This window comes from Dyella sp. SG562, assembly GCF_011759495.1.
Taxonomy (GTDB): Bacteria; Pseudomonadota; Gammaproteobacteria; order Xanthomonadales; family Rhodanobacteraceae; genus Dyella_D; species Dyella_D marensis.
Genome location: NZ_JAAOYS010000002.1, coordinates 1 through 57,671, shown reverse-complemented (window position 1 = coordinate 57,671; position 57,671 = coordinate 1). Strand labels below are relative to the sequence as shown.

The window sequence follows — 57,671 nt, the reverse complement described above, 5'->3', positions numbered from 1 at the left end:
GACAACTAAGCGCCCGGCGTGCATACTCCGGCTCCTCGGCCATCGCACCGCGGCGATGCCATTGCGGAGGACTGAAGGATGAAACGCAAAGCCGGCAACGCACTGCGCTGCGCCATCGTGTTGGGACTGGCCGGCTGGATGGGCCTTGCCATGGCGCAGCAGGCGCCCGCCGCGCATCCATGGAGCGATGCGAAACTCTCGCCGGACCAGCGCGCCGACCTGCTGCTGAAGCAGCTCACGCAGGACGACAAGTTCCAGCTCATCCGCAGCTATTTCGCCGGCCCGCGCAAGCCGGAAGACAAACCGGCGCCGCCGGGCTATATCGGCTCCGCTGGCTATATCCCCGCGATCGAACGCTTGGGCATTCCCGCCATCCAGGAAAGCGACGCGGGCCTGGGCGTAGCCAGCTCCGAGCGCATGCGGCCCGGCGACTACGCCACGCCGCTGCCTGCCGGCCCCGTCACCGCCGCCACCTGGGATCCGAAAGCCGCCTTCCGCGGCGGCGCCATGATCGGCGGCGAAGCGCACGCCAAGGGCTTCAACGTGCTGCTGGCCGGCGGCACCAACCTGATGCGCGAGCCGCGCAACGGCCGCAACTTCGAATACGCCAGCGAAGACCCGCTGCTGGCCGGCACCATGGTCGGCGAAGCGATCCGCGGCATCGAAAGCCAGCACGTGGTGTCCACCATCAAGCACTTCGCCTTGAACGACCAGGAAACCGCGCGCACCACTGTCGACGTGCGCATCGGCGAACAGGCCATGCGTGAGTCCGACCTGCTGGCTTTCGAGCTGGCGATCGAGCGCGGCAAGCCCGGCTCGGTGATGTGCTCGTACAACAAGCTCAATGGCGACTGGGCCTGCGAGAACGACTATCTGCTCAACCAGGTGCTGAAGCGCGACTGGAAGTATCCCGGCTTCGTGATGTCCGACTGGGGTGGCGTGCACAGCGCGGCGAAGGCGGTGAATGCGGGGCTGGATCAGGAATCGGCCGCCGAGATCTTCGACAAGCAGATCTACTTCGACGCACCGCTGCGCGACGCGCTGGCGAAAGGCGAGGTAAAGCAATCGCGCATCGACGATATGACGCGGCGCATCCTGCGCAGCTTCTTCGCGGCGGGCGTGTTCGAGCATCCGGCGAAGAAGGCCCCGATCGACGAGAAGGCCAACCTTGCCGTGGCGCGCGAGACGCTGGAGGCGGGCGCGGTGCTGCTGCGCAACCAGAACGGCTTGCTGCCGCTCGATGCCGCCAAGCTGGCATCGGTGGCGGTGATCGGCGCGCACGCCGACAAGGGCGTGCTGGCCGGCGGCGGTTCGTCGCTGGTGACGGCCAAGGGCGGCAATGCGGTGCCGGGTTTGAAGCCGACCGATTGGCCGGGCCCCGTGACGTACCACCCGTATGCGCCGCTGAAGGCGCTGCAGTCGATGGCGCCGCAGGCGAAGGTGCAGTTTGCTGGCGGTGAGGACGTTGCCGCCGCAGCGGCGCTGGCGGCGAAGTCGCAGGTGGCCGTGGTGTTCGTGCAGAAATGGGCGGGCGAAGATTTCGACGCGCGCGACCTGTCGCTGCCCGATGGCCAGGACGCCCTGGTCGCCGCGGTTGCCAAAGCCAACCCGCGCACCATCGTGGTGCTGGAGAACGGCAGCCCCGTCGCCATGCCGTGGCTGGAGCAGGCCGGCGCGGTGCTGGAGGTGTGGTATCCCGGCGGCGACGCGGGCAACGGCATTGCCAACATCCTCTCCGGCAAGGTCAATCCCTCCGGCCGCCTGCCGCTGAGCTGGCCCCGCGATGTATCGCAGCTGCCGCGTCCGGAGCTGCCGGGTGCAGGCGGCGGTACGCCGCCGGAGAGCGTGGATTACGCGATCGAAGGTGCGAACGTCGGTTACCGCTGGTATCAGTCGAAGAACATCCAGCCGCTGTTCCCGTTCGGCTATGGGCTGTCGTACACCACGTTCGAGCATGGTGGGCTGAAGGTGGATGCGAAGGGTGGCAAGGTCACTGCCACGGTGACGGTACGCAACACCGGTAAGCGTGCGGGTGCCGATGTGGCCCAGGTCTATGTGCAGGTGCCGGGGGCGAAGGTGCGGCGGCTTGCGGGGTTTGCCAAGGTGTTTCTGAAGCCGGGGGAGCAGCGGGTTTTGAGTATTCCCCTGGAGCGGAAGCTGCTGGCGGATTTCGATACGGTGAAGCATGGGTGGGTGGTGCGTGGGGGGGAGTATGTTGTGAGTGAGGGGCGGTCCTCCGCGGATTTGGGCGCACCGGTCGCGACCCAGCTCGCGGGCGATGGCACCAAATAACCAGCGACATGCGGACTGCCTGAATACGCCATGGGCATATTTATCCCGGAGATAACGCCTTTCGACCGCCGGAAGGCGTACCCGCACGAGGCTGCGCGGAAAATTTGAACCCCTCCATTCGGGACTCTTGACCGAATCAGCGCCGCGCTCGCCAAACCGAAATAAATTTCGTTGCGAAGCTTCTTGCGGTCTGCTACTAAATCGTCGCTGCCTCGTCACTCCCGTGAAGCGGCAAAGGGGAAAGGTCATCGCGTCACTCCGTCGTGCCTGAAAAGGTGCGCGATAGACCGTTGCGTCTTGTTGCAGCCATTGCGTCAAGGTGAAGGGGAAAGGGATGACGAGTCGCGATTGGCGCAAGCCGCGCCGCGTTCTGCTGGCTTTTGCTCTGGCTATTTGTTCGTTCCCGGCCTGGTCGCAATCAGCGGCAGTGAAGCCGGAGGACGAGTACAAGAAGAAGATCAAAGTCACTGAAGACATCCAGCCTCTCGGGGAAAACCCCTTTGGCGAAAGCATCAGCCTGTACAACGGTTCGCTTTCCTTCATGCAGACGGACGTGAGTGCGGCAGGCATCGGGCCCTTGCTGCAGCTCAGTCGCTCTTTCCATATCGCCGACGTCGATCCCACCTATTCCTATCAGGAATTCCTGAACAACACATTGGTGGACTGGGGCCTCGATGTTCCGCGCATCGAGACCCTATCGGCCAACTACAAGTGGAGCGACACCGGTGGCCAGCTCCATACGGGCTGGTTCTTTCGCGACAACACGCAGCGATGCTCGATATTGGCCACCGCGCCAGACATTGTCGTTGACACCAAGGCCGGTTTCGAACCGGTGACTTACAGCAGTTCGGACTGGTGGCATGGCTATCAGATGATCATGCCGGGTAGTTCGCAAGATCTGATGAAGCGCGATGCAGGCAATACGCTCGCGCCACAGATGACGGTGCCGGGCACCAGCAGCACATCCTTTCCCATCGTCACCAAGGATCATTGGTCGATCGGCTGTCTGGCACAGACTGCAAATGGGCAACCGGGAGAAGGCTTCTTCGCTGTCTCGCCCGACGGCACGAAATACTGGTTCGACTGGTTCGCATACAAGATCGGCGAATCGATGGTGAGGAATGGCGGCGGCTCGCTGCATCGGCAAGTCGATACGATGCTGGTATCGCGTATCGAGGACCGCTTCGGCAACAGCCTCAGCTATTCCTACGATGCGAATGGCAATCTGACCCAGATTCTCGGTAGCGATGGCCGCAAGCTCACACTCAGCTATGAAGTGTGGCAGCGGCCGGAGAAAGATCCGTTCGGCAATTACTATGCACCGCCTTCTTATCGTCTTCACTCGGCGACGCTGCAGCCAGATTCTCCGAACGCGCGAATCTGGAATTACTCGTACAGCTCAGACCCGCATATTCCCAGGCTGACGGCGGTCACCCAGCCGGACGGATCCAACTGGTCGTTCAATCTTGGCGGGTTCCGTGCGCCCAGCCTCGACAACCTTGCCGGTAGTCCCGAGGTTGGCGGTTGCTTCAGCGTCAACGCATATACGGGGGCGTCCTCGCAAGGCAGCATCACGCATCCGTCGGGGCTCACCGGCACGTTCACCGTGATGAGCCGCGTGCGTGGGCGTTCGTATACACCCAATGTATGCATTCAGAGTCCTTCCGGCGATTTCACGCTGGTGCCCGATGCTTATGTGGTTGCCGCCCTGAGTCAAAAGAAATTCTCTGGCGCAGGAATGGCCGACCAGGTGTGGACCTACGGCTACTCGCCTGCGAATGAGAGCAAGATCGAAGATTGCTCGGCGGGCTGCGCATCGTCGGTATGGACAGACGTCACCGATCCGGCGGGTAAAGGGGTGCGCTACACCTTCAGCAACAAGTACGACTTCACTGATAGCCAGCTGCAGCGGACGGATTTCTATGCGCAGGGCATCGGATCGAACGTGCTGCGGTCGGAGGTGAACACGTATGCGATGTACTCCTCCGGGCCATGGCCCGTGCGCTTTGGCGATGACCCGCAACGGCGACTCAATGACGACCAGCTGGAAACGCAATCGCCGTTGAGCCGGCGAGATATCCAGCAGGATGGAGATACATATACCTGGCTGGCGATCAGCTTCAATGAATATGCCCAGGCCACCACGGTAAAGCGCTTCAACAGCTTCAGCAGCTTCAATATCGATCATCCCGTCCAGGAGCAGACCACCTACCTCAACGACCTTCCGCACTGGGTGCTGGGCCTGCCGGCACAGGTGGACATCACCTATGACGGCAAGACCGAGACCACCGACAAGTACGACTACGACCCGGGCAGCGTGACGCTGTCGCAGCGCTATCGTTTCGGCCAGGCGGTGATGAGTTACACGTTCAACGCCCAGGGCCAGCTGGCGAGCTTTACCGACGGCAACCATCACTCCACCACGCTGGGCAATTACAAGCGGGGTATCCCGCAGTCGATCGGTTATCCGGACAGCACCACGCAGAGCCTGGTGGTGGATGACTTCGGCCAGATCGCCAGCATCACCGACCAGGCGGGCAGCACCACCAGCTACGCCTACGACGCCATCGGGCGCATCCACCGCATCGACTACCCGTCCGGCGACGAAGTGGCTTGGCTGCCCAAGACCTTCGACTACGCCTTCGTCGGCGCCGCGGAGCAGGGCGTGCCGGCGAATCACTGGAGGCGCACCAGCACCAAGGGTAGTGCGGTTACCACCACGTACTTCGACGCGATGCTGCGCCCGGTGCTGAGCCGCACGGCGATCGCCGGCACCAGCATCAATGCGCGCACGGACTACGACTGGAAGGGACAGAAGACCTTTGTGTCCTATCCGGTGAACGGCACGCCGGATCTCGGCACGATCACCGCGGGCACCACCAGCACCTACGACGCCCTGGGCCGCTTGACCCAGACCCAGCAGACCTCCGAGCTGGGCACGCTGACCGCGCTCACGGCGTATCTCTCCGGCGCGCGCAAGCAGGTTACCGATCCCAAGAACAACGTCATCATCACCAGCTACCAGGTGTTCGACCAGCCCGGTTACGACGCGGTGATCCAGGTGCAGGCGCCGGAAGGAATCAACCAGGCCATTACCCGCGACGTGTATGGCAACCCGCTGGCGATCCACCAGTGGGGCAGCGCCAACGGCTTCAGCAACGATGCCACCAAGACACTGGCGTACGACAGCTACCACCGCCTGTGCCGCACCTCGGAGCCGGAGAGCGGCAGCGAGGTGACGGCGTACGACGATGCCAACAATGTGGCGTGGACGGCCGCGGGCCTGAGCATCAGCGGCGATGGCTGCGGTACTGAGCAGGTGGCCGTCGCCGCCCAGACCAAGCGCAGCTACGACACAATGAACCGTGTGTTGAGATTAGACCCACCGGCCGGGACGCAGAACACCGTCTATTCCTACGATCTGCTGGGCAACCTGCAGACCGCCAACTCCGGCGTGACGTACTGGACCGGCTACCGCAACAAACTGGGCCTGCTCACCGGCGAGTCGCTGCAAGTGGCTGGCCAGGACCTGTGGCGCATGGGCTATGCCCACGATGCCTATGGCGCCATCAGCACCATCCAATACCCGGATGGCGAGGCCATCAGCTACGCGCCGGATGCATTGGGCCGGGCTACCCAGGTGGGCAGCTATGCCACCGGCGTGAGTTACTACCCGGATGGCGACGTGGCGTCCTTCACCTTCGGCAATGGCGATTCGTATGCGGTGCAGAAGAACGCGCGCCTGCTGCTGAGCAACTTCACCTATGGCAACGGCGGCACGCTGAAGCTCAGCGAGGACTATGCCTACGACAACAATGGCAACATCACCGCCATCACCGACCTGACCGACGGCACGCGCACCAAGAGCTTCGGCTACGACGCGCTGAACCGCCTGACCCAGGCGCAGGCCAGCCACTTGTGGGGCAGCGAGAGCTACGGCTACGACCCGCTCAACAACATCGCGAGCCGGATCAGCAGCGGCCAGACCTTCACCTACAACTACGACGGCAGCAAGCGCCTGGCCAGCATCACTCAGGGCGGCAGCAACGTCATCACGCTGGGCTACGACAACCGCGGCAACGTCAACAACCGCAACGGCGTGACGCTGAACTTCGACCAGAAGAACCAGCTCACCGATATCCCGGGCTACGACAGCTACCAGTACGACGCCTCCGGGCGGCGCGTGGTGAAGAACCCGACCAGTGGTACCGGCGCGACGTACTACTTCTACACGCAGGCGGGACAGCTCGTGTACGCCTTCGATGCGGGCACGTCCAAGGCCACCAACTATGTGTACCTGGGCAAGAAGCTGATCGCGCGCAACGAGTCGTTGAAGCTCAGCAATCCCGCCGGCATCAGTTTCAGCGCCAACCCCAATGCCGGCAACTACACGGTGAGCTGGACGGCCGTGCCTGGGGCGACGGGTTACAACCTGCAGGTGAGCGCCGATGGCGGCACGACCTGGAATGTCGCCGGCAGTGGCATGTTGACGACCACCAGCCTGGCCGTGATCAACCAGGATGGCGGCAGCTATCTGTACCGCGTGCAGGCCTGTGCCGCGAGCGGCTGCGTCGGCGGATGGACGGTCTCGCAGAACCTGGGCGTAACGCCGGCGGCGCCGGTGATCACGGTGCCGGGCAGCATCGTCAACGGCAACTACACAGTGAGCTGGACGGCGCCGATCTCGGCGACGAGCTACGACGTGCAGGAAGCAGTGAACGGCGGGGCGTGGACATCGATCGCCACCGGCACCACGGCCACCTCGATCAGCCGTCCGGGTACCAGCAGCGGCAGCTACACCTATCAGGTGCAGGCCAAGAACAGCTATGGCACCCGCGGCTGGGTGACGTCCAACGCAGTCACCGTCGACACCACCTACGGCGTGGTGCCGCCGGCACCGGCGAGCCTCACCGTGCCGGCTGCGAGCGCCGACGGCAACGTGAGCTTGAGCTGGGCGGCGGTCAGTCAGATCACGCATTACGTGGTGCAGCAGAGCAGCGACGGTGGCACCAATTGGAGCGGCATCTACGACGGCACCGCCACGACCACATCGCTGAGCGGTCTGGCCAATGGCAGTTACCAGTACCGCGTCGAGGCCTGCAACGCCTACAACTGCAGCGCCTGGCAGAACGGCAGCAATGCCCTGGTGGTGACGCATCCGCCGACCGGCGTGCCAACGCTCACTGCCCCTGCCAACAGCACCAATGGCAGCTTCACCATCAGCTGGACGGCAGTGAGCACGGCCACCAGCTACACGCTGCAGGAGAGCGTCAACGGCGGCGGCACCTGGACGCAGGTGCAGGCCAACGGCAATACCAGCTGGCCGACCAGCGGCCGCGGCAACGGCAATTACAGCTATCGCGTGCAGGCCTGCAACGTGGGCGGTTGTGCGAGCGGATGGAGCAGTACGGGCACGACCACGGTGCTGTTGCCTCCACCTACGCCTACGGGAATTACCGTGCCGGCGACGAGCAACGGCCCCATTCCGGTCAGCTGGAATGCCAGCCCGACCGCAACGCGTTACGACCTGTATCAGAACATCAACAATGCCGGCTGGACGCTGGCGGCCAGCGTCTCTTCCACAAGCGTCACTGTGACGGCGACCACCTCCGGCACTTATCTGTTCTTCGTTGCCGCCTACAACGCCAGCGGCTGGAACGGCGCGGTCAATAACAGCTCCCAGGTCACCGTTACGATTCCGCCCAGCGCTGCACCGAACTTAAGCACGCCCGGAAGCAGCAGCACGGGCAGCTACACGGTGAGTTGGTCCGCCGTGAGCGGTGCGACCTCGTACAACCTGCAGGAGCAGTTGAACGGCGGCGGCTGGACGCAGGTGCAGGCCAGTGGCGCGAGCAGTTGGGGTGCGTCAGGTAGGGGCAATGGCACCTGGGGTTATCGAGTCCAGGGTTGCAACGCAGGCGGTTGCGGTCCGTGGAGCGCTACTGCCAATACGGTGGTCACGCTGATTCCGCCGACACCAACCGGTTTGACGCTCAGCACGTCGGGCGCAGTCAACAAGCCGGTCGTGCATGTGTCGTGGAATGCTTCGACTGGAGCCACTGTTTACAACGTGGAGGAAACCCATCCGCAGGATGGCGTGTTCATTCTGTACAGCGGGCCGAATACGAATACGGGCTCCCAGATCACCGCCGATGGCAGCGTGAAGTTCCGTGTACAGGCTTGTAACTCATCGGGCTGCTCCGCTTGGAGCAACTACGCCAGCGTGTGGCTTGCTTCGGGGGCGTGAGGGAAAAGCGCATGAAAAAAATCTGCCTGATGGCCGCACTATGGATATCGCTGAGTCTCTGCGCTCAAGCAACCACAGTCACGTATATCTATACAGATCCACAGGGCACCCCGTTGGCCGAAGCCGACGCCAGTGGAAATGTCACCGCGACATTCGACTACAGGCCTTATGGCTTGCAAGCACAGGGGGCACCTGCCAATGGGCCGGGCTACACAGGCCACGTAAGTGATCCCGATACGGGATTCATCTACATGCAGGCCCGATTTTATGACGCCTACTCTGGTCGGTTCCTGAGCGTGGATCCTCTCCCAACACAGCCGGGAAACAGCTACTCATTCAATAGGTATCTGTATGCGAACGGGAATCCGCTCCTGTATCTCGATCCGAATGGACGAGCGCCACAACAGTCGCCTCTCATTGAGCTGGACTGGTTTCATAAGTTTTTGAATAAGGCGGTCAACGATGACATCAAGACGCCATTGCGGCCGGCCTATGAAGCAGGCAGCGCGGTTTACGATCACGTGGATAGCGTTGTAGCCATCACCGTCTCAGTGGAGGGCGGTCATAACGTTGGTGGCGGTTACGAATTGAACGTGCTTCATCCGAAGCAGTCGACGGCAAGTCTTTATCCTGTAGCAGTTGGAAGAAATGTAAGCATTGATATCGCCCCCAAAGAGGGCTTCAAATTCAATCTTGTGCAGAATCCGCAGGAGACTACGCCAAAGGTGACGTACAGCGTGGAAGGAGGCGAGTTCCTTCATGGAGGCCTCAGTTTCACGCTGAATCCTGGTGGAACCCTTGAGGTCACCCCAAAAGTTGGACTTGGGGTTGGCACAATGGTTAAGGGGCCCGGGTACACTTTCGATATTTTCAAAGATAAGACCGATAACACGACGAGACAGTAAAATGCCTGGCTCAGATGAAAAGGCGCGGACGTATGGCATTCAAATTGGTGGCGCTCATCATGGCAATTTATATATTGTCGCAACATGCTTTCACCATATTTGTCGCCCGCAGGATGAGCAGGTATGACCCGAATTATTTTAAGGATGTGGACTTTTCGAGCCTGGGGATACGGTTGTCTTTCCGCTTGACAAGGATGCTGTTTGACCCTCACCTTCCGGCCGAAAATTATTCCGCGGGAATGAAAGGGCTTTTGTTGGCGGCAAGAATTGTTTATGCGGGCATAATTCCGCTATTTGTCGTGCTGATGACTATATAGCTCACGAATTGCACTTCTCGCTTATCATCATCACCTATCGAAACTCTCTCCGCTCCGGGGAGAAGATGCCGGCAGGCAGATGAGGGGCGCGTGCTTGCGGTGGTGTTTCTACGCAGGGAAGAAAAGCTTTGGCGCTTGTAATGGCCCTCTGCCTGTCGCTCCGCCCGGCCCCTCACCCCGGCCCTCTCCCCGGAGGGGAGAGGGGGATTGAGAGGGTGTGGCTAGGTTCGTTCTAGGAAGCGTCGCGCTCGTCGTCGGTGATCGAGCACTCTTCACTTCGCACCTGAAATAGCTGCATGCGCAAATGCGCCTGCGTCGCGCAGCGCGCGCCCATTTCGATAAACGCCGCGATGCTTTCCAGCATGGTCGGCAACCGCTGCGCGTTCACGCTGCCACGCTCATCGACGAGTTCCGCCAGAAGCCGGATCGCGTTGTGTGCGTAATGCAGCCACTCGGTCGCATCGTTCAACAACGCATCCGGCCCCGCCTCCGGATCGGAAAAATATTCCACGTGGCGTGTGAGCCACGCTTCGCCATAGATATCCATAAGCTACTCCTTGCCATGCGCCGCCCTCGTTCCGAGAACGGCACGCCGCCGGACAGCACGGCGTGCCGCGACCATACGGACTCGAGGCTGACCGGCCACCTGGGACACAGGCGCCGGGCGGCTTGATTGAGGAAGTGGAATGCGGCTTCAGGTGCTTTCGCCGTTGCACGAGGCAACGCGCCGGGTTGCACGGCTAGGAATCATTACCTGCGAAAACTCTTAGGCCGCGGTTCTTCAACCGTGTCCGCGAAGACGGCGGACAGCCCAATGGGCCGGCGGATGTGCCGTCCTGGGGATCGGCGAGCGTGCGAGTGACGTATGATCTGGCCTAGCCATGATCGACTCCCATGAAGTTGGTGATGGTTAGCGGGTCAGGGGTGTTAGCCGCACCCTTGGCCCGCGCTCTCACGACATTGCTGCCATGGTTGCCCGCGCCGCGCATCGAAACCACAGCGCGGGCAACGAGAATCACGCTAGCAGAGCAACCCAAGGCTGTCTGTAGGGGGATTCTTAATTACGCGAAGTATCAGAACGAATACTTCGCCGTCAGCAGAGTAGTCATACCCGAATCCACCACATCGGAAATCGCCAGGCTGTTGCGGCCCACGTGCGACCAATACGTGTAGTTCTTGGTGAGGTTCGAAATCGACAGATCCACCTGGAAGCCATGCGCAAACGCGTAGCCGGCATGCAAGTCGACGCGCGCCACCGGGCGGATCCACAGATTGTCCCAAGGCTGGTTCTGGCCGAAGTAATCGTAGGTCGACACGTACGAACCGGCGTAGTGATAGCTCAGATTCACCGAGAACCCGTTCTTCTCGTAGAACAGCTCCGCATTCGCCATCAGCTCCGGCGCGTTCTGGATGCGCTGGTGGTGGAAGCCATCCAGGCCCAGGTCCACCGACGTCCACTGCCGCGTGGCATTGAAGCCCACACCGAAACCATCGAACGGCGCCGGCATGTCCTGGAACTTCTGCCGCAGCGCCGTTTCCACGCCATAGACCTTGCCGTCGCCACCGTTCTGCGGACGCACGTACTGGATCGAGCCCGCATCGGTGGTGCCCGCATTCACCGGATTGCTGCCCGATTCGTAGATGTAGTTGGACAGGCTCTTGTAGAACAGCGCAGCCATCGCATGGCCGCCGTGCTGATTGCCCCATTCGCCGGAGAGGTCGAAGTTCAGCGACTTGATCGGCTTCAGGTTCGGGTTGCCCTCGGTAATCGTGGTCAGGCCGTCGGCCGACACGCTCACCTGCGAGCCGCCGCCGAGCTGCACGAAGGCGGGGCGCGTATAGCTGGTCCAGATCGAGCCGCGGTACACCGCGTTGTCGCCGTCGCGGTAGTTGACGAACAGGCTCGGCAGCGGCTCGTCGTAGTGGGTGAAGTTGCGCGCGAAGTGGCCCGGCTGCTCGGTGCCGGCGTCGCGCGGCGTGCTCCAGAAGGTGTTGCGGATGTCGGTATGCTCGAAGCGCAGGCCGGGGATCACTTCCAGGTCGCCCCACTTGAAGCTGGCCATGGCGTAGGCGGCGCTCACCGTTTCGCGCGCGCGCTGGGTGTTGCAGTTCCAGTTGTTGATGTACAGGTTGCTGCAGGTGTCGAGGTTGGCGTCGGTCACGTTCGTGGCGATCAGGCGCTTGAGCGCGGCCTGGTCGATGGTGGGCACGTCGTAGCCGTACACGCCGGGGAACACCGACGAATAGCCGCCGTCGATCAGGCCGAGCGAACCGAAGCTGCGGCCGTCGGTGTACTTGGCGGTGGTCCAGTCGCGGTTGGTGAACTCGCGGTGTGCGTCGCTGTACTTCACGCCGAACTGCAGGCTGCGCAGCGCGCCGTCTTCGAAGTCGTAGCGCGCGTCGAACTTCGCGCCGCCCTTCTCCTGGCCGCTGTAGGACTTGGTCAACTGGCCCGAGCGGCGCGCATACAGGGTGGCCACGCTGTTGAGCTGCGCGTTCATGGCCGGCGTCAGCATGGGGTAGGGCAGGTGGTCGGCGCCGTAGCTCATCACCGTGCCCGCGCCATAGGGGAAGTTGGCGGAGCTGTACTGGTCGTTGCGCGCGGAGATCTCCACGTGGTCCGGGCGGTCGTTGTCGCCGAAGCTGTAGAACAGGCTGGGCGAAAGGGTCCAGCCGCCGAGGGTCTTGTCGCCGCCGACCTGGAAGGTGGCGAGGTCCGCCTTCTCCGGGTTGGTCTCGTACCAGAAGCGGGTGGCGATGCGGCCGATCACCGGCTGATACAGGCCGGTAGTGCCGATCGGCGCATAGCTGACATTGGCGGGGATGATCTGCAGATACGTGGTGTCCTGCTCGGTCTGCGCATAGCCGTAGGTGGCGCGCGCGTAGGCGGTGAGCGTGTCGTCCACCTTCCAGTCCAGCGACACGTTGCCGCCGTAGCGCTTGGTGTGGCCGGAGGAGGTGCCGATGTTCATGCCGGTGCTGAGCAGGTTGCGCACGGGGTCGAAGCCCGGCGCGTTGTCGCCCTTGGCGGTGGTGCGCGCGAATTCCCAGGAACCGTCGTTCAAGGCGGACGAAGCGGCGGCCGCTTCGCTGTTCACGTAGTTGCGCTTGTCGTAATAGGCGCTGGCGTAGATGCCGAACTGCTTTTCTTGCCCGAACTTGCTCTGGAACTCGCCGGCCAGGCCGCCGCCCAGGCCGTTGTCGCCGTAGTCGCGGGCGCGGCTTTCCATGCGGCCGCTGGCGGTGACGCTGCCGCTGGTCGGCGCGCTGAAGTCGAAGGCGGTGGGCGTGCGGAAATCGATGGTGCCGCCGATCGCGTCGCCGTCCATATCGGCGGTGGAGGTCTTGTTCAATACGATGGTCTGCAGGCCCGAGGGCGGCAGCAGGCTGAGCTGCACGCCGCGGCTGTAGGCCATGCCCTGGGCCACGTTCACGCCGTTGATCAGGTTGACGTTGTACTCGGCATTGAGGCCGCGCACCGAGGTGAACATGCCTTCGCCGCGCGAGGCGCCGTCGATGCCGCCGAAGTACGACTGCCCGGTATTGAACACGTTGACGCCGGGCAGCAGGCCCAGCGCCTCGGCCACGTTGTGCACGGCGGTGTACTTCAAGTCATCGGCCGACAGCACGTTGACCGTGTTCACCGCATCCATCTGCAGCTGGCTGGCGTCGTAGCGGTTGGCGGCCACGGTGATCTTGCCCAGCGTGGTGGCGGCGGCAGGGGCAGTGGTGCTGTCCTGCGGGGCGGCGGGTGCGTCGCCGGCGCAAGCCACGGTGGCAAAGCCAGCGGTGACGATGGCCGCCGCGATCGCGCGCGCCAGCAGGTGATGTTTGGTCGAACGCATGCAGTACAACTCCGGAGTGGGGATAAAGCCCGGCCACGGGAGGTGGCCGAAGGGAAGCCGGCCAAACTAGAGAGCATGCGTGAAAATTCCGTGGCGCCCGGATGAAAAACCCACACCAAGCTGACGCGTCCAGACGTCTAAATGAAACATGCGCCGACGGCTTCGCGCGTCACACGCGCGACATAAAGGTCAGCAAAAATACCCTGGAAAGATCGATCTAAATGAACTTCGGCGGTCAGGCGACCCTGGTGTCGTGCGCGGCGTCGCCGTCGGCGACGACGCGATTGCGGCCGCTGCGCTTGGCGCGGTACAGCGCTGCGTCCGCATCGCGGCACAGCGGCTGCATCGCATAGCCGGAAGTGGTAGTCACCGCCATGCCGATGCTGGCGGACAGCGCCACCACCTGGTCGCCGGCGCCCGCCGGCGTGGCCTCGATCGTGCGGCGCACGCGTTCGGCCAGCATCAGGCCCTGCTCGCGGCCGCAGTCCAGCAGCAGGATGCCGAACTCCTCGCCGCCGAGGCGGCCGAACAGGTCCGAGGAACGCAGCAGCGGCTGGCACAGCGAGACGACGTGCTTGAGCATGTCGTCGCCCACCGCGTGGCCGTGCGTGTCGTTGATCTGCTTGAAGTGATCGAGGTCGATGAACATCAGGCAGGCCGTGCCGTGCTTCTTGTCCAGCAAGTGCAACGCGCGGTCGGCGTCGGCGATGAAGGTCTGGTGGTTGAGGATGCCGGTGAGGCCATCCACGCAGGAGAGCTTTTTGAAGCGCAGCTGCGAGCGCTTGATGCGGAACAGCCAGAACACGATCGACACCAGCAGGAGCAGCAGCATGGCGATGTACAGGCGGCTGGTCTCCACCGCCTTGGTGTTCAAGGCCTGCTGCAGGCGCAGGATGCTGTTCTGCTTGGCCAGCGACTCGGTTTCCAGCCGCTGCACGTGCAGGTGCTGCTGGGCCATCTCGTAGGCCAGCGTGCGCGCGCTGACGTCGTTGAGATAGCCCTTGTCCTGCGCCGAATACTGTTCGTGGTAGGCCAGCGCGGCGGCGGCATGGCCCTGGCGCTTCTCCACTTCGTACAACACCTGATAGGCCACCATCAGCCATTCGCTGATCTCGCCCTGGTGCGCCATGGCGATGGCGGCGAGGCCGGCTTTGCGCGCTTCGCCGTCGTTGCCCAGCATGGCCTGCGCCTGCGCGCGCTCGGCCTGCGCGGACAGCATGTGCGGATAGAAGCGATTGAGTTCGATGGTGGGCGCGACATGGTCGAGCAGGGCCATGGCCTTGGCCGGCTGCTTCTCGTCGATAAACAGGCTGCCCAGCACCAGGCGGATGCTGTTGGTGGCCACCGGCTGCTGCGCGTCGGTGCAGGCGTCGATGCCGGCCTGCACCTCGGGGCTGGCCGAATGCAGGCGCTTGCCGTTGTACAGCGCGGCCACCAGCAGGTTGAGCGGCAGGCAGCGGTTCTCGCCGGACGGGATGGCTTCGTCCATCATCCGCGCGTACTTGATCGCCAGGTCGGTCTGGCCGGCCAGGTCGAGCATCTGCGAGAGATTCATCAGCACCAGGAACCGGGTCATCGGGTCCTTGATCGCCGGCAGCTCGGAAGCCAGCCGGTTGGCCAGGGTGAAGGCCTCTTCGTAGCGCTGGTTCCAGCCCAGGTTCATCAGCAGCAGCGAGGAAGCGCGCAGGCGGATCGCGTCGTCGCCCGCGTGCTCGATGATGTCGTGCAGTTCCTGTTCCGACTTGGCGTAGTTGCCCTGGAACATCACTTCCCACGCATCGAGATAGCGCAGGCGCCAGGCATCGCGCGGCGTCAGCGGCGGGGCCTCGCGGTGCAGGCGCGCCAGCATCTGCACGAAGCGCGGGTGGTCCTTGCGCTGCAGGTTCTCGGCCTGGTCGAGGAAGGCCGTGGCGTCGCCGATGGTGGACGCCGCGGCGGGTTCGGCCGCGATGGCGACGGGCACGTCGGCATGGCCGGGCTGCGCAAGCGCGCCCAAGGCCAGGACCGCGAGCGCGGTCCAGGTCTTCAGGCGGTCTGGCAGCCGGGCCATGGCGGCGTCGATTCCGACGCGGGCGCCGTGCTTATTCTTCTTCTTCGGGGGACAGCGGCTTCGGTAGATCCTCGGGGAGGTCTTCCTCCTCGGTGCCCGGAGCCTGCGTGACCTGCGGCGGTTCGGATTTCTGCGCGCCGAGTTCGACGATCAGCGGCGCGCTGTCGCCGGTGCTGGCGGCCGTCTTCAGCGCCTCGGAAGCCTGCGCTTCCAGCTGTTTCGCCAGTTCGTCGCCCGGCAGGTGGCGCAACGACGCATCGCTGCCAATGGCCTCGAGCAAATCGATGGTGTCCATCATGGTTCTCCCCTCAGTCCCCTGTTTACGTTCGTTATGGTGCGGCTGCTTGGTGTCGCACGCCGGCGCGATGGATGCACCGGTCGGTTTCCTGGCCGTTCGCCGCGCCCCGAAGCGCGGCGTACCGCCGGATCACGCGGGGCGATGTGCCCCCAAAAGCATAAGCGCGCGCCGTGCCGGCATCATGCCAGCGCGCTCTCCTTGTCCAAGGCTTCCAGTCGTTCCCGCATGGCCAGGTTGAGCTGCAAGGCCCGTGCCGGCGGCAGCACCACCGTCTCCTCGGAGGTGACGGACACCTGCGGCAGCTCGCCCAGGGTCACGCGGCGGATGCGCGGCTTCTCGATCGGCAGCGTCGCGCCGCGATAGATGATGACTTCGTGGTCGAGCGGGTAGTCGCGGTGGAGCAGTTCCACCAGCAGCTCGCGGTACTTCGGGCCGGTGGCGAAGCGGCCGAGCGAGCGGTCGCCGACCAGGCCCACCTGCCACAGCACCAGATAACCGGCGTTGTCGATGCGGCGCTCGTAGAACAGCAGCTGGCTGGCTTCGAAATGCTGGCAGCCGTAGCGGCCGGGGTCGATGCCTAAGTCCGCGTAGAGGCAATCCTCGGCGGAAATGCCCGGCTCCATATGCGCCTGGAAGCCTTCCGCGCGCGCCGTTTCGATCACCTTGTGCGGCGACCACGCGAAGATGCCCGGATGCCCGTAGAACACGCCGCATACCCGCTTGCCGGCGCGCACCTCGGCCATCATCAGCTCGACCCATTCGCGATAGGTCTTCATGCGCGACTTGCCTTCGCGGTAGTACGGCTGAAGGCTGCGCACGTCCGAATGCATGCGCTGCAGCCACAGCTCCACCACGCCGTCGGAAAGCCCGGCGAACACCACGTCGGCCTGCTGGATATGGCTGCGCGCGAGCGGCGTGAGGTGCGACCCGAGGGTCATCCCCAGGCCGACGCAGGCGAGGCTGCCGCGGCGCGGTCCGGGTTCGTTGGCGAGTGGTGAAGGCGAGGTCGGCATCGCGTGATAGTAGGGCAGTTTTGTGAGCGCACGCACATCTTCATTTGTGAAAAATGAGGCCTGGCTGTCGGCACGCTGTCGCTCCGTTGGCACAGAAGATGCCGAGCAGCGCTGTCATACAGGACGGCGCGATCACGACAGCGCTGCCTATGCCGGCTCAGCCGACGGTTCGCGCTGCACTGCGGTATGCCTTGGGCGATTGCCCGGTCATGCGTTTGAAGGCGCTGCTGAAAGCGCTTTCGGAGGTATAGCCCAGCGCCCGGGCGATGCCCGCTACCGGCGTGCTGTGCTCGCGCAGGCTGCGCTCGGCCAGGCGCATCCGCCATTCGGCGAGATAGGCCAGCGGGGTGATGCCGGCCACCGTGCGGAAATGCAGCGCGAAGCTGGTGCGCGACATGGCGCAGGCCGCGGCCAGCTCGTCCAGGTGCCAGTCGCGGGCGGGTTCGCCGTGCATCAGGCGCACGGCCGGGGCGATGCGCGGATCGCCCAGCGCGCGCAGCCAGCCTGCCGGCATGGGGCGCGATGTCTTCAGATGCGCCCGCAATATCTGGATGAAGAGCAACTGCGCCAGATGCTTCGACACCAGCTGCGTGCCCGGCTGGTCGAGCGCGCGTTCTTCCATCAGCTGGTCGAGCAGCCAGCGGAAGTTGCTGGCATGCGGCGACGATGCCGGCACGTGGATCCACGGCGGCAGCACGTCCGCCAGCAGCTTGCCGCTGGCCGGGTCGAGCAGCACATGGCCGCCGATATGCGCGAAGTCGCGGCCGTCGCCCAACTGCGCGGTGCCGTTGGTGCCGGCAAACACGGCCATCGCATCGATGGGCTCCACGCCGGGTTCGCTGGCCAGCACGAAGGAGCGCGGCGCCGCAATCAGCCCGACGTCGCCCGTGTCGAAGCGCAGCGGCGCCGGCTCGCCGTCGATCAGCACCCAGCCATGGCCGCGCACCACGGCGAAGAACTTGATCTTCTCCGGCGCCGGAAAGCGGATGGCCCAGGCGCCGCCCGCGGTGAAGCCGCCGGTCAGCAGCGATTCGGCGCTGGTGAACTTGAGGATCTCGGAGAAGGGGTCGGTGCTCATGTCCGTACTGTCGCGACAGAAACTCGCACTTTCAAGCATTCAAAGTGCGGCGGGGCGCGCCTAGGCTTATCCGCTCAGGCAACGCCATTCCCCAGGATTCGAGATGAACAACGAAACGGTATTGGTCACCGGCGGCACCGGCTTCATCGCGCAGCACTGCATGCTCGCCCTGCTGCGCCAGGGCTACCGGGTGCGCACCACGGTGCGCTCGCTGGCACGCGAGGCGGAGGTGCGGGCGCAGCTCAAGGTGGGCGGCGCCGAGCCGGGCGAGCGGCTGTCGTTCGTGCGCGCCGACCTGGTCGACGACGCGGGCTGGGCCGCGGCCGCGGCCGGCTGCCGCTACGTGCTGCACGGCGCCTCGCCCACGCCCTCGGGCGAGCAGCGCCATGAAGACGACTGGGTGCGGCCCGCCGTCGACGGCAACCTGCGCGTGCTGCGCGCCGCAAGGGACGCCGGGGTGAAGCGCGTGGTGCTGACCTCGGCCTTCGGCGCGATCTGCGCGGGACACAAAGATATGAAGCGGCCGTTCGACGAATCGGATTGGAGCGACCTGTCGGGCGAGGTGTGGCTTTACCAGAAGTCGAAGACGCTGGCCGAGCGCGCCGCCTGGGACTTCATCGCCAAGGAAGGGCGCGGGCTGGAACTGTCCGCGGTGAATCCGGTGGGCGTGCTCGGCCCGGTGCTCGGCGCCGATTACTCGCACTCGATCCGCCTGATCAAGAACCTGCTCGACGGCCAGTTCGCCACGGCGAAGATCAACTGCGGCTTCGTCGACGCCCGCGACGTCGCCGACCTGCACCTGCTCGCCATGGCCCACCCCGCCGCCAGGGGCGAGCGCTTCCTCGCCACCGGGGGCGAGAGCATGTGGATGGTCGACGTGGCCAAGGTGCTGCGCCGGCGCATGGGCGCCGCTGCCGGCAAGGTCTCCACCCGGGTGCTGCCGAACTGGGTCATCCGCCTGGGCGCCCTGCGCGACCCGGTCATGCGCGGCATCGTTCCCTTGCTGGGCGTGACCATGAACGCCACCAGCCAGAAGGCCATCCGCCTGCTCCAGTGGGCGCCGCGCAGCCAGGAGGAGGCGATTGTGGCGACGGCGGAGAGCCTGGTGCGGTTGGGGTTGGTGGGGCAGTAGAAGCCCCTCGCACCCGGAAAGTGGATCGATCGCGCCTCGATTGATGGTAACCTATTAGTTACCATGTTGGCATATGCCCCGAGGAAGCACTGAATGATCGAGCCACCTCACGATGAAACACTTACCAGGATCCACAGCCAGCGAGGCGTAATGCCATGGCACTGACCGTCGACTACCGCGAGACCATCGCGAACCGCATTCAAAACGACCCGGCATTTGCGCGCGCGCTGCTGGACGAGGCCACCTCCATGCTGCTCAACGGCAAGACGGAAGCGGCCCGCCTTCTGATGCGCGACCTGACGCACGGCCTGATGGGCTTCGAGGGCCTTTCCAAAGCCACCGGCACACCATCCAAGAGCCTGCATCGCATGCTTTCCAAAGCCGGCAACCCCGGCATGGATGCGTTGGGCGCGATCTTTCGCCAGCTCACCCGCGCGGTGCTCGATGCCCCGGCAGCAGTGGCACACGTGCAGCCCGCCGAGGCCCTTTCGGCCTGAGCGCATCGCCGCCATTTGCACCAGACCAAGGCATTGTCCATGATGGTGCAATGGACACGGCATCCTGGCGGGCCTGGGCGGAACCGATGTCGACCGGGCTGGCCCTGGTCGACGCGGGGCTGCGGGTGCTGTGGATCAATCCCGCGCTGGCGGAGTGGCTGGATACCGGGCCGCGCAGCGCGGCCGGGCAGCCGCTGGGTTTGTTGCTGCATGAGCCGGACTGGTTCGCCCAGGCCGGGCGCGCGCTGACCGAACAACGGGCGGTGCAGTTGCGTGGCGTGGCGCTGCGCACGGCGCGCGGGCGCGAATGGCCGGCCGACGTGGCGCTGCAGCCGGTGGACGGCGGGCTGCTGCTCGAAGTGCATGTGCTGGCGCCGGCCGCACCGGCTTCGTCGCCGCTGTCGGCGACGCTGCGCGGCTTTGCGCACGAAGTGAAGAACCCGCTCGCCGGCCTGCGCGGCGCGGCGCAGCTGCTGCAGCGGCGGGTGGCGGATGAGGACCTCAAGGCGCTGGCGGGACTGGTGATCGCCGAGGCTGACCGCCTCGCCTCGCTGGCCAACCGCCTGCTGCATCACGACGGCGCGCCGCGGCTGGGCCCGGTGAATATCCACGAGCAGCTCGAATGGCTGGCGGATCTGCTGCAGGCCGAGCCCGAGCCGCCGCAGCTGCGCCACGACTACGACCCCAGCCTGCCCGACGTGAAAGGCGACGCCGAGCGCCTGCAGCAAGTGCTGCTGAACCTGGCGCGCAATGCGGTGGAAGCCGGCGCGCGCACGCTCACCTTGCGCACGCGCGTGGAGCACGGCCTGCGCGTGGGCGAGCGCATGCTGCGCACCGCGCTGCGCGTGGACGTGGCCGACGACGGCCCGGGCGTGCCCGCCGCGCTGCGCGACACCTTGTTCGAACCGCTGGTCTCCGGGCGCGCCGACGGCAGCGGCCTGGGGCTGGCCCTGGCGCGCGAGATCGCGCGCGAGCACGGCGGCGAGCTGCGCTATGCCAGCCGGCCGGGCGAGACGGTGTTTTCGCTGTACCTGCCGCTGGAGCGCACGCATGAGTGAGGAAATCTGGATCGCCGACGACGACCGCGGCGTGCGCTTCGTGCTGGCCGAGGCGCTGCGCGACGCGGGACTGGCGGTGCGCGAGTTCGGCGATGCGGAATCGGTGCGCGACGCCTTGCGCGATGCGCGGCCGGCCCTGCTGGTCACCGACGTGCGCATGCCGGGCGAGGACGGGCTGGCGCTGATCAACGATCTGAAGGCGCGCGGCATCGGACCGGTGATCGTGATGAGCGCCTTTACCGACGTGGCGACGACGGCCGCGGCGTATCGCGCGGGCGCCGCCGACTACCTGGCCAAACCGTTCGACCTCGATCAGGCCGTGGCCGCGGTGCAGCGCGCGCTGGCCGATGTACCGGTCAGCGCCGCGCCGCCTCCGGCGCCGATCGTCCCCGCCCACGCACTGCTCGGTGAAAGCCCGGCGATGCGCGAAGTGTTTCGCCTGATCGGCCGTGTCGCGGCCAGCGAACTGAATGTGCTGATCACCGGCGAGACCGGCACCGGCAAGGAACTGGTGGCGCGCGCGCTGCACGAGGAAAGCGCGCGGCGCGATCGGCCCTTCGTCGCGCTCAACACGGCGGCGATTCCCAGCGAGCTGCTGGAAAGCGAACTGTTCGGCCACGAAGCCGGCGCCTTCACCGGCGCCACGCGCCGCTACGCCGGCCGCTTCGAACAGGCCGAAGGCGGCACGCTGTTCCTGGACGAGATCGGCGACATGCCGCTGGCGCTGCAGACGCGCCTGCTGCGCGTGCTGGCCGGCGGCGAGTTCTATCGCGTGGGCGGGCGCGAGCTGATCCGCGGCAACGTGCGCATCGTGGCGGCCACGCATCAGGATCTGGATGCGCGCGTCGCGGCGGGCCTGTTCCGCGCGGACCTCAAGCATCGCCTGGACGTGGTGCGCATCGAGCTGCCGCCGCTGCGCCAGCGCCGCGCGGATATTCCGCTGCTGGCGCAGCATTTCCTCGCCGCGGCGGCGCGCGAACTGAAGCTGCCGCCGAAGCGTTTTGCCAAGGCCGCGCTGAAAGCGGTGGCGCAGCGCGATTTCCCGGGCAATGTGCGCGAGCTGGAAAACCTGTGCCGCCGCCTGGCGGTCATCGCGCCCGGCGCGGAAATCCTGCCGGCCGATCTGGGCGGCGCGCCTGCCGTGCCCGCGCTGGGCGACTGGACGGATGCGCTGCGCGAATGGGCCGCGCAGGCGCTGGCCGATGGCGAGAGCGACATCCACGCGCGCGCCCGCGACGCGATGGATCACACCTTGATGCAGGCCGCGCTGGCCGTGCACGGTGGCCATCGCCAGAACGCGGCGGCCGCCCTCGGTGTCGGCCGCAATACCTTGACGCGCAAGCTCGGCGCCTCGCGCACGCGGCGGCCGTCGCGGCCTTGAGCATTCACGATCACAGCGGAGTTCCAGCCATGTCGCTCACCGTCCGGGCCGCCCAGCGCGGCGATATCCATCACATCGCCAGCTGGAACCAGGCGATGGCCTGGGAGACCGAAAGCAAGCGGCTGGACCCCGAGGTATTGGCGCGCGGCGTGGCGGCGGTGTTCGACGAACCGCGGCGCGGCTTCTACCTGGTGGCCGAGCGCGACGGCGAGCCGGTGGGTTGCCTGCTGGTCACCTATGAGTGGAGCGACTGGCGCTGCGGGGATTTCTTCTGGATCCAGAGCGTGTACGTGACCGCATCCGCGCGGCGCGGAGGCGTGTTCCGTGCGATGTACGAAGCGGTGGTGGCACGTGCGCGCGAGGCTCGCGCGGTGGGTGTGCGGCTCTATGTGGAGACGGAGAACGAGCGTGCGCAGCGGACGTATGCGGGGTTGGGGATGGAGCGGTGCCACTACTTCATGTACGAGGCGGGCTTCTGAAAGCTCGTCATTCCGGCGCAGGCCGGAATCCAGTGGCGACGGTGTCCGATTTTCGCGAAAGCGGCTGAGCAGGCTCTTCGCGAAAACCCGGCGATACCGTTACTGGATTCCGGCCTGCGCCGGAATGACGAGCTAATGCAGCGGCGTAGGTTGGGGTGAGCCGCAGGCGAACCCCAACACAGCCAGGCCGGAGCGCACCGCATCGTTGGGGTTCGCCCAGGGCTCACCCCAACCTGCATCGGTCTTCGGGTTTCAGGCCGGCACCAGCAAGCGTTCGAACTCCACCGCCGGCATCGGCGCGCCGTACAGGAAACCCTGCAGCAGCCGGCAGCCGGCCTGGCGCAGATAATCCGCCTGCTCCGGCGTTTCCACGCCTTCGGCCACCACGCTCATCTCCAGGCTTTGCGCCATGGTGATGATGGCGTCGGCGATCGCCGCGCTGTCGGTATCCGTCGCCACGTCGCGCACGAACGCGCGCGGGATCTTCAGCACGTCGATGGGAAAGTGCTTGAGGTAGGACAGGCTGCTGTAGCCCGTGCCGAAATCGTCCAGCGCCAGGCTCACGCCCAGCTCCTTCAGCTGCTGCATCAGCGCGCGGCTGTGGTCGCCGCCGGCCATCACCATGCGCTCGGTCAGTTCCAGCTCGATCATGCCGGGCGGCAGGCCGCTCTCGCGCAGGATCTCGCGCAGCACGTCGTGGAAGCCCGGTTGCAGGAACTGCGGCGGCGCCACGTTCACCGCGATCGACACGCTGCGGCCGGAGCGATGCCAGGCGGCGGCCTGCTGGCAGGCCTGCTGCAGCGCCCAGCGGCCGAGCGGGCCGATCAGGCCGCTTTCCTCAGCCACCGGCACGAACTGGTCGGGGCGGTAGACGTCGTGGCCGTCCACCTGCCAGCGCAGCAGCGCCTCGGCACCGACCACCACGCCGGTGAGCGCGTCCACCTTCGGCTGGTAATGCAGCTGCAGGTCGCCGCGGCGCATGGCGGTGCGCAGGTCGCGCTCGATGCGCATCTGCGCCGCGGGGCGCTCGGTCATCGCCGCGGTGAACAGCCGGTAGCTGTTGCGGCCCTGCATCTTGGCTTCGTACATGGCGGTGTCGGCGTGGCGGATCAGCGCCTCGGCGTCGTCCGCATCGTCCGGATACAGGCTGATGCCGGCGCTGAAGCCCAGCGCCAGCTCGGCCAGCTCGTGCGGCGGGTGCTCGTGCCAGCGGCGCATCAGCAGCTCGCAGGTCTTGGCCGCGTCGCCGGCGCTGTCCACGTGCGGCAGCACCACCATGAACTCGTCGCCGGCGGTGCGGCTGACGATATGGTCGCCGCCGAGCAGGCCGCGCAGGTGCGCGGCGAACAGGCGCAGCAGCTGGTCGCCGGTCTGGTGGCCGAGCGAATCGTTGATGTGCTTGAAGTGATCCAGGTTGATGAAGATCAGCGCGGCGCGCCCGTGGCGGCGGCGCGCCGCGGCGATCACCTGGGCCAGCCGCGCCTGCAGCAGGTGCCGGTTCGGCAGGCCGGTCAGCGTGTCGTGCTGGGCCATGTGCGCCATCTTCAGCACCAGCGCGCGGGTGGCGCTGACGTCATGGAACACCAGCACGCCGCCGATCACGTTGCCCGCGTGGTCGTGGATGGACGCCGCCGAATCCTCGATCGGCGTGCGGAAGCCGTTGCGGTGCACCAGCATGGCGTTGCCGCGCAGTTCGACGATGGTGTCGCGGCCGATCGCCTCGCGCAGCGGGTTGCGCAGCAGTTCGCCGCTGTCGCCGTCGAGCAGGCGGAACACGTCTTCGATCGCGCGGCCCAGCGCCTCGGCGTGGCTCCAGCCGGTCATCGCCTCGGCGATGGGGTTGAGCGAGGTGACGCGCAGCTGCAGGTCGGTGGTGATCACCGCATCGCCGATCGAGCGCAGGGTGACCTCGGCCAGTTCGCGCTCGCGGAACAGCGCTTCCTCGTAGGCCTTGCGCTGGCTGATATCCTGGATCTGCGCCACCGCGTGGAACGGCGTGCCGTCCGGTGCGCGCACCAGCGACACGGTCAGCAGCACGTGCACCACGTGGCCGTCGCGGTGGAAGTAGCGCTTCTCCAGCTGGTAGGAATCGCGCTTGCCTTCCATCAGCTCGGTGGCCAGCTGGAAGCTCTTGGCCACGTCGTCGGGGTGGGTGATGTCGCGGATATTGAGCTGCAGCAGTTCCGGCTCGCGGTAGCCCAGCATGTGGCACAGCGCGGCGTTGACGCGCAGCAGGCGGCCGTCCGGCGCGACCAGGCCCATGCCGATGGCGGCATGCTGGAAGGCGCCGAAGAAGCGCTGCTCGCTCTCGCGCAGGCGGGTTTCCAGCGCGTGGCGCTCAGTGATGTCGATCAGCACGGTGAAGATGCCGCAGACGGCGCCGTCGGCGTCGTAGTCCGGCTGGAAGCTGCCGTGCACGTAGCAGCGCGACTGGCCGGCGAACATCTCGCCTTCGTAGACGGAAGCGTGGCCGCGCAGGGCTTCTTCCAGGCAGGGGCCGGCGCGTTGCAGGCTGGCTTCGTCCAGCACTTCGGCCACGTGGCGGCCCTGCAGTTGCGCCGGGTCCACGCCCAGCCAGGACTGGTGCGCGGCGTTGGCGAAGCGGATGCGCAGCTCGCGGTCGATGTAGGCGATCAGCGCCGGCGCGCCGTGCACGACACGAGCGGCCCAATCGGGCTCGGACGACGCCGGCCCGGTCGGTCGATCGGGTTCGATCCGCTGCATGCCCATACCGCCCGTCCATCCACCCCTGTAGGACGCTAGAGATCGCATGATGCGCCAAGTCGCAGCGGGTGGGCAGTAGGCGGCGACCCCGATAAGGTGAAGGAAATGTCTAAGCCGCCGTACTTTTCTGAAGCGTGCCTTGCGAGCCCTCAGTGCAACGGTTCGACCGGCGCGCCCAGGCGGCCGGACTCATCCAGCATGATGCGCCCCAGGGCGTGCAGCTCGGCGGCGATGCCGCTGCGCTCGGCCAGCGCGGCAACCAGCGGACCCAGTGCGCGCGGCTGCAGCGGATAGCCATTGGCCAGCACGCGTGCGCGGCCGTTCTCGCCGCGCTGGGCCAGGGTCACGGCGATCACGCCCAGGCCGGGCGCCTCATGCGCATGCAGGCGCGCCTCGCCGTAGGCCGGGTCGAGCGCGCCGAACACTTCCAGCAGATAACCGGGCTCGGCCGCGGTGGCGGTGGCATCGATCGATTCGAGCGCTTGCGGAATGCGATGGGCATCGAGCAGGGCCGCGTACTGGCGCAGCTCGAACACGATGCCGGCCAGCTCATGCGCGCGCTGTGCCGGCTCGATCGCCTGCGCCGCGGCCCAGTCGGCCGGCGACTGGATCCACACCTTGCCTTCGGCATAGCGCAGCGCCAGGCCGCGGGCGGTGAGGGTGGTTTCCTCGCGGTAGGGCGTGAGCAGCGCGCATTCCAGCAGCGACCACAGCGCGGCGAGGTTGACGTGCTCGTACTGCACGCAAGTCATGGCCAGCAGGTCGTTGCGGCTGAGGTACCGCGCATGTTCCAGGCGCACACCCAGCGTGCGCATCAGCCAGTCCGAGCTGCGCGCGCCGGCTTCGCCGCGGCCGACCAGTTCCACTTCCAGGCGCTCGGCCAGTTCCTCGGCCAGCGCCTCGGGGGCGAGCAGGCTCAGCGGCAGCAGGCGCATCGGGCCATCGGCGTAGCCGCGTTCCGGCTCCAGCGGCTGGGCCGGCATGTGGCCGTCGTGGGTGCCGAAGGCGACCACGTTGTCCAGGTGGCCGCGCGGCACGCGGCGGGCCAGCTCGTCCAGCGTGGCCCAGACGGGAAAGCCGGGGCGCAGCAGTTCCACCGCGTCGAACAGCGCCCCGGCTACGGCCAGGCGGCACTGCTCCACCTGCGGCACCAGCGCGTGCAGGTCGGCGGCGGCCAGGGCGGCCAGTTCGGCGGCCTCGTCGCGGCTCAGCGTGAGGCGGTCCGGCGTCTCGCCGGGCGACAGCTCCAGCGCGAGCACGATGGGCAGGGCGACCAGCGACGAGGCTTCCACGTGGGCGAATCCGAACGGCAAAGAACCAGGAGTCTAGCATTCACTTAACACGGGCTTTCGCGCGCTGGCGGGGCGCGCTAGCCTTGAACGCTCGGCCCGGCAGGAACCTTCTAGGACATGGACAACACCTCCAAGCGCGTCGGTGTGATCGGCGGCATCCGCATTCCCTTCTGCCGCAACAACACCGCGTATGCCGACGTCGGCAATTTCGGCATGTCGGTCAAGGTGCTCGGCGCCCTGGTCGAACGCTTCCGCCTGCACGGCGAGGAGCTGGGCGAAGTGGCGATGGGCGCGGTGATCAAGCATTCCTCGGAATGGAACCTGGCGCGCGAGGCGGTGCTGTCCTCGGGCCTGGCGCCGACCACCCCCGGCATCACCACGGCGCGCGCCTGCGGCACCTCGCTGGACAACGCCATCATCATCGCCAACAAGATCGCCACGGGGCAGATCGAGGCCGGCATCGCCGGCGGCTCGGACACCACCAGCGACGTGCCGATCGTGCTGGGCGAGCGCTTCCGCAAGCGCCTGCTGGCGATGAACCGCGCCAAGGGCTGGCAGGACAAGATGGCCGCCTTCACCCGCGGCTTCTCGCTGAAGGAACTCAAGCCCTCCTTTCCCGGCGTGGCCGAGCCGCGCACCGGCATGTCGATGGGCGACCACTGCGAGCGCATGGCCAAGGAATGGCATATCGGCCGCGAGCCGCAGGACCGCCTGGCGCTGGAAAGCCACCAGAAGCTGGCCGCGGCCTACGAGGCCGGTTTCTTCGACGACCTGGTGGTGCCGTTCCGCGGCCTGAAGCGCGACGGCTTCCTGCGTCCGGACTCCACCATGGAGAAGCTCGGCACGCTCAAGCCCGCGTTCGACAAGATCTCCGGCCACGGCACGCTCACCGCCGGCAATTCCACCGGCCTTTCCGACGGCGCCGCCGCGGTGCTGCTGGGCAACGACGAATGGGCGGCCAGGCGCGGCCTGAAGGTGCAGGCGTATTTCCTCGACGCGGAAGTGGCGGCGGTGGACTTCGTGCACGGCGAGGGCCTGCTGATGGCGCCCACCGTGGCGGTGCCGCGCATGCTGGCGCGCCATGGGCTGAGCCTGCAGGACTTCGACTTCTACGAGATCCACGAGGCTTTCGCCGCCCAGGTGCTGTGCACGCTGCGCGCGTGGGAGAGCGAAACCTACTGCCGCAACCGCCTCGGGCTGGACCAGCCGCTGGGCAGCATCGACCCGGCCAAGCTCAACGTGCACGGCTCCAGCCTCGCCGTGGGCCACCCGTTCGCCGCCACCGGCGCGCGCATCATCGCCACCCTGGCCAAGCTGCTGGAAGAGAAGGGTTCGGGCCGCGGCCTGATCTCGATCTGCACCGCCGGCGGCATGGGCGTCACCGCCATCCTCGAGCGCTGAGGCACCGCCATGTTCCGCCTGCGCACCACCACCACCCTGAGCCTGCTGGCGCTGGCCGTGGGCGTGGCCGGTACCGCATGGCTGAGCGAACAGACCGCAGGCTGGAAGGGGCCGGAGCGGATCGCCGCCAGGCGCTCCGCCGCACCGGCCGTGCCGGCGCATCCACGCCTGGCTGCCGTGCCGCGGCGTCCCGCCCATGCCGTGCATCTGCCGCCGGTGGATGCCGAGCAGGCCATCGCCGCACCGGCGGCCGTAGACACGCCGACGCTGACGCCCATCGAGATGCCGCAGGCGCCCAGCTCGATCTTCAGCCGCCGCGTCGCGCGCGCCGGCCTGGTGGTGCTGCATCTCTCGGTCGACGGCCAGGGCCATGTCACGCACGCCACGGTGGACCAGTCCAGCGGCGATCCGGCCCTGGACCAGGAGGCCGTGCAGACCGTGCAGGGCTGGCGCTTCGCCGTGCCGGCCGACCACCCCGAAGGCCTCAGCGGCAACCTGCCGATGCGCTTCGCCGCGGACGACCGCCAGGCCTGATCCGGCCTCGCCCGATCAAAGAATCCCGTTGGCCCCGGCGCCGAACGCCGTCAGCAGGCGCGTGTAGATCAGCTTGGGCGGGCTGGCCACTTCCGGGAAATCGCCCACCGCCTCGTAGCAGCTGAAGAAGTTCGGGTCGCTCGGCCGCATCGGCGTGCAGCCCTGCTTGAGCTGATAGCTGGTGGCGTAGCGGTACGGCCAGAAATCGAACAGCGGCAGGGCGGCGGAGATGTCGCCGATGGCGGCGCTCAGGTCCGACAGCAACGGAATGGAGCGCTGGCGCGGTCCGATCACCCAGGCGTTCTCCGGCTCGGTCTCGCGCATGATCGCCGTGCGCAGCTGCTGTGCGAAGGCGGCGTCGTACACGATCACGCCGGCCTCGGTGTTGTAGTGGTCCGAGCGCGGGTCGAAGTTGTGCGAGCCGACCATGGCGAAGCGGTCGTCCACCACGATGGACTTGGCATGCAGGCCGAAGCGCCGGCCCGCACTGAGCAGCGGCGCCGGCCGGTTGCGCTTGCCGCCGCGGCCGAGCAGGGTGCGCGCCTCCACGCCCACGTAGCGGCGCTTGCTGGCGGGCTTGCCGCCGGTGGGTCTGGCATCGCTGGCGGTGTCGTCGTCGGGGCCGTCGTCCGAGCTGGCCCAGGCGTTGTCCTGCGCGGGGCCGAGCGCGCGCGGCTTCAGTTCGTAGATCTCGAAGCCGTATTCCTTGAGATAGCGCTTGCGGTGCTTGTACGACATCGCATACACCGCGAACGCGTCGGTGGAGGCCAGCGAATTGGTGGAGACCACGATGCGCGGCGGCGCGTCCTGCTTCTGCAGCCGGTCGAAGATCTTCCGCGCGCGCTTGCTCATTACGAGGTAGGGCGTCTGCAGCACCACTTCCTGCTTGGCCGAGCCGACCATGCGCATCACGTTGGCGGTGAATTCGCGGGCGGCGCGTTCGCGCGGCTGGTCGGTCTTGGCCGGCAGGTCGCTGAAGAATTCCACCGGCGCGGTGGTGCGCAGGGTGGGCGCCACCAGGTATTCGTCCAGCCAGTCCGGGTCGTCGGCTTCTTCCTGCACGCGCGCCACGCGCTGCGGGTGCAGGTACACCGGCTCGCGCCAGGGCGAGGGCGTGCCGTCGACAAGCAAGCGGTAGATGTCGCGCAGATGAGTCAGCGGCACCGAGCGCTTGTGCGCCCAGAAACGCTCGAAGGTCTCGCCCATCGCCTGCGCGGCAGGGCCGCCGACCATCACGTCGCGGTCGACGTAGTCGAAGTCGTTGTCCCAGTCGAAATAGCGGTCCTGGTAGTTGCGCCCGCCGGTGATGCCGATGCTGTTGTCCACCAGCAGGATCTTGTTGTGCATGCGCTGGTTGAACTTGTAGAAGCAGCACACGATGCCGGCGGCGAATTCCAGCGGCGAGGTTTCCGACTTGTGGAAGGTCGGGTTGTACAGCCGGATCTGCAGGTTCTCGTGCGCCCGCGCCAGGCGGGTCAGCCACACGCTGTCGTTGAAGGAGAACAGCTGGTCGGCCAGCACGCGCACCTTCACGCCGCGGCGCGCGGCGCGCACCAGTTCGTCCAGGATCAGCTGGCCGGCGTCGTCCTGGTCCCAGATGTAGATCTGGATGTCGATCGAGTGCTTCGCCGCGCGGATCAGGTTGATGCGCGCCACCATTGCCGGCTCGCTGTCGTTGAGCAGGGTGACCACGTGCACCGGTGCCTGCGCGGTGGAGGCGGCGATCGCAGCGCTGGCGGCATCCAGCAGGGGCGAGGGTTCGGCGCAGGCGGTGCCGGGGTTGTCGCAGTCGATCCGGTGGTCGGTCTGCGCGGCCACGATGGCGTCGGCACGGCGGATCTTCGCCGCCGACAGGCTGCATCCCGGCAGCAGGGTCGAGGCGAGCAGCAGAAGGAGAACGCACGTCCAGCGCGGTGACATTCCGCGATGATAAATAACCCCGGGGCATTCCGTCGCCGGTCCACCGGCCGGCGCGCGGGCGCCGGGCCAGCGCGCGTTCATGACCCGCTGCTGGCGGGCGCGCGGTCGATGGCGATGACCAGCCCGAGGCGGACCTGGTCGGACAAGGCGGTGCGATGCCCGGTCATGCCAAACTCGCTGCGCTGGATGTCGCCGCGCGCTTCGATGCGGCAGTCGCTGGGGTTGGTGAGGATGGACTCGTTCAGCGGACAGGGCGAGGGCAGCAGCTCGAAGCGTGCCGGCCGCGATATGCCGCGCAAGGTGAGCGTGCCGAACAGCTCGCCGCCATGTTCCAGCGCGGCCACCGGCACCGGCTCGGAGACGAAGTGGATGGTGGGGTAGCGCTCGGCGTCGAAGAATTCCGGCGCCATCACCCAGCGGCGGAAGCGCTCGGACGACATGCGGATGCTGTCCACCGCGATATGCGCGTCGACCACGGCCACGTCGCGCCGGGCGCTCAGGGTCACGTCGCCGTCGATGCGCTCGAAGCTGCCGGTGACCTGGGTGAGCCACAGCAGGCGCACGCCGAATTCGGCGTGCGAGCGGGCCGGGTCGATGCGGTAGTCGGCGGCGTGGAGCGAGGCGGCCGCGGCAGCGAGAACGAGGCAGGCGGCGGCGCGCTGGCCAGGCCAGCGGCGGCGCGCGCGGCTCACGGAGACCAGAAAGCTTCCAGGCGGGCGTGGCCCGGTTCGAAGCCCTCGTCCGAATGGAACACCGCGATGCCGGCCGGCGGCATGCCGCGGTATTCGTCCGAACGTCCCTCGGCCAGCAGCGCGACGAGGCGCTCGATGCCGGGGTTGTGGCCGACCAGCAGCACCGAATCGGCGTCGCTGTGGTCGTCCAGCAGGGCCAGCAGCTCGCCCTGGGTGGCCTCGTAGATGTCTTCGCACAGCTCCGGCTCCGGCGCGCCGTTCACTTCGGCCAGCGCCAGCGTGGCGGTGGCGCGGGTGCGCTCGGAGGGCGAGCAGAGCACGCGGCTGGGCCGCTGCTGGCCATGCCGCTTCAGCCATTGCTCGAGCCAGCGGCCCGCGGCGCGGGCCTCCTGCTCGCCACGTCCGCTCAGGCGGCGGCCTAGGTCGTCGCCCCCGGGTTGCGAGGGCTGGGCTTCGGCGTGGCGCAACAGGATGAGTTCTCGCATGGACGGCTCCGGGACGGACGGTGAATTAATGCTGGCGCTTGATCCAGCGCAGGAGTTGTTTCCAGTCTTCCTGGTGGTTGCGCACCTGTTCGGAGGCATAGTCGAAGATGCCCTTGCCGAGCGCGGTGAGCAGCACGTAGGCCTGGCTGTCGCGCAGCTCGGCCACCAGCGGGAACGGCGCGTCGGCGGCGAGCTGCTCCATCGCGTCCTGGCTGGCATGGGTCCACGGCTTGAGGCGGTTGCCGACCAGGCCCACCGGCAGCTTGCCGCGCTTGATGCGCGGGATCTCCCCGAGGTGGGCGAGGAAGTCCATGGTGGCGTCCATGTCGAAGCTGGACGGCAGCACCGGCACCAGCAGCACGCTGGCCTGTTCCAGGTAGGGTTCCAGCTCGCGCTCGTGCGAGCCGGCGGGTGTGTCGATCAGGGTGCGCTGGGTGTCCGCGGGCAGTTTCTCCAGCGCCTTGCGGCTGCCTTCCACGGCGAGCACGCCGGGAACGTTCTGTTCGGCGCGCCGCGCCGCCCAGCGGAAGCTGGAGCCTTGCCGGTCGACGTCCACGATGGCCGTGTGCTTGCCGTCCTGCGCCCAGTGCGAAGCCAGCTGGGTGACCAGCGTGCTCTTGCCGCAACCGCCCTTGCTGCTTGCCACCAGCACCGTCAGCATGCGCCGCCCCTTCGTTTCGAGGTGGGCCAAGGGTACACGGGAAGAGGGAACCGGCAACAGCGCGCCGCGTGCGCCAGTGCTCAGCCTTTCGCCTGCGCCTGCCCGGCGCCGGCCGGCTTCTGGCTGTCCCAGTCCGCCGGCGCATCCGTCGGGATCTTGTAGTCGCGCAACGCCGCCAGCACCAGGCTCATCTCGGTACCGCCGTTGCGCGCCAGCGCCAGCAGGTGCTGGGCCAGGGCCAGGTCGCCCTGCGCGCGGGCCGACAGCTGGGCGAAGTTCTGCACCTGCCAGACCAGGTTGCGGCGTGCGTGCCTGGCGTCTTCCTGCTGCGACGGATCGGCGGCCAGCACCTCGCGCAGATGCAGGCCCAGCGAGCGGGCCAGCGGGCTGGAACCCCACTCGAGCAGGCGGCCGAGCTTGAGGCAGTCCTCTTTCAGCGCGGCATCGTCGCCGGCGTTCTCGCACAGCCGCGAGGTGGCCTGCAGGCCCGGCTGCGGCTGGGTGGCGGCCATGCCGAAGACCAGGGTCAGCTCGACGCCGGCGGCGCCGGTGGGCGAGGACGGATCGATGGTCGCGGCCGGCGGCGGCAAGGTGCTGACGTTGGCGGCCAGGGCCTTGAGGCTGGTGCCGGTGTAGTCGTCGTAGAGCTTGGCGGCGGCGGCCTTGGCCAGGTCCTCGCGCGCGGCCTGGTCCTTGCCGTCGTGGTGGTCCTGGCCCAGCTTGAGCAGCCACACGGCGGCGTTGTCCGGCGCCTGCTGGCCCAGCGCGGCCAGCGCGTCGGCGTTGGGGCAGGCGTCGGCCTTGGCGTCGCAGTCGCTCAGGCGCAGCCAGGTCACGGCGGGGGTGGTGTCCTCGGCTTTGGATGCGCGCTCGATCAGGGTATGGAAGTCGTTGTACTTCGGCTGGTTGGGCAGCGGGCGGGCGAGCAGGGCGGCGCCGAGCAGGGGCATGGCGTCCGCGCGCGGGGCCAGCACGCTGATCAGGTCGCGCTGGAAGGCCAGCAGCGCGTCGTTGCGCGCATCGCCGGCCTTGGCGGGCACCGGCTTGGTGGAAGCCTGCTTGGCGGCGACCGGGGCGATCGACAGGACACCGGCCAGGCCCAAAGCGAGATAGCGCCATCCGCGCATGCTGTTCTCCATCCGCAAAACGAAGCGGCCAGCATACTTATTCAGCATTAAGCCTGCCTGATCCTGCGAACGCGCGCGGCCGCCGCGCGCTTCCACGCTTGTTAGCATGGCCCTTCACCGATTCGGCCGCGCACCCGCGCGCCACCACTATGCTTCGGGCGCGCTCGCGCGCCGCGCACGGGAGAGACGATGGATCAGATAGCGATCATGGCCGACGGGCGAGCCCCCTGGTTCGTGGGCTGGGGCACCCTGGCGTTGATCAATGCGGGCCTGGCCCAGGGCAAGAATCGCAGCGGCCTGGTGTGGTTCCTGGTGTCGCTGCTGCTGGGGCCGATCGCGACCCTGGTGCTGGTGCTGCTGCCGAAGGTGCGTTCGACGCTGTTCTGAGTGTCCCCCCGGAAACGCAAAAACCCGCCCCGCGTGGCCGCGAGGCGGGTTGCAGGCGGCGGGCTTATTCGCCCAGCGCTTCCTTCATGAACTCCGGCATCGCCAGCGCGCCCTTGTGGATCTCGGCGTTGTAGTAGCGGGTGGGGAAGTTCTTGCTCAGCGCGCCGCGCTCGCGGAAGCCGGCCAGGTCGCCGCCCTTGCGCACCATGGTGCAGCTCCACCAGCCGGTGGGGTAGCAGGGCTGCGGGAACGGCAGGGTCTTCACCGCGCTGAAGCCGGCGGTGCGCATGGACGAGCGCATCGACTTGATCAGTTCGATGTGCGCCAGCGGCGACTCGCTCTGCTGCACCAGGATGCCGCCGTGGCGCAGGGCCTTGTAGCAGCTGGCGTAGAAGGCGGCGTTGAACAGGCCTTCGGCGGGGCCGACCGGGTCGGTCGAGTCGACGATGATCAGGTCCAGCGATTCCGGCTCGGCCTCGGCCATGTACTTGATGCCGTCGATGAACAGCAGTTCGGCGCGCGGATCGTGGTTGGCCTCGCACAGCTCGGGGAAGTACTGCTCGGCCAGGCGCGTGACGCGCTCGTCGATCTCCACCTGCACGGCCGATTCCACTTCCTCGTGCTTGAGCACTTCGCGCAGCGTGCCGCAATCGCCGCCGCCGATGATCACCACGCGCTTGGCGCGCGCATGGGTGAACAGCGCCGGGTGGGTCATCATCTCGTGGTAAAGGAAGTTGTCGCGGCTGGTCAGCATCACGCAGCCGTCGATCACCATCAGGTTGCCCCAGTCGGTGGTCTGGTAGATCTCGATGGTCTGGAACGGGGTTTTCTCGGCATGAAGCAGCTTCTCCACGCGGTAACCGATGGAGGAGCCGGAGGCCTGGTGGGCCTCGGTGAACCAGCTGGGCTGCGACATGGCGTGTGTTCCTGTTCCTGACGTCACGGTGGGCAAAGAGGCGCAATTGTAGCCGTTCCGGGCCCCGGCGTACCGGGCGCGGATGCCGCATGGTCACATTCGGCCATTACAATAGACGGCCGTCCCGCCTGCGACCGGTCGCAGCGGGACCGTAGAGTCCGATCCGGCCCCGCGGCGTGCGAGGCTTCCGGCCGGCCGGCTTCTTCCTCGTCAAGGCTCGCCGCTGCGACGACATGACCGACGGGCGCCCCGCGCCCGCTGACCCCAAGGAATACCCGTCCATGTCGAAGCACTGGAACGCCGATGCCGCCCGCCACACCTACGCCGTCCCGCATTGGGGCGACGGCTATGTGGACGTGGACGAGCACGGCCATATCGTGATGCGCCCGCGCGGCGCCGGCGGCCCGGCCCTGTCGCTGCCGGCCATCGTCGACCGCGCCCGCGCCGAAGGCCTGCGCCTGCCGCTGCTGGTGCGCTTCCCCGACATCCTCGCCGACCGCCTGGCGCGCCTGCAGGGCGCCTTCGCCAAGGCCACCGCGGAGTGGAACTACGGCGGCGGCTATACCGCGGTGTATCCGATCAAGGTCAATCAGCAGCGCGGCGTGGCCGGCGAGCTGGTGGCCGCCGGCGAGCACGGCTTCGGCCTGGAAGCCGGCTCCAAGCCCGAACTGATGGCCGTGCTGGCGATGGCGCGGCCCGGCTCGATCGTGGTGTGCAACGGCTACAAGGACCGCGAATACGTGCGCCTGGCGCTGATCGGCCGCAAGCTCGGCCTGCGCGTGCACATCGTGATCGAGAAGCTCTCCGAGCTCGATCACGTCTTCGCCGAAGCCAAGGCCCTGAACGTGGAGCCGCTGCTGGGCGTGCGCGTGCGCCTGGCCTCGATCGGCGCCGGCAAATGGCAGAACACCGGCGGCGACAAGGGCAAGTTCGGCCTGTCGCCGAACCAGGTGCTGACCCTGGTGCGCCGCCTCGACGAGGCGGGCCTCAAGCACACCCTGAAGCTGCAGCATTTCCACATGGGCTCGCAGATCTCCAACGTGCGCGACATCGCCGCCGGCATGCGCGAGGCCACGCGCTACTACGTGGAGCTGATCCGCATGGGCGTACCGCTGGAAATCGTCGACGTCGGCGGCGGCCTGGGCGTGGACTACGAAGGCTCACGCTCGCGCAGCCACAACTCGATCAACTATTCGATCGAGCAGTACGCCTCCACCATCGTGCAGTCGCTGGCCGAAGCCGTGGCCGAGGAAGGCCTGGCCGCGCCGCACATCGTCACCGAGGCCGGTCGCGCCATGACCGCGCACCATGCGGTGATGGTGGTCAACGTCACCGAAGTGGAAGAAGTGCCCGCCGGCAGCATCCCGCCGCCGCGCGAGGAGGAACCGGCCGTGCTGCGCCGCCTGCGCGAGACCTACGAGGAACTGGACGCGCGCCCCGCGCTGGAACTGTTCCACGAGGCCCAGCACCACCTCAACGAAGGCCAGACCCTGTACGCGCTGGGCCAGCTGGCGCTGGAAGACCGCGCGCAGCTGGACGAGATGTACTACGCCATCGCCAACGCGGTGCGCCTGCGCCTGCTGCCGGCCGAGCGCTCGCATCGCCAGGCGCTGGACGAGCTGGACGAGAAGCTGGTGGACAAGTACTTCGTCAACTTCTCGGTGTTCGAGTCGGTGCCGGACATCTGGGCGATCGAGCAGATCTTCCCGATCGCGCCGATCGCGCGCCTGGACGAAGCGCCGACCCGCCGCGGCGTGATCGTCGACCTCACCTGCGATTCGGACGGCCGCATCGACCACTACGTCGACGCCGAAGGCGTGGACGTGAGCCTGCCGCTGCACGCGCTGCGCGAGGACGAAAGCTATCGCCTGGGCATCTTCATGGTCGGCGCGTACCAGGAAACCCTGGGCGACATCCACAACCTGTTCGGCGACACCGACGCGGTGAACGTGCGGGTGGACGGCGACTCGTATGTTTTTGCGCATCGCCGCCGCGGCGACACCACTGACCTGATGCTCGACTATGTCGGCTACGATCTGGATGCCCTGCGCCGCAGCTACCGCGAACGCATCGCGGCCGTGGGTGTCGAAGGCGCGCAGGCGGAGCAGCTGTTTGTCACATTGAACGATGGCTTGACCGGCTATACGTACCTGTCGGAAGGCGCGCACTAAACATGCTTGTCATTCCGGCGCAGGCCGGAATCCAGTAGCGGTATCGGCAGGTTTTCGCGAAAGGCTTCATTCAACGCTTTCGCAAAAACCCGGCACTGTCGCTACTGGATTCCGGCCTACGCCGGAATGACGGCATAGGGAAGGTTCTTCGTGATGTCCATTCGTCGCATGGATGCGGCATCCCAGCTGTGCGAGCCTTCGTCGTCTCCCGCATCCCCTAGCGAATTCGAAGGAGTGGTTATGGCAGCAAGTCTCGAAGGCAAGGTCGCTCTGATCACCGGCGCCGCCAGCGGCCTGGGCAAGGCCATCGCGGAGCTCTATGCGAAGAACGGCTGCGCCGTGGCGATCGCGGACATCAACCAGCAGGCCGCCGATGCGGCAGCGGCGGAGATCAATGCGGCCGGCGGCAAGGCGATCGGCATCGCCATGGACGTCACCGACGAAGCGGCGGTGAATGCCGGCACCGACAAGGCGGTCGCCGCCTTCGGTGCGCTGGACATCCTGATCTCCAACGCCGGCGTGCAGATCATCAACCCGATCGACCAGTTCGCCTTCGCCGACTGGAAGAAGATGCTGGCGATCCACCTGGACGGCGGCTTCCTCACCACCAAGGCCGCGCTCAAGCACATGTATCAGGGGGACCGCGGCGGCACCGTCATCTACATGGGTTCCGTGCATTCGCACGAAGCGTCGAAGCTGAAGTCGGCCTACGTCACCGCCAAGCACGGCCTGCTGGGCCTGGCCCGCACGCTGGCGAAGGAAGGCGCGGCCCACAACGTGCGTTCGCACGTGATCTGCCCCGGCTTCGTGCGCACGCCGCTGGTGGAGAAGCAGATTCCCGAGCAGGCCAAGGAACTGGGCATCAGCGAAGCGGAAGTCATCAAGAACGTGATGCTGAAGGACACGGTGGACGGCACCTTCACCACCGTCGAGGACATCGCGCAGACCGCGCTGTTCCTCGCCGCGTTCCCGTCGGCCGCGCTGACCGGCCAGTCGGTCGTGGTCAGCCACGGCTGGTACATGCAGTAAGCGTCGCGCGCCTGCCCGGCGAGTGCCGGGCAGGCGTCGTTTTTCTATTGCATGCAGCGTGCGCCCTGCCGGCGCGCGCCTGACGGGATCGCCAGGAGGATGGCTCGATGAAGATCGCCGACGTCAAGGCCAATGCGTTCGCCATGCCGCTGACCAGCCCCGCGTTTCCGCGCGGGCCCTATCGTTTCGTCAACCGCGAGTTCCTGGTCATCACCTACCGCACCGACCTCGACGCGCTGCGCGCCGTGGTGCCGGAGCCGCTGGAGATCACCGAGCCGCTGGTGAAGTACGAATTCATCCGCATGCCCGATTCCACCGGCTTCGGCGACTACACCGAGTCGGGCCAGGTGATACCGGTGAGTTTCCGCGGCGTGCACGGCGGCTACGTGCATTCGATGTATTTGAACGACCATCCGCCGATCGCCGGCGGCCGCGAGCTGTGGGGCTTCCCCAAGAAACTGGCCAGCCCGGTGCTGGAAACCGAGATCGACACCCTGGTCGGCACGCTCGACTACGGCAAGGTGCGCGTGGCCAAGGCCACCATGGGCTTCAAGCACGCCGAGGCCGACCGCGCCGCGGTGCTCGCGTCGCTGGCTGCGCCGAATTTCCTGCTCAAGATCATCCCGCACGTGGACGGCAGCCCGCGCATCTGCGAGCTGGTGCGCTACTTCACCACCAATGTCACGCTCAAGGGCGCCTGGACCGGACCGGCCGCGCTGGAGCTGCACTCGCATGCGCTGGCGCCGGTGGCGGACCTGCCGGTGCTTAAAGTTGAATCGGCGCTGCACTTCATCACCGATCTGACCCTGGACCTGGGCGAAGTGGTGTACGACTACCTGGCGGAGGCTTGAGCCCATGGGCAAGGCGACACAAGACGACAGCAAGGAAGCGCTGGCGAAGATGGTGCGCGAGTCGTACTCCACCGTGGCCCTGGTGCTGCAGGGCGGCGGCGCGCTCGGCGCCTACCAGGCCGGTGTGTACCAGGCGCTGGCCGAGGCGGATCTGCGGCCGCGCTGGCTGGCAGGCATTTCGATCGGCGCCTTGAATGCCGCGATCATTGCCGGCAATCCGATCGGCCAGCGCGTGGAGAAGCTGCGCGAATTCTGGGAAACCATCTGCAAGCCGCCGTATTTCCCCGCCACGCCCGCGTTCGACAGCGGCGGCTGGCCGCTGGCGCTGCAGAACGGCTTCAGCAGCCTGGCCGCGTGGCGCGCGCTGCTCGAAGGACAGGCGGGTTTCTTCGTGCCGCGCCTGCCGCCGCCGTTCCTGCCGTTCCACCGCGCTTCCGGTCCCGGCGACGTGAGCTGGTACGACACCGCGCCGCTGCGCAGCACGCTGGAGCGGCTGGTGGATTTCGACCGCGTCAACGACCCGCGTTCGATGCGCGTGTCGGTGGGCGCGGTGAACGTGCGCACCGGCAACTTCGCCTACTTCGACAACAGCCACGGCAAGCTGCGGGTGGAGCATTTCATGGCCTCCGGCGCGCTGCCGCCGGGCTTCCCCGCGGTGGAGATCGACGGCGAGTTCTACTGGGACGGCGGCATGGTTTCCAACACGCCGCTGTACAAGGTGCTGTCGGACCGGCCCTGCCACGATGCGCTGATCTTCCAGGTCGACCTGTGGCGCGCCACCGGCGAGCTGCCGCGCGATCTGTCCGGCGTGGCCGAGCGCTCCAAGGAAATCCAGTATTCCAGCCGCACCCGCCTGATCACCGAATACATGCGGCTGAACCAGGAAAACCAGCGCCTGCTGCACGACCTGATGGCCCTGGTGCCGGCGGACAAACACGACGATCCGGCTTTCAAGCGCGCGCAGGCGCAGGCTTCCGGCGCGCTGACCAACCTGATCCACCTGATCTACCGCGACAAGCCGTACGAAGGCCATTACAAGGACTACGAGTTCAGCCTGACCAGCATGCACTCGCACTGGGAGAGCGGCCTGGCCGACATGCGCCACACGCTGGCGCATCCGCAGTGGCTGGAGCGGCCCACGGCGGAGAAGCCATTCGTCACGCACGACGTGCACCGCCGCTAACATAGGCCGCTCCGCCTTCCGGGGCGGCCGTGTTTCTCCTCTGCTGGAATTCCCCGATGAGCCTCAAGGCAGCTTTCGTCGGTCTCGGCGCCATGGGCGCGCCGATGGCCGGACATCTGAACTCCAAGGGCCTGCTGCACGCGGTGGCCAACCGCACCCAGGCCAAGGCCGATGCGCTGGCGCGCGAACTGGGCGTGACCGCCCCGCCGCTGGAACAGCTGGCCGCGCAGTGCGATGTGATCGCGCTGTGCGTGACTGCCGATGCCGACGTGCTGGCCACCATCGACACCATGCTGCCGCACTTGAAGCGCGGCGCCATCGTGGTCGATCACTCCACCGTGGCGCCCGACACCGCCAAACGCGCGGCCGCACGGCTGGCGGCGGCCGGCGTGGATTTCCTCGACGCGCCGGTGTCCGGCGGCGTGGAAGGCGCCAAGAACGGCAAGCTCTCGGTGATGGTCGGCGGCGACGCCGCGGTGCTGGAACGCGCGCGTCCGGTGCTGGAAGCCTATGCGCTGCGCGTCACCCACCTGGGCGCCGTCGGCGCCGGCCAGGCCACCAAGGCGGTGAACCAGGTGCTGGTGGCCGGCATCGCGCAGGCGGTGTGCGAGGGCCTGGCGCTGGGCGAGGCGCTGGGACTGGAAGCGGAGCGCCTGCTGCCGACCCTGGGCGCCGGCGCGGCCGGCAGCTGGTTCCTGGAGAAGCGCGGCGCCACCATGCTGCGCGACGAATTCAGCGTGGGCTTCAAGCTGGCCCTGCTGCACAAGGACTTGGGCATCGTGAACCGCATCGCCGAGGGCGCGGGCACGGACCGCACGGTGATCGAAAAGTCGCTGGCCGACTACGCCGAGCTGATGGCGCAGGGTTATGGCGACGACGATATCTCGGCGCTGATCCGGCTCAAGCGCAAGCGTTGATCGGCGTAGGTTGGGGTGAGCCGAAGGCGAACCCCAACACGACCTCATCCAGGCGCATCGCATTGTTGGGGTTCGCCTTCGGCTCACCCCAACCTACGCCAGACGCTCAGCCAAAGAAAAAGCCGCGCATTCGCGCGGCTTTTTTAATCGCGAAGCCGTAGTGGCGGCTCAGCGGCCTTCCTTCAGCGCGATCGCATTGAAACCGGCCGAGGACAAGCGCTGCTTGGTCGACTCAAGCTCCGTGGCCGACTTGAACGGGCCAAGGCGCACGCGGTTGTAGGTCTGGCCGTTGACGTTGACCGAAGCCACGTTGGCGACGAAACCCTGCAGCGCCAGCTTGGCCTTCAGGCTTTCCGCATCGGAGGCGCTCGGAAACGCACCCACCTGCAGCAGATAGCCGCCACCGCCCGCGGCCGGCGGCGCGACCGCGGCAGCCGGCGCCGCGGTGACGTTCTCGGTGACCGCGGCCGGCGCATTCGCCGCCGCGGCGCGCTGCGCGGCCGCCTGCTGCTGGGCCTGCTGCGCCGCCTGGGCCTGGGCTTGCGCCTGCTGCGCGGCGGCCTGCTTCTGCTGCTCGGCGCGCGCCTGCGCGCTGATCTCGGCGTCGGGAATGCGCACTTCCTTCTCCGACAGTACAGAGTAGAAATCGAACTGCGGCTTCTTCGGCGCGGCGGGCGTGGAGTCGGCACTGGCCGGTTCCACCGCGCCGGCATCGCTGCCGTGCTGGGCGGTGGCCTGCGCGTTGGGCTGCGGCGCGTCGCCGGCGCGGCCGCCCATGGGCAGCTTGCCGCGCATGGCGAACATCAGCAGCGCGCCGACCGCGATGCCGACGATGGCCCAGCCCCAGGCCGGAAACCCGCCGCTGTTGTTGCGCACGGCCTGACGGCCCTTGCCCTTGCGTGCTGCCATTTACATCTTCTCCGGGGCACTGAGTCCCAGCAAATCCAAACCGTTGCGGATGACCTGGCGTGCCGCGACCGCCAGGGTGATGCGCGCGTTGCGCAGCCCGGCGTCGTCCACGATCCACTTATGCTCGTGATAGTAACTGTGCAGGGCGCCGGCGAGGTCGCGCAGGTACTGCGCGATCAGGTGCGGTTCCAGATTGCCGGCCGCCGCTTCCACCACTTCCGGATAGCGCGACAGCTCCACGAACAGGGCCTGCTCGTGCGCCGTGTCCAGCCGCTCGAAATGCGCCGCGCCCGCGGCGGTATCCAGCGCCGGCAGGCCGCGCTCGGCCAGTTCTTCCAGCACGCGGCAGACGCGGGCATGGGCGTACTGGATGTAATAGACCGGGTTGTCGTTGCTCTGCGAGCGCGCCAGGTCGATGTCGAACACCAGCTGCGAGTCGGCCTTGCGCGAGATCAGGAAGAAGCGCGTGGCGTCCTTGCCCACTTCGTCGATCAGGTCGCGCAGGGTGACGTAGCTGCCGGCGCGCTTGGAGATCTTCACCTCTTCGCCGCCGCGCATCACGGTCACCATCTGGTGCAGCACGTATTCCGGCCAGCCCTTGGGGATGCCGCAATCCAGCGCCTGCAGGCCGGCCTTCACGCGGGCCAGGCTGCCGTGGTGGTCCGAACCCAGCTCGGTGATGGCGCGCACGTAGCCGCGCTGCCACTTGCTGCGGTGGTAGGCCACGTCCGGCACGAAATAAGTGAACGTGCCGTCGGACTTGCGCATCACGCGGTCCTTGTCGTCGCCGAAGTCGGTCGAGCGCAGCCACAGCGCGCCGCCTTCCTCGTAGGTGTGGCCGTGGGCGACCAGTTCGCGCACGGTCTCCTCCACCTTGCCGCCGCTGTACAGCGAGGACTCCAGGAAATAGGTGTCGAAGCCGACGCCGAAGGCTTTCAGGTCCAGGTCCTGTTCGCGGCGCAGGCTGGCCACGGCGAACTGGCGGATGGCCTCGAGGTCGTCGGCATCCTTGGCGCCGGTGACGGTGTGGCCGTCGGCCAGCACGGATTCGCCGGCCATGTAGGCGCGGGCCACGTCGGCGATGTAGTCGCCGCGGTAGCCGTCTTCCGGCCAGCCGGCCTGGTCCGGCGCCAGGCCGCGCGCGCGCGCCTGCGTCGAGATGGCCAGGTTCTGGATCTGCACGCCGGCGTCGTTGTAGTAGAACTCGCGCCGCACCGCCCAGCCGTTGGCGTCGAGCAGGCGGCTCAGGCAGTCGCCGATCGCCGCGGCGCGGCCGTGGCCCACGTGCAGCGGGCCGGTCGGGTTGGCCGAGACGAATTCCACGCCGGCGACCACGCCCTTGCCGCTGTCGTTGCGGCCGTAGGCGTCGCCCTCGCCCAGGATGCGGCGCAGCTCGGCGTGGTAGGCGCCGGGCGCCAGGAAGAAGTTGATGAAGCCGGGGCCGGCGATCTCGATCTTCGCCACCTGCGCATTGGCGGGCAGGGCGGCCACCAGTTTCTCGGCCAGTTCGCGCGGCTTGGCGCGGGCCGGCTTGGCCAGCAGCATGGCCGCGTTGCTGGCGAAATCGCCGTGGTCGCGGCTGCGCGTGCGCTCGATCACGAAGTTCGGCACTTCGAGCTCGGCGGGCAGAGTGGAGTCGTTCTGCAGGGACCGGATGGCCTGCAGCAGCAAATCGCGCAGCGCTTGTTTCACGGGGCTGGGTCTGGCTTCGATGGAACCGGCAATCCTAGCAGAGCGGGGCGGCCCGCTCCGAGGCCTGGGCGGGGCGGCGGAAGGCGGCGCGCGGGCATGCTGCGGCGCGGCTGCGGGGGCTGTGGATAACTCTGTGGGGAAAGTAAGGGCTGGCGGGAGCGTCGTGGGTTTTTGCGCGGCGGAAACGTATATGTCACTTAAATTTCCACGTAGTATCAATAGCTTGCATTGACAATTTCACGAGTGTCGACGGAATGACCGCTAAGCGGCCATCTGAGGCCGATGTGCATAAGTCGCGCCGGCCCGGCTTCCGGCGGAGCCCGCCGGCACGTCACTGTCCTGTCATGCCGCACTGCCACAATGCCGCCCGTACCCCAGGCACCCTCCCCGCCGACGGGTATGCGAGACGCCGTCCCTCTCACCTCCCCAAAAACGGCCTGACGGCGCGGTCCCCACCGCGCCGTTATTCTTTCCGGGTCAAACGGCACCCGCCCGCGCTCAGAGCAGGCCCAGCGAGGCCATCGACACCGGTTCGGCGGCGCCGATCACCAGGTGGTCCAGCACGCGCACTTCGACCAGCTGCAGCGCATCGCGCAGGCTGCGGGTGATGGCGCGGTCGGCCAGGCTGGGCTCGGCCACGCCCGACGGATGGTTGTGGGCGAAGATCACCGCGCTGGCGTTGTGCTTGAGGCAGGCGCGCACCACTTCGCGCGGATGCACGCTGGCGCCGTCGATGGTGCCACGGAACAGCTCCTCGTAGGCCAGCACGCGGTGGCGGTTGTCCAGGTACAGGCAGGCGAAAACTTCGTAGGGCAGGTGGCGCAGCTTGGCGCGGAGGAAGTCGCCGCTGTCGCGCGGACTGCGCAGCGCGGCGCCCGTGCGCAGCTGTTCGTTCAAGGAGCGGCGCGCCAGCTCCAGCGCGGCGATCACGCGTGCCCGCTTGGCCGGGCCGATGCCGGGCATGCGCGTGGTGGTGTGGGGGTCGGCCAGCAATGCATGGATGCCGCCGGCTTCGGCCAGCAACTGGCGGCCGAGGGTGAGCGCATCGACGCCGGCCACGCCGCTGCCCAGCAGCACGGCGAGCAGCTCCGCATCCGACAGCGCGGACGTGCCTTGCTGCAGCAGTTTTTCGCGCGGACGTTCCCCGGCTGGCCAGTCTCGAATGCTCATTCGCTCACGATGCCGCAATCGCGCCGGCGCCTGCAGCGGAAGACGCGGTTGATTCCGGTAAGCTTGGCGTCTGCCCGTTTGTCAGGCCTGTCCTACATGCAACTTGCCAACCGTCGCATCCTGCTCGGCGTGTCGGGCGGCATCGCCGCCTACAAAGCCTGCGAGCTGGTCCGCCGCCTGCGCGACCTGGGCGCTCAGGTCCGCGTGGTGATGACGGAAAGCGCCACCCATTTCGTCAGCGCCACCACTTTCCAGGCCCTGTCCGGCGAAGCCGTGCGGGTGAGCCTGTGGGACGAGCAGGCGGAGATGGCCATGGGCCATATCGAGCTGGCGCGCTGGGCCGAACGCATCATCGTCGCGCCCGCCAGCGCCGACCTGATCGCCCGCCTCGCGCATGGCATGGCCAACGACCTGCTCACCACGCTGTGCCTGGCCAGCGCCGCGCCGCTGTACGTGGCGCCGGCGATGAACCAGCAGATGTGGGCGCATCCGGCCGTGCAGGAAAATGTCGACACCCTGCGTCGCCGCGGCGTGCACCTGCTCGGCCCGGCCTCGGGCGACCAGGCCTGCGGCGATATCGGTTCCGGCCGCATGCTCGAAGCGCTGGAATTGCGCGCGGCCCTGGTGGGCTCGTTCGGCGACGGCGCGCTGCGCGGCCTGAAGATGGTGGTGAGCGCGGGGCCGACCTACGAAGACATCGACCCGGTCCGCTTCATCGGCAACCGCAGCTCCGGCCGCATGGGCTTCGCCGTGGCCGGCGCCGCCGCGGATGCCGGCGCGCAGGTGACCCTGGTCGCCGGCCCGGTGCACCTGGCCACGCCGCATGGCGTGGCACGGCGCGTGGACGTGCGCAGCGCCGCCGAAATGCATGCCGCCGTGCTGGCCGCCACCGCCGGGGCGGACATCTACGTCGGCGCCGCCGCGGTGGGCGACTACCGCCCGGCCAGCGTGGCCGGCCAGAAGATCAAGAAGCAGGACGGCGCCGGGCTGACCCTGGCGCTGGCCGAGAATCCCGACATCCTCGCCAGCCTGGCCGCCCAAACCGTGCACCCTTTCCTGGTCGGATTCGCTGCGGAAACGCATGATGTGGCGGATTACGCGCAGGACAAGCTCCGGCGCAAGGGATTGGACATGATCGCCGCAAACCTGGTGGGCAACGGCCTCGGCTTCGAGGCCGCCGACAACGCATTGAACGTGTACTGGCCCGGCGGCTCGCTGGAGCTGCCGCGCGCAGGCAAGGAACAACTCGCCCGCGAGCTGGTGGCGAGCATCGCGCAGCGCTACCGGGCGGTGCGCTCATGACGGTGCGGCCGGGCCTGGTCGACGTCGAACTGAAAATCCTCGATCCACGGCTGGGCGACAGCATCCCGCTGCCGCAGGCGGCGACCGCCGGCAGCGCGGGCATGGACCTGCGCGCCGCGATCGATGCGCCGCTCACTTTGGCTCCCGGCGAAAGCGCGCTGGTGCCCAGCGGCATGGCCATCCATATCGGCGATCCGCTCTGGTGCGCGCTGATCGTGCCGCGCTCGGGCCTGGGCCATAAACACGGGCTCGTCATGGGCAACCTGGTAGGCGTGATCGACGCGGATTACCAGGGGCCGCTGATGATTTCCTGCTGGAACCGCGGCACGCAGCCGTACACCATCGAGGTGGGCGACCGCATCGCCCAGCTGCTGCTGGTGCCGGTGGCGCAGGCCCGCTTGAACGTGGTGACGGAGTTCAAGCCTTCGCAGAGGGGCGAGGGCGGTTTCGGCTCCACCGGCGTCAACTAAGTATTCGAGAGCCTGCAGAGGGGACAGGACGATGGCGATGGACATCGCGATGGAATGGCGCGAGCGCGCGTCCGACTGGCGGCGGCTGTTGCCGCTGGCCGGCGGCACGCTGCTGGTCGTGAGCGGTTTGTTCTGCGCCTGGCAGACCTGGCTGATCGCCGACGAAGGCGCCGCGATCGAGCGCGTGCACCGGGCGCAGGACCAGGCGGCGCAGTCGCTGGCCGAGGAATTGACGCGCGAACGCCACGCCCTGCAGCAGCAGCTCGACGCGCTCGACCCCGCCGCCGCCCAGGCCGACCACGCCTACGCGGCCACCGTGCTGCGCGGCAAGCTGCCGCAGACCCGGGCCGTGGAGTTCTACAGCGGCAGCCTGGACGAGGTGCTGCACGCCAACTACCGCGACTTCGGCTACGCCAGGGCCGCACAGCTGATGGCCGCGCAGACCGCCGACGGCGATACGCTCGCCCAGACCCTGCCCAAGGGCGCCGGCGAGCGCAGCCTCAGCTTCGTGCTGCCGATGGGCGCGCGCCAGCGGCCCAGCGCATGGGTGCTGTTCGAGCTTCCGTTCGCTCCGCTGGAGGAACGTTTCAACGCCGTTCCGCCGGGAAGCGGCAGACTGGAACTTCGCCAGGGCGACGACCGCGGCCGCGGCGACCTGCAACTGCTCGCCCATGGCTCGGCCTCCGCACAGAGCGAAGCCACCGGCAAGCCGGTGGCGGGCAGCAACCTGAGCGTGGTCGCTGCCTTGCCCGCGGCCTACATCGTGCTGCCGAAGTCGTGGCCGCTGGCCGCCCTGCTGGCCTTGCTGGGACTGGGCGGCGGCATTTATCTGCTGTGGCTGCGCGGCCGCGTCCCCGGCCTCAACCTTGGCAAGCACAAGACTTCATACGAGGAACCGATTTTGTCCGACCTGATCGACAACACGCCCGAGCCGGCCAAGCCGGAAGCCCGCCCCGCCAAGCCCGCCGCGCCGGCGCCCGGTCCGGTCACGGTGGACCCGACGATCTTCCGCGCGTACGACGTGCGCGGCATCGTCGGCAAGTCGCTCACCGTCGACGTGGCGCGCCTGCTCGGCCAGTCCATCGGCACGGTGATGCGCGAGAAGGGCCTGCGCGAGATCGTGGTCGGCCGCGACGGCCGCCTGTCCGGCCCGGAACTGGCCGGCGCGCTGTCCGACGGCCTGCGCGAGGCCGGCATCGACGTGATCGACGTCGGCGCCGTGCCGACGCCGGTCGTCTATTACGCGGCCTACCGCTTCAACACCGGCAGCGGCGTGGCCGTCACCGGCAGCCACAATCCGCCGGACTACAACGGCTTCAAGATCGTGGTCGGCGGCGAGACCCTGTCCGAAGGCGCCATCCAGGACCTCTACCGCCGCATCGCCGCCAACGAGCTGGAGCGCGGCGGCAAGGGTTCGCTGCGCCATATCGACGTGGTGCCGGACTACGTCGAGCGCATCACCTCCGACGTGCAGGCGGGCCGGCGCATGAAGGTGGTGGTCGACTGCGGCAACGGCATCCCGGGCGCGGTGGCGCCGCAGGTGCTCGAAGGCATCGGCTGCGAAATCATCCCGCTGTACTGCGATGTGGACGGCACCTTCCCGAACCACCATCCGGACCCTTCCGACCCGCACAACCTGGAAGACCTGATCCTGGCGGTGAAGAGCACCGGCGCGGATCTCGGCGTGGCCTTCGACGGCGACGGCGACCGCCTGGGCGTGGTCACCAGGACCGGCGAGATCATCTTCCCCGACCGCACGCTCATGCTGTTCGCGCGCGACGTGCTGTCGCGCCAGCCCGGCGCCACCATCATCTACGACGTGAAGTGCACGGGGCACCTCAAGGGCCAGATCCTCGACGCCGGCGGCAGCCCGCTGATGTGGCGCACCGGCCACTCGCTGATCAAGAGCAAGATGCGCGAGACGGGCGCGGAACTCGCCGGCGAGATGAGCGGCCACTTCTTCTTCAAGGAGCGCTGGTACGGCTTCGACGACGGCATCTACGCCGGCGCCCGCCTGCTGGAGATCCTGGCCGGCGACCTGGAAGAGCGTACGCCGGAAGATATCTTCGCCACCTGCCCCAAGGGCGTGTCCACGCCGGAGCTGAAGATCGAGATGCAGGAAGGCGAGCACTACAAGTTCATCGAGAAGTTCCGCCAGAGCGCCACCTTCGGCGACGCCGCGCTGACCACCATCGACGGCGTGCGCGCCGACTGGCCGGACGGCTGGGGCCTGGTGCGCCCGTCCAACACCACGCCGATCCTGGTGCTGCGCTTCGACGCCGACAACGACGCGGCGCTCAAGCGCATCCAGCAGGTGTTCCGCGAGCAGCTGCATGCGGTGGATCCGGCGCTGAAGCTGCCGTTCTGATCCGCGGGGCCTTGGCCCAGGCATAAAAAAACGCCACGCATCGCGTGGCGTTTTTCTTTTGGGGCCGGCTTACTTCTTGTTCTGCGCGGCTTTCAGGTCGCGGTAGTGCTGCAGCTGGGTGGTCATCCGGGTGCTGGCTGCGTCGCGGGCGGCCTGCTGGCGGTCCAGCGCGGCGCGCTGGCCGGCCACCACGTTGCGCTGCTTGGCGATGCCGTCGTTGAGGAACTTCGGCACCGCCTGCTTGGCGCGCTCCATGTCGCCGGCTCGGGTGAGCAGGTCGGTCAGCGCCTTTTCCTGGCTGTGCAGGTTGATCTGGGTGGTGCGGATCTGCTGGTCGATATTGTCGATTTCCTGCTGCAGCGAGGCCTTGTAGTCGGCCTCGCTGGGGTAGGCGGCCAGCATCTGCGCGTCGTTGCGCGAGCGGTCCTGCGCCGCGCGCTGCTGCGCGGCCTGTTCCTCGGCGGCCTTGCGGGCGGCCTCGCGTTCCTCGGGATTGAGCTGGCGCTCGACGTGGCGCATGACCAGGCCGCGGTCGTTGACCACGTCGTAGCCGTACTTGATGGCTTCGCCGGTGAGGCTGTCGCTGTAGTGCGGCAGGCCCTGGCCGTCGCGCCACTTGTAGCGCATGCCGTTGGTGTTTTCCGTCTGCGCATGGGCGCAGGCGACCGCGATGACGGCGGCTAGGATCAGACTGGTTCGACGCATGGAATTCCCCCTGTGAATTGGGAGTATAGCCTTCGCCCCTGCATGGTCCGGCTCAGGCATGTTCGCGGATGTGACGCCGTTCGCCCCGTGGCCTCAGGCCGCCACGCCATAGCGTTCCCGATAGGCCATCAAGCGTTCGTATTCGTCCGCCAGCTCCGGCCGCTCGCCGGCGTAGGCCATCACGTCGCTGAGGCTGGTGATGGCGATCACCGGGATGCCGTAGTCGGCGGCCACCTCCTGGGCGGCCGACAGCGCGCCGGTGCCGCGCTCCTGGCGGTCCAGCGCGATCAGCACGCCGGCCGGCGTGGCGCCCTGCGCGCGGATCAGCGCCAGCGATTCGCGCACGGCGGTGCCGGCGGTCATCACGTCGTCCACGATCAGCACGCGCCCCTGCAGCGGCGCGCCGACCAGCACGCCGCCTTCGCCGTGGTCCTTGGCTTCCTTGCGGTTGTAGGCCCAGGGCAGGTCGCGGCCATGTTCGTCGGCCAGCGCGATGGCGGTGGCCGCGGCCAGCGGGATGCCCTTGTAGGCAGGGCCGAACAGCATGTCCACCGGCACGCCCGAGTTCACCAGGGCCGAAGCGTAGGCGCGGCCCAGGCGGGCCAGCGCGGCGCCGGAATCGATGCGGCCCATATTGAAGAAGTACGGGCTCTGGCGGCCGGATTTGAGCGTGAACTCGCCGAAGCGCAGCACGTCGCGCTGCAGGGTGAGTTCGATGAAGTCGCGCTGGTAGTCGTGCACGGCGGAGTTCTCGTCGGAAGCGGATTCAGGGCAAGGGGAGCCACATCAGATGCTGCGGCCCGGAACGCCCGCCATGGTACAGCTCACCGCTGTCCTCGAAGCCGGCGCGCCGGTACAGCGCCAGCGCGGGCAGGTTGCGGCAGTTGACGGTGAGCACCAGCAGGCGGGCTTCGGGATGGCGCGTGGCCAGGTCGGCGACCAGCGCGGGCACGGCGGCGGCGCCGAAGCCGCGTCCTTGCCAGTCGGCGCCGATGAAGAACGAGCGCAGGCCCAGCGCGGGTACGGCGTAGTCGCGCTCCGCGATGGTGCTGGCGTGCTGCTCGATCCGGTAGAAACCCACCAGCGTATGGCCGTGCAGGATCGCCATCGGCGTGCTGCCGTGGCATTGCTCGGCATCGGCCAGCGAGGCCTCGATCGGGCTGACGAAGGCGTACTGGTCGGGATGCACGCGCAGGGCCAGCACGGCGGGGCGGAACGCGGGCGCGACAGGCGCGACGCGGATGGCGGGCGATTCGGACATGGTTGCTATGATGGCGTATCCACCGAGGACCCCGCATGCGCATCGTCAGCCTGAACGCCAATGGCATCCGCTCCGCCGCCAACAAAGGCGTGTTCGACTGGTTGCGCAAGCAGAAGGCCGACGTGGTCTGCCTGCAGGAAACCAAGGCGCAGGAAGACCAGCTCAGCGACCCGATGTTCCGCCCCGACGGCCACCATTGCTTCTACCGCGACGCCAGCACCAAGAAGGGCTACAGCGGCGTGGCGATCTACGCCAGGCGCGAGCCGGACCAGGTGCTGACCTCGCTGGGCTGGGCGCCGTTCGACGACGAGGGGCGCTATATCGAGGCGCGCTTCGGCAACCTGAGCGTGGTGTCGCTGTACGTGCCTTCGGGTTCGTCCGGCGACGAGCGCCAGCAGTTCAAGTTCCAGGTGATGGAGTGGATCACGCCGATCTTCCAGCAGTGGCTGGAGAGCGGCCGCGACTACGTCATCTGCGGCGACTGGAACATCGTGCACACCAAGGACGACATCAAGAACTGGAGCTCCAACCAGAAGAACTCCGGCTGCCTGCCCGAGGAGCGCGCCTGGCTGGACCTGCTGTTCAAGCAGCGCGGCTGGGTGGACAGCTTCCGCGCGATCAAGCCCGATGCGGTGGAATACACCTGGTGGTCCAACCGCGGCCGCGCGCGCGAGAACAACGTGGGTTGGCGCATCGACTACCAGGTGGTCACGCCCTCGCTGCGCCAGCGCCTGAAGGGCTGCTCGATCTACCGCGACGAGCGCTTCTCCGACCACGCGCCCTATACGGTCGACTATGCCGACTGAGCCGGCGGCGAAGCCCGGCGCGCAGTCGCCCAGGCGTCCGTCGGTGTGGCAGGCGTTTTCCCAGCCGGCCGCCTGGACCATGTGCCTGCTCGGCTTTTCCTCCGGCCTGCCGTTCCTGCTGGTGGCCGGCACCCTGGCTTACTGGCTGAAGGAAAACGGCGTCGAGCTGAAAGAAATCACCATGATCGCCAGCGCGGGCATGTTCTACGCGTTCAAGTTCGTGTGGGCGCCGCTGCTCGATCACTGGAAGCTGCCGCTGTTCCGCCGCCTGGGCCAGCGCCGCGGCTGGCTGCTGTTCTCGCAGCTGGTGGTGGCCGGCGGCCTGCTGGCGATGGCCGCGCTGACGCCGGCCAACCTGGGGCCATTCATTGCCGCCACCCTGGTGGTGGCGTTCTTCGGCGCCACCCAGGACATCGCGGTGGACGCCTACCGCATCGAGATCGCCTCGGTGGAGGCGCAGGGCGCGCTGGTGGCCACCTATGCGCTGGGTTATCGCATCGGCCTGCTGGCGGCGGGCGCGCTGGCGCTGATCCTGGCCGACCACGTGCCGTGGCCGTGGGTGTATGTGGCGATGGCGGTCGGCATGAGCCTGCCGATCCTCACCACCTTGATGGCGCGCGAGCCGGAGGTGATCCGCCAGGCGCCGCGCAACTGGGGCGAGGCCATGCGCGAGGCGGTGGTCGACCCGTTCACCGATTTCTTCCGCCGCTACGGCTGGCTGCTGGCGGGCGTGACGCTGGCTTTCATCCTGCTGTTCAAGATCCCGGAGCAGGCCACCATCGGCGGCGTGATGAGCCCGTTCTACCGCGACATGGGCTTCAGCAAGACCGAGATCGGCACCATCACCAAGATCTACGGCATCTGGATCGGCATCCTCGGCGTGTTCATCGGCGGCGCCGCGGTGGCGCGCTGGGGCGCGTGGCGCACGCTGGGCGCCAGCATCGTGCTGTGCGGCGCCAGCAACCTGCTGTACCTGCTGGTGATCATGTATCCGGGCAACCTGCTGGTGCTGACCCTGGTGATCTCCGGCGAGAACCTGACCTTAGGGATACTCGGGCCGCCGACCGTGGCCTTCCTGTCCTCGCTGGTCAACCGCCAGCACACCGCCACGCAGTACGCGCTGCTCAGTTCCCTGGTGAACCTGCCGGGCAAGCTGCTGGGTTTCTTCGCCGGCGGCATCGCCACGGCCACCGGTTACGGCACTTACTTCGTGATCACCGTGATCGCGGTGCTGCCGGCCACCGCGCTGTTCCTGTACCTGTGGCCGCACTACCGCGCGGAAGAACGGGCCCGCGGCACCGGCTGACCGGGGCCCCGCAACTGCGATGGCGTTCGCCGCACGAGTGCGAACCTGACCACGGATTCCCCCGGATGGCCGACTTGCAAGCCGGCCGCCGCCTGTACACCATGATGCCGGTCAGGGGGCCCATGCGTGGACAGACGGAGTAGCGCCTGTGCCGGACATCGTGATTCGCCATATCGACAATCTCATGGCCGAGCGCATCAAGTCGCTGGCCAAGGACCGCCAGTGGTCGATCAATGACGTGGTGCTGCACGCACTGCGCCACGGATTGGGCATGGCGCCGAGCGGCAACGTGTTTGCCGAAACCATGCTCGACCCGGGCGAGCTGACCGTGCTCAGCGGCCAGTGGGATGCGCGCGAGAAAGCCGCCTTCCAGGAAGCCGTGCAGGCGCTGTCGATGGCGCAGCCCACCCAGCTGTCGCCCTCGCAGCTCGCTTTGTCCGAAGAGCCGCTGGGCGGCTAGGCCATGCAGAGCGGCGCGGGATAGACCGCGCCGAGCACGCGCGGGCCGCGTGCGCCCGTGACCGCGGGCAGGTTGCCGGGCCGTCCGAGCAGGCGCTGCCGGGCCAGCCAGGCGAAGGCGGTCGCCTCCAGGTAATCCGGATCCACCCCTTCTTCCGCCGTGCTGCGCACCCGGGCCGGGTCGAGCAGGGCCGCCAGGCGCCGCATCAGCGCGCGGTTATGCACGCCGCCGCCGCAGGCCAATACCTCTGTGACATCCGGTGCGTGCCGCGCGATCGCCTCGGCCACGCTGCGGGCGGACAGTTCCAGCAAGGTGGCCTGCACCTCGGCCGGCGGCAGTTCGGCGACGCGCGCATGCCGATCGAGCCAGGCCAGGTGGAAGTGTTCGCGGCCGGTGCTCTTGGGCGCGGGAAGGGCGAAGTAGGGATCGGCCAGCAGCGCTGCCAGCAGCGGCGCATCGACCGTGCCGCTCAGCGCGAAGGCGCCATCGCGGTCGTAGGCCGTGCCGCGGTGGCGCAGGCACCAGGCATCCATCAAGCCGTTGGCCGGGCCGGTATCGAAGCCGAACACATGGCCGTCCGCGCGCAGCACCGTGATGTTGGCGATGCCGCCGAGATTGAGCACCACGCGGGTGCGCCCCGCCGCGCCCAGCAGCATGGCGTGCACGGCCGGCAGCAGGGGCGCGCCCTGGCCGCCGGCGGCGACGTCGGCGCGGCGGAAGTCGGCCACCACGTCGATGCCGCAGCGCTCGGCGATCACCGCAGGGTCGCCCACCTGCAGGGTGAAAGGATGTTCGCCCTGCGGCCGGTGGCGCAGCGTCTGGCCGTGCGAGCCGACCGCGCGCACGGCGCTGGCGGGCGTGCCGCTGTCGGCGAGCAGGCGCAGGGTGGCGTCGGCGAAGCATTGGCCGATGGCGACGTCGAGGCGGCCGTAGGCGTCGAGGTCCAGCCGCGTTTCGTCCTGCGCCACTGCCAGGATGCGCGCGCGCAGTTCCGCCGGCCACGGATGGACCAGGGCGGCGACGAGTTCGGGGCGGTCCTGTTCGAAGCGCACCAGCGCGGCGTCGATGCCGTCCGCGCTGGTGCCGGAAATCAGGCCGATATAAAACGAGGGAGCCTCAGCCACGTGCAGCCGCGGCTCAGTCGTCGTTGCGCTTGGCGCCATCCACGCGGGCCAGCTTGACGTTGGCGTCCAGCGCCTTCAGGCGGGCCAGCTGCGGCTGCACCACCGTCGACTTGAACTTGGCCAGCTGCACGGCCGGCAGCGGCTCGGGCTTGGGCAAGGTGACCTTCTGCGGGTCGCGCTGCACGTCGTTGATGCGGAATTCGTAATGCAGGTGCGGGCCGGTGGCCAGGCCCGTCATGCCGACATAGCCGATCACCGAACCCTGGCTCACGCGCTGGCCCACGCGCTCGCTGGCGAACTTCGACATATGGCCGTAGGCGGTGCTGATCGAGCTGTTGTGCTGGATGATCACGAAGTTGCCGTAGCCGTTCATCCAGCCCTTGAACTTGATCACGCCGTCGCCCGCCGCATGGATCGGCGTGCCGGTGGGCGCGGCGTAGTCCACGCCCTTGTGCGCGCGCATCAGGCCCAGCACCGGGTGCATGCGCGCCGCGCTGAACTGCGAGGAGATGCGGGTGAAGTCGACCGGGATGCGCAGGAAGGATTTCTGGATCGGGCGGCCGTCCTCGCTGAACCAGCCGTAGGAGCCGTCGTCCTTCTTGAAGCGGTATGCCGTGTAGCGCTCGCCCTGGTTGACGAATTCCGCGGCGACGATCTCGCCTTCGTGCAGATAGGCGCCGTCGCGGTAGATGTCGTCGTAGATGACGGTGAAGGTGTCGCCTTCGCGCAGGTCCTGCACGAAGTCGACGTCGTATTTGAAGAGGTCGGCCAGCTTCAGCACCATCGCCGTGCTCATGCCGGCCTTGGCGCCGGCGGCGAACAGCGAGCTGTCGATGGTGCCGTGCACGACGTGCTCGCGGCGTTCCACTTCGCGCGCCTGCGCGGTCATGCTCGGCTTGCTGCCGTCGAAGCGGACGATGACGCGGCTGGCTTCGTCCTTGTCGAAGCGGATGCCGCGCAGGCCGCCGTCGCCGGACAGCAGGAAGTCGAACTCCTGGCCCGGGCGGATGTTGTGCAGCGCCTTGGCGGCGTCGCCGGCCTGGTCCATCACGTTCTGCAGGTCGGTGAGGCTGAGGCCCTGGCCCTGGAAGATGTCCGACAGCGTCTGGCCCGGCTGCACCTGCACGATGCGCCAGTCTTCCACCGTGGGCGTGCGCACCGTGGTCGGCAGCGCCTTGGGCAGGGCCAGCGGCATAAGGGCATGCGCGGAAGAAACCGGATCGGGCCGCATCGCGCTGGCCCAGGCGGGAATGATGAAGCCGGAAAGCGCGGTAAGCAGCATGGCCGTGCCGGCGAGCATCCAGCGTTCGCGGTGCCAGCGGATCGGCTCGGCCTCGCTGTGGTTGCTGAAGGACCAGTGCGAGAAGCGTTCGTAGAAGTGGGAGTGGCGTCGTTGCGCCTTGCGGCGAATAGCCTGTTTGCGCGCCGCGCGCGCGATCTTGTTCGCCTCTCCCATGCCCCGTGTGCCCCGCGGTACAAATTTATGTAATGCCGCGTACCATAACGGCCCTGTGCAAAGTGCGTCAACGCCTTTCCCATCAAGGGTTTGCGTGAATTTTCTGGTTAACGCACAATTAACCTCCCGACGTGATGGCCGTCGCTTCTCCGAGCCATTTCCCTGGACCATCAAACACCGGAATTGAGGACTACATGAGCGAGCTTGAGCAGGCGCTGGCCACCATCGCGCGCGGCGCCGACGAAATCATCAAGCAGGAGGATCTGGTCGAGCGGCTGAAGACCGGGCGTCCGCTGCGCATCAAGGCGGGCTTCGACCCGACCGCGCCGGACCTGCACCTGGGCCACACCGTGCTGCTCAACAAGATGCGGCAGTTCCAGGACCTAGGCCACCAGGTGATTTTCCTGATCGGCGACTTCACCGGCATGATCGGCGACCCGACCGGCAAGAACGTCACGCGCAAGCCGCTCACCCGCGAGGACGTGCTGCGCAACGCCGAGACCTACGCCGAGCAGGTCTACAAGGTGCTGGACCGCGACAAGACCGAGCTGCGCTTCAATTCCGAGTGGTTCGGCACGATGAGCGCGGCCGACATGATCCGCCTGGCCGCGCAGCACACCGTGGCGCGCATGCTGGAGCGCGACGACTTCGCCAAGCGCTATGCCGCGCAGCAGTCGATCGCCATCCACGAATTCCTCTACCCGCTGGTGCAGGGCTACGACTCGGTGGCGCTGCAGTGCGACGTGGAGCTGGGCGGCACCGACCAGAAGTTCAATCTGCTGATGGGGCGCGCGCTGCAGGAGCATCACGGGCAGCCGCCGCAGATCGTGCTGACCATGCCGCTGCTGGAAGGCCTGGACGGCGTACAGAAGATGTCCAAGTCGCTGGGCAACTACATCGGCATCAATGAGCCGGCCATCGACATCGTCACCAAGACGCTGAAGATCGGCGACGAGTTGATGTGGCGGTGGTTCGAGCTGCTGAGCTTCGAGGTGTCGCTCGAGGAGCTCGCTCGTATGAAGAGCGAAGTGGCCAGCGGCGCGCTCAACCCGCGCGACGCCAAGCTGCGCCTGGCGCGCGAGCTGGCGGCGCGCTTTCACGGCGCGGCCGCGGCGGAGCAGGCGATTGCCGGCTGGCATGCGGTGGTGCGCGGGGAGGGCGATACCAGCCTGCTGCCGCTGACCGAGATCGCCGTGCCGGCGGAAGGCCTGCGCCTGCCGGCGCTGCTGACCGCGGCGGGGCTGACGCCCAGCAATGCGGAAGCGAACCGCAAGCTCAAGGAGCGTGCGGTGCGCATCGATTCGGAAGTGGTGGAAGACGCCCAGCGCACGTTCGGCCCAGGCTTCGAAGGCGTGCTGCAGATCGGCAAGCGCAACTTCGCGCGCGTCGCCTTGAAGCTGGCTTGAGGCTCGCGCGGCGGCCGCCATGGCCGCCGCGCGGCGTTGCCGCGCATCGATCCATGAAAGAACAAGCGCTTACGAGAAATTTGAAAAAAACTTCACGAAATGGCTTGCCAGGCCGGTAGGCCCTCCCTATTATTCGCCTCCCCGCCGCGACGGCTTCCCCGCAACGGCAACAACGGCAGCAAGAAATTCTTCGCTGCAGGTGTTGACGGACCGGAAAGACGATGTAGAATGGGCGGCTCACCCGGGACGAAACGTCTCGGGGGCGATTCGAAGAACGGATCGCAAGTGATTGATCTTTGACAGTGTGCGCAGGTGACTTGTGTGGGCGTCTTGCGTTGGATGGATTCATGTCCA

General features: G+C 67.4%; 46 protein-coding genes. 24 read left to right on the top strand and 22 right to left on the bottom strand.

Going from position 1 to position 57,671, the window contains the following annotated elements:
• The first annotated feature begins 78 nt into the window (after window positions 1–78).
• The 4 genes from FHW84_RS03755 to FHW84_RS03740 all read left to right on the top strand — a co-directional run bounded on the left by FHW84_RS03755 (window position 79) and on the right by FHW84_RS03740 (window position 9,761).
• Window positions 79–2,292 (top strand): glycoside hydrolase family 3 C-terminal domain-containing protein, encoded by a 2,214-nt coding sequence (locus FHW84_RS03755; protein ID WP_167252806.1) that lies wholly within the window; start codon window positions 79–81, stop codon window positions 2,290–2,292.
• Window positions 2,293–2,626: 334 nt separating this feature from the next.
• Complete coding sequence (locus FHW84_RS03750) at window positions 2,627–8,539, top strand: hypothetical protein (RefSeq protein ID WP_167252805.1); 5,913 nt, start codon at window positions 2,627–2,629, stop codon at window positions 8,537–8,539.
• A gap of 11 nt (window positions 8,540–8,550) precedes the next feature.
• A complete protein-coding gene (locus FHW84_RS03745) occupies window positions 8,551–9,444 on the top strand; it encodes an RHS repeat-associated core domain-containing protein (protein ID WP_167252804.1) in 894 nt (297 codons plus the stop codon).
• 32 nt (window positions 9,445–9,476) lie between these two features.
• Window positions 9,477–9,761 (top strand): hypothetical protein, encoded by a 285-nt coding sequence (locus FHW84_RS03740; protein ID WP_167252803.1) that lies wholly within the window; start codon window positions 9,477–9,479, stop codon window positions 9,759–9,761.
• A gap of 232 nt (window positions 9,762–9,993) precedes the next feature.
• Here FHW84_RS03740 and FHW84_RS03735 read toward each other — a convergent pair whose 3' ends face one another.
• From FHW84_RS03735 to FHW84_RS03710, 6 genes are all read right to left on the bottom strand, one after another.
• On the bottom strand, window positions 9,994–10,308 hold the full coding sequence (locus FHW84_RS03735; RefSeq protein WP_167252802.1) for a hypothetical protein: 315 nt from the start codon (window positions 10,306–10,308) through the stop codon (window positions 9,994–9,996).
• A 526-nt stretch (window positions 10,309–10,834) separates the two neighbouring features.
• Window positions 10,835–13,606, bottom strand: a complete 2,772-nt coding sequence (locus tag FHW84_RS03730; protein WP_167252801.1) for a TonB-dependent receptor — start codon at window positions 13,604–13,606, stop codon at window positions 10,835–10,837.
• A gap of 235 nt (window positions 13,607–13,841) precedes the next feature.
• Window positions 13,842–15,656 (bottom strand): GGDEF domain-containing protein, encoded by a 1,815-nt coding sequence (locus FHW84_RS03725; RefSeq protein ID WP_243867871.1) that lies wholly within the window; start codon window positions 15,654–15,656, stop codon window positions 13,842–13,844.
• A gap of 31 nt (window positions 15,657–15,687) precedes the next feature.
• Window positions 15,688–15,954: a hypothetical protein gene (locus tag FHW84_RS03720; protein ID WP_167252800.1), complete on the bottom strand. Its 267-nt coding sequence runs from the start codon at window positions 15,952–15,954 to the stop codon at window positions 15,688–15,690.
• A 179-nt stretch (window positions 15,955–16,133) separates the two neighbouring features.
• Entirely contained in the window at window positions 16,134–16,967 is an 834-nt protein-coding gene (locus FHW84_RS03715; RefSeq protein ID WP_167253739.1) for an SAM-dependent methyltransferase, read from the bottom strand.
• Window positions 16,968–17,124: 157 nt separating this feature from the next.
• Window positions 17,125–18,045: an AraC family transcriptional regulator gene (locus tag FHW84_RS03710; protein WP_208399622.1), complete on the bottom strand. Its 921-nt coding sequence runs from the start codon at window positions 18,043–18,045 to the stop codon at window positions 17,125–17,127.
• Between the two features lie 103 nt (window positions 18,046–18,148).
• Between FHW84_RS03710 and FHW84_RS03705 the strand changes: the two genes are divergently transcribed.
• From FHW84_RS03705 to FHW84_RS03685, 5 genes are all read left to right on the top strand, one after another.
• Window positions 18,149–19,177 (top strand): aldehyde reductase, encoded by a 1,029-nt coding sequence (locus FHW84_RS03705; RefSeq protein ID WP_167252798.1) that lies wholly within the window; start codon window positions 18,149–18,151, stop codon window positions 19,175–19,177.
• A gap of 155 nt (window positions 19,178–19,332) precedes the next feature.
• Entirely contained in the window at window positions 19,333–19,674 is a 342-nt protein-coding gene (locus FHW84_RS03700; protein ID WP_167252797.1) for a transcriptional regulator, read from the top strand.
• A 50-nt stretch (window positions 19,675–19,724) separates the two neighbouring features.
• Window positions 19,725–20,732 carry an ATP-binding protein gene (locus tag FHW84_RS03695; RefSeq protein ID WP_167252796.1) on the top strand — a complete coding sequence of 336 codons (1,008 nt, stop codon included), beginning with the start codon at window positions 19,725–19,727 and terminating at the stop codon, window positions 20,730–20,732.
• Complete coding sequence (gene ntrC, locus FHW84_RS03690) at window positions 20,725–22,113, top strand: nitrogen regulation protein NR(I) (protein WP_167252795.1); 1,389 nt, start codon at window positions 20,725–20,727, stop codon at window positions 22,111–22,113. The genes FHW84_RS03695 and ntrC overlap by 8 nt, the downstream gene beginning before the upstream one ends.
• Window positions 22,114–22,142: 29 nt before the next feature.
• Entirely contained in the window at window positions 22,143–22,592 is a 450-nt protein-coding gene (locus FHW84_RS03685) for a GNAT family N-acetyltransferase (RefSeq protein ID WP_167252794.1), read from the top strand.
• Between the two features lie 252 nt (window positions 22,593–22,844).
• Here FHW84_RS03685 and FHW84_RS03680 read toward each other — a convergent pair whose 3' ends face one another.
• The gene (locus FHW84_RS03680) at window positions 22,845–25,316 is read right to left on the bottom strand and encodes a GGDEF and EAL domain-containing protein (RefSeq protein WP_167252793.1); all 2,472 of its coding nucleotides are present in this window, start codon (window positions 25,314–25,316) and stop codon (window positions 22,845–22,847) included.
• A gap of 149 nt (window positions 25,317–25,465) precedes the next feature.
• The gene (locus FHW84_RS03675; RefSeq protein ID WP_167252792.1) at window positions 25,466–26,608 is read right to left on the bottom strand and encodes a hypothetical protein; all 1,143 of its coding nucleotides are present in this window, start codon (window positions 26,606–26,608) and stop codon (window positions 25,466–25,468) included.
• 117 nt (window positions 26,609–26,725) lie between these two features.
• Between FHW84_RS03675 and FHW84_RS03670 the strand changes: the two genes are divergently transcribed.
• Window positions 26,726–28,009 (top strand): acetyl-CoA C-acetyltransferase, encoded by a 1,284-nt coding sequence (locus tag FHW84_RS03670; protein WP_167252791.1) that lies wholly within the window; start codon window positions 26,726–26,728, stop codon window positions 28,007–28,009.
• A gap of 9 nt (window positions 28,010–28,018) precedes the next feature.
• Window positions 28,019–28,543: an energy transducer TonB gene (locus FHW84_RS03665; protein WP_167252790.1), complete on the top strand. Its 525-nt coding sequence runs from the start codon at window positions 28,019–28,021 to the stop codon at window positions 28,541–28,543.
• A 15-nt stretch (window positions 28,544–28,558) separates the two neighbouring features.
• On the opposite strand, the gene FHW84_RS03660 is transcribed toward FHW84_RS03665, so the two are convergent.
• The 5 genes from FHW84_RS03660 to FHW84_RS03640 form a co-directional block, all read right to left on the bottom strand.
• Window positions 28,559–30,463 (bottom strand): phospholipase D family protein, encoded by a 1,905-nt coding sequence (locus FHW84_RS03660; RefSeq protein ID WP_167252789.1) that lies wholly within the window; start codon window positions 30,461–30,463, stop codon window positions 28,559–28,561.
• 77 nt (window positions 30,464–30,540) lie between these two features.
• Window positions 30,541–31,155, bottom strand: a complete 615-nt coding sequence (locus FHW84_RS03655) for a YceI family protein (protein WP_167252788.1) — start codon at window positions 31,153–31,155, stop codon at window positions 30,541–30,543.
• Window positions 31,152–31,640, bottom strand: coding sequence for a histidine phosphatase family protein (locus tag FHW84_RS03650; protein WP_167252787.1), 489 nt, complete (start codon window positions 31,638–31,640; stop codon window positions 31,152–31,154). The genes FHW84_RS03655 and FHW84_RS03650 overlap by 4 nt, the downstream gene beginning before the upstream one ends.
• 25 nt (window positions 31,641–31,665) lie before the next feature.
• On the bottom strand, window positions 31,666–32,301 hold the full coding sequence (locus FHW84_RS03645; RefSeq protein ID WP_167252786.1) for a ParA family protein: 636 nt from the start codon (window positions 32,299–32,301) through the stop codon (window positions 31,666–31,668).
• An 80-nt stretch (window positions 32,302–32,381) separates the two neighbouring features.
• A complete protein-coding gene (locus FHW84_RS03640) occupies window positions 32,382–33,428 on the bottom strand; it encodes a hypothetical protein (RefSeq protein WP_167252785.1) in 1,047 nt (348 codons plus the stop codon).
• A 189-nt stretch (window positions 33,429–33,617) separates the two neighbouring features.
• On the opposite strand from FHW84_RS03640, the gene FHW84_RS03635 reads away from it, so the two are divergent.
• Entirely contained in the window at window positions 33,618–33,815 is a 198-nt protein-coding gene (locus FHW84_RS03635) for an antitermination protein NusB (protein WP_167252784.1), read from the top strand.
• Window positions 33,816–33,879: 64 nt separating this feature from the next.
• On the opposite strand, the gene speE is transcribed toward FHW84_RS03635, so the two are convergent.
• Entirely contained in the window at window positions 33,880–34,731 is an 852-nt protein-coding gene (gene speE / locus FHW84_RS03630; RefSeq protein ID WP_167252783.1) for a polyamine aminopropyltransferase, read from the bottom strand.
• Window positions 34,732–35,012: 281 nt separating this feature from the next.
• Between speE and speA the strand changes: the two genes are divergently transcribed.
• The 5 genes from speA to FHW84_RS03605 all read left to right on the top strand — a co-directional run bounded on the left by speA (window position 35,013) and on the right by FHW84_RS03605 (window position 40,882).
• Complete coding sequence (gene speA / locus FHW84_RS03625) at window positions 35,013–36,902, top strand: biosynthetic arginine decarboxylase (protein WP_167252782.1); 1,890 nt, start codon at window positions 35,013–35,015, stop codon at window positions 36,900–36,902.
• Between the two features lie 240 nt (window positions 36,903–37,142).
• Complete coding sequence (locus FHW84_RS03620; protein ID WP_167252781.1) at window positions 37,143–37,931, top strand: 3-hydroxybutyrate dehydrogenase; 789 nt, start codon at window positions 37,143–37,145, stop codon at window positions 37,929–37,931.
• 107 nt (window positions 37,932–38,038) lie between these two features.
• A complete protein-coding gene (locus FHW84_RS03615; protein ID WP_167252780.1) occupies window positions 38,039–38,782 on the top strand; it encodes an acetoacetate decarboxylase in 744 nt (247 codons plus the stop codon).
• 4 nt (window positions 38,783–38,786) lie between these two features.
• A complete protein-coding gene (locus FHW84_RS03610) occupies window positions 38,787–39,965 on the top strand; it encodes a patatin-like phospholipase family protein (RefSeq protein WP_167252779.1) in 1,179 nt (392 codons plus the stop codon).
• Window positions 39,966–40,021: 56 nt separating this feature from the next.
• Window positions 40,022–40,882 (top strand): NAD(P)-dependent oxidoreductase, encoded by an 861-nt coding sequence (locus tag FHW84_RS03605; protein WP_167252778.1) that lies wholly within the window; start codon window positions 40,022–40,024, stop codon window positions 40,880–40,882.
• Window positions 40,883–41,050: 168 nt separating this feature from the next.
• On the opposite strand, the gene FHW84_RS03600 is transcribed toward FHW84_RS03605, so the two are convergent.
• From FHW84_RS03600 to radC, 3 genes are all read right to left on the bottom strand, one after another.
• Window positions 41,051–41,791 carry an SPOR domain-containing protein gene (locus FHW84_RS03600; RefSeq protein WP_167252777.1) on the bottom strand — a complete coding sequence of 247 codons (741 nt, stop codon included), beginning with the start codon at window positions 41,789–41,791 and terminating at the stop codon, window positions 41,051–41,053.
• Window positions 41,792–43,483 (bottom strand): arginine--tRNA ligase, encoded by a 1,692-nt coding sequence (argS, locus tag FHW84_RS03595; protein WP_167252776.1) that lies wholly within the window; start codon window positions 43,481–43,483, stop codon window positions 41,792–41,794.
• A gap of 498 nt (window positions 43,484–43,981) precedes the next feature.
• Entirely contained in the window at window positions 43,982–44,653 is a 672-nt protein-coding gene (gene radC / locus FHW84_RS03590; RefSeq protein WP_167252775.1) for a DNA repair protein RadC, read from the bottom strand.
• A 96-nt stretch (window positions 44,654–44,749) separates the two neighbouring features.
• Between radC and coaBC the strand changes: the two genes are divergently transcribed.
• From coaBC to FHW84_RS03575, 3 genes are read left to right on the top strand one after another with little or no spacing between them, the layout of a single operon-like run.
• A complete protein-coding gene (gene coaBC, locus FHW84_RS03585) occupies window positions 44,750–45,955 on the top strand; it encodes a bifunctional phosphopantothenoylcysteine decarboxylase/phosphopantothenate--cysteine ligase CoaBC (protein ID WP_167252774.1) in 1,206 nt (401 codons plus the stop codon).
• A gap of 14 nt (window positions 45,956–45,969) precedes the next feature.
• On the top strand, window positions 45,970–46,425 hold the full coding sequence (dut, locus tag FHW84_RS03580) for a dUTP diphosphatase (RefSeq protein ID WP_167253737.1): 456 nt from the start codon (window positions 45,970–45,972) through the stop codon (window positions 46,423–46,425).
• Window positions 46,426–46,456: 31 nt separating this feature from the next.
• Entirely contained in the window at window positions 46,457–48,793 is a 2,337-nt protein-coding gene (locus tag FHW84_RS03575; RefSeq protein WP_167252773.1) for a phosphomannomutase/phosphoglucomutase, read from the top strand.
• Between the two features lie 69 nt (window positions 48,794–48,862).
• On the opposite strand, the gene FHW84_RS03570 is transcribed toward FHW84_RS03575, so the two are convergent.
• From FHW84_RS03570 to FHW84_RS03560, 3 genes are all read right to left on the bottom strand, one after another.
• Window positions 48,863–49,498 carry a DUF4124 domain-containing protein gene (locus FHW84_RS03570; protein ID WP_167252772.1) on the bottom strand — a complete coding sequence of 212 codons (636 nt, stop codon included), beginning with the start codon at window positions 49,496–49,498 and terminating at the stop codon, window positions 48,863–48,865.
• 93 nt (window positions 49,499–49,591) lie between these two features.
• Window positions 49,592–50,239 (bottom strand): orotate phosphoribosyltransferase, encoded by a 648-nt coding sequence (gene pyrE, locus FHW84_RS03565; RefSeq protein WP_167252771.1) that lies wholly within the window; start codon window positions 50,237–50,239, stop codon window positions 49,592–49,594.
• A 25-nt stretch (window positions 50,240–50,264) separates the two neighbouring features.
• The gene (locus FHW84_RS03560) at window positions 50,265–50,759 is read right to left on the bottom strand and encodes a GNAT family protein (protein ID WP_167252770.1); all 495 of its coding nucleotides are present in this window, start codon (window positions 50,757–50,759) and stop codon (window positions 50,265–50,267) included.
• A gap of 35 nt (window positions 50,760–50,794) precedes the next feature.
• Between FHW84_RS03560 and FHW84_RS03555 the strand changes: the two genes are divergently transcribed.
• From FHW84_RS03555 to FHW84_RS03545, 3 genes are all read left to right on the top strand, one after another.
• The gene (locus FHW84_RS03555; RefSeq protein ID WP_167252769.1) at window positions 50,795–51,565 is read left to right on the top strand and encodes an exodeoxyribonuclease III; all 771 of its coding nucleotides are present in this window, start codon (window positions 50,795–50,797) and stop codon (window positions 51,563–51,565) included.
• A gap of 79 nt (window positions 51,566–51,644) precedes the next feature.
• Window positions 51,645–52,871 (top strand): MFS transporter, encoded by a 1,227-nt coding sequence (locus FHW84_RS03550; RefSeq protein ID WP_167253735.1) that lies wholly within the window; start codon window positions 51,645–51,647, stop codon window positions 52,869–52,871.
• 148 nt (window positions 52,872–53,019) lie between these two features.
• Complete coding sequence (locus FHW84_RS03545) at window positions 53,020–53,331, top strand: hypothetical protein (RefSeq protein ID WP_167252768.1); 312 nt, start codon at window positions 53,020–53,022, stop codon at window positions 53,329–53,331.
• Here the strand turns inward: FHW84_RS03545 and FHW84_RS03540 are convergent.
• A complete protein-coding gene (locus FHW84_RS03540) occupies window positions 53,328–54,455 on the bottom strand; it encodes an anhydro-N-acetylmuramic acid kinase (protein WP_167252767.1) in 1,128 nt (375 codons plus the stop codon). The two genes, FHW84_RS03545 and FHW84_RS03540, sit on opposite strands and share 4 nt — an antisense overlap.
• Before the next feature lie 13 nt (window positions 54,456–54,468).
• Window positions 54,469–55,911 (bottom strand): peptidoglycan DD-metalloendopeptidase family protein, encoded by a 1,443-nt coding sequence (locus FHW84_RS03535; RefSeq protein ID WP_167252766.1) that lies wholly within the window; start codon window positions 55,909–55,911, stop codon window positions 54,469–54,471.
• A 194-nt stretch (window positions 55,912–56,105) separates the two neighbouring features.
• Between FHW84_RS03535 and tyrS the strand changes: the two genes are divergently transcribed.
• Window positions 56,106–57,317: a tyrosine--tRNA ligase gene (tyrS, locus tag FHW84_RS03530; protein WP_167252765.1), complete on the top strand. Its 1,212-nt coding sequence runs from the start codon at window positions 56,106–56,108 to the stop codon at window positions 57,315–57,317.
• Window positions 57,318–57,671: the final 354 nt, after the last annotated feature.

What these genes read in the sequence shown, in the direction of transcription:
- FHW84_RS03720 (WP_167252800.1), bottom strand. Translation starts at nt 15,954, where the DNA reads ATGATGGACACCATCGATTTGCTCGAGGCCATTGGCAGCGATGCGTCG.
- speE (WP_167252783.1), bottom strand. Translation starts at nt 34,731, where the DNA reads ATGTCGCAGCCCAGCTGGTTCACCGAGGCCCACCAGGCCTCCGGCTCC.
- coaBC (WP_167252774.1), top strand. Translation starts at nt 44,750, where the DNA reads ATGCAACTTGCCAACCGTCGCATCCTGCTCGGCGTGTCGGGCGGCATC.
- tyrS (WP_167252765.1), top strand. Translation starts at nt 56,106, where the DNA reads ATGAGCGAGCTTGAGCAGGCGCTGGCCACCATCGCGCGCGGCGCCGAC.
- FHW84_RS03620 (WP_167252781.1), top strand. Translation starts at nt 37,143, where the DNA reads ATGGCAGCAAGTCTCGAAGGCAAGGTCGCTCTGATCACCGGCGCCGCC.
- FHW84_RS03740 (WP_167252803.1), top strand. Translation starts at nt 9,477, where the DNA reads ATGGCATTCAAATTGGTGGCGCTCATCATGGCAATTTATATATTGTCG.
- FHW84_RS03610 (WP_167252779.1), top strand. Translation starts at nt 38,787, where the DNA reads ATGGGCAAGGCGACACAAGACGACAGCAAGGAAGCGCTGGCGAAGATG.
- FHW84_RS03670 (WP_167252791.1), top strand. Translation starts at nt 26,726, where the DNA reads ATGGACAACACCTCCAAGCGCGTCGGTGTGATCGGCGGCATCCGCATT.
- speA (WP_167252782.1), top strand. Translation starts at nt 35,013, where the DNA reads ATGTCGAAGCACTGGAACGCCGATGCCGCCCGCCACACCTACGCCGTC.
- FHW84_RS03555 (WP_167252769.1), top strand. Translation starts at nt 50,795, where the DNA reads ATGCGCATCGTCAGCCTGAACGCCAATGGCATCCGCTCCGCCGCCAAC.
- FHW84_RS03635 (WP_167252784.1), top strand. Translation starts at nt 33,618, where the DNA reads ATGGATCAGATAGCGATCATGGCCGACGGGCGAGCCCCCTGGTTCGTG.
- FHW84_RS03645 (WP_167252786.1), bottom strand. Translation starts at nt 32,301, where the DNA reads ATGCTGACGGTGCTGGTGGCAAGCAGCAAGGGCGGTTGCGGCAAGAGC.
- FHW84_RS03600 (WP_167252777.1), bottom strand. Translation starts at nt 41,791, where the DNA reads ATGGCAGCACGCAAGGGCAAGGGCCGTCAGGCCGTGCGCAACAACAGC.
- FHW84_RS03715 (WP_167253739.1), bottom strand. Translation starts at nt 16,967, where the DNA reads ATGCCGACCTCGCCTTCACCACTCGCCAACGAACCCGGACCGCGCCGC.
- FHW84_RS03755 (WP_167252806.1), top strand. Translation starts at nt 79, where the DNA reads ATGAAACGCAAAGCCGGCAACGCACTGCGCTGCGCCATCGTGTTGGGA.
- FHW84_RS03615 (WP_167252780.1), top strand. Translation starts at nt 38,039, where the DNA reads ATGAAGATCGCCGACGTCAAGGCCAATGCGTTCGCCATGCCGCTGACC.
- FHW84_RS03725 (WP_243867871.1), bottom strand. Translation starts at nt 15,656, where the DNA reads ATGGCCCGGCTGCCAGACCGCCTGAAGACCTGGACCGCGCTCGCGGTC.
- FHW84_RS03550 (WP_167253735.1), top strand. Translation starts at nt 51,645, where the DNA reads ATGTGCCTGCTCGGCTTTTCCTCCGGCCTGCCGTTCCTGCTGGTGGCC.
- FHW84_RS03705 (WP_167252798.1), top strand. Translation starts at nt 18,149, where the DNA reads ATGAACAACGAAACGGTATTGGTCACCGGCGGCACCGGCTTCATCGCG.
- FHW84_RS03660 (WP_167252789.1), bottom strand. Translation starts at nt 30,463, where the DNA reads ATGTCACCGCGCTGGACGTGCGTTCTCCTTCTGCTGCTCGCCTCGACC.
- FHW84_RS03750 (WP_167252805.1), top strand. Translation starts at nt 2,627, where the DNA reads ATGACGAGTCGCGATTGGCGCAAGCCGCGCCGCGTTCTGCTGGCTTTT.
- FHW84_RS03745 (WP_167252804.1), top strand. Translation starts at nt 8,551, where the DNA reads ATGAAAAAAATCTGCCTGATGGCCGCACTATGGATATCGCTGAGTCTC.
- FHW84_RS03575 (WP_167252773.1), top strand. Translation starts at nt 46,457, where the DNA reads ATGGCGATGGACATCGCGATGGAATGGCGCGAGCGCGCGTCCGACTGG.
- radC (WP_167252775.1), bottom strand. Translation starts at nt 44,653, where the DNA reads ATGAGCATTCGAGACTGGCCAGCCGGGGAACGTCCGCGCGAAAAACTG.
- FHW84_RS03700 (WP_167252797.1), top strand. Translation starts at nt 19,333, where the DNA reads ATGGCACTGACCGTCGACTACCGCGAGACCATCGCGAACCGCATTCAA.
- FHW84_RS03560 (WP_167252770.1), bottom strand. Translation starts at nt 50,759, where the DNA reads ATGTCCGAATCGCCCGCCATCCGCGTCGCGCCTGTCGCGCCCGCGTTC.
- FHW84_RS03730 (WP_167252801.1), bottom strand. Translation starts at nt 13,606, where the DNA reads ATGCGTTCGACCAAACATCACCTGCTGGCGCGCGCGATCGCGGCGGCC.
- FHW84_RS03695 (WP_167252796.1), top strand. Translation starts at nt 19,725, where the DNA reads ATGGACACGGCATCCTGGCGGGCCTGGGCGGAACCGATGTCGACCGGG.
- FHW84_RS03735 (WP_167252802.1), bottom strand. Translation starts at nt 10,308, where the DNA reads ATGGATATCTATGGCGAAGCGTGGCTCACACGCCACGTGGAATATTTT.
- FHW84_RS03680 (WP_167252793.1), bottom strand. Translation starts at nt 25,316, where the DNA reads ATGCAGCGGATCGAACCCGATCGACCGACCGGGCCGGCGTCGTCCGAG.
- FHW84_RS03605 (WP_167252778.1), top strand. Translation starts at nt 40,022, where the DNA reads ATGAGCCTCAAGGCAGCTTTCGTCGGTCTCGGCGCCATGGGCGCGCCG.
- FHW84_RS03650 (WP_167252787.1), bottom strand. Translation starts at nt 31,640, where the DNA reads ATGCGAGAACTCATCCTGTTGCGCCACGCCGAAGCCCAGCCCTCGCAA.
- FHW84_RS03710 (WP_208399622.1), bottom strand. Translation starts at nt 18,045, where the DNA reads ATGAGCACCGACCCCTTCTCCGAGATCCTCAAGTTCACCAGCGCCGAA.
- FHW84_RS03570 (WP_167252772.1), bottom strand. Translation starts at nt 49,498, where the DNA reads ATGCGTCGAACCAGTCTGATCCTAGCCGCCGTCATCGCGGTCGCCTGC.
- FHW84_RS03665 (WP_167252790.1), top strand. Translation starts at nt 28,019, where the DNA reads ATGTTCCGCCTGCGCACCACCACCACCCTGAGCCTGCTGGCGCTGGCC.
- FHW84_RS03640 (WP_167252785.1), bottom strand. Translation starts at nt 33,428, where the DNA reads ATGCGCGGATGGCGCTATCTCGCTTTGGGCCTGGCCGGTGTCCTGTCG.
- FHW84_RS03535 (WP_167252766.1), bottom strand. Translation starts at nt 55,911, where the DNA reads ATGGGAGAGGCGAACAAGATCGCGCGCGCGGCGCGCAAACAGGCTATT.
- ntrC (WP_167252795.1), top strand. Translation starts at nt 20,725, where the DNA reads ATGAGTGAGGAAATCTGGATCGCCGACGACGACCGCGGCGTGCGCTTC.
- FHW84_RS03685 (WP_167252794.1), top strand. Translation starts at nt 22,143, where the DNA reads ATGTCGCTCACCGTCCGGGCCGCCCAGCGCGGCGATATCCATCACATC.